36 protein-coding genes are annotated in these 41,798 nt (G+C 45.3%); 11 read left to right on the forward strand and 25 right to left on the reverse strand.

Annotation, left to right across the window (positions count from 1 at the left end):
• Both QUB11_RS21505 and chlP read left to right on the forward strand, forming a co-directional pair.
• Nucleotides 1–846, forward strand: an 846-nt coding sequence (locus tag QUB11_RS21505; protein ID WP_333391700.1) for a transposase, incomplete at its 5' end; no start/stop codon positions are given.
• A gap of 518 nt (nucleotides 847–1,364) precedes the next feature.
• Nucleotides 1,365–2,585, forward strand: a complete 1,221-nt coding sequence (chlP, locus tag QUB11_RS21510) for a geranylgeranyl reductase (RefSeq protein WP_172186475.1) — start codon at nucleotides 1,365–1,367, stop codon at nucleotides 2,583–2,585.
• A 148-nt stretch (nucleotides 2,586–2,733) separates the two neighbouring features.
• On the opposite strand, the gene QUB11_RS21515 is transcribed toward chlP, so the two are convergent.
• Complete coding sequence (locus QUB11_RS21515; RefSeq protein WP_333391702.1) at nucleotides 2,734–3,276, reverse strand: Dps family protein; 543 nt, start codon at nucleotides 3,274–3,276, stop codon at nucleotides 2,734–2,736.
• 355 nt (nucleotides 3,277–3,631) lie between these two features.
• Here QUB11_RS21515 and QUB11_RS21520 point away from each other — a divergent pair, with 355 nt between their 5' ends.
• The 3 genes from QUB11_RS21520 (at nucleotide 3,632) to QUB11_RS21530 (ending at nucleotide 6,590) form a co-directional block, all read left to right on the forward strand.
• Entirely contained in the window at nucleotides 3,632–3,877 is a 246-nt protein-coding gene (locus QUB11_RS21520; RefSeq protein ID WP_333391704.1) for an Asr1405/Asl0597 family protein, read from the forward strand.
• Between the two features lie 73 nt (nucleotides 3,878–3,950).
• The gene (locus QUB11_RS21525) at nucleotides 3,951–4,613 is read left to right on the forward strand and encodes a (2Fe-2S) ferredoxin domain-containing protein (protein WP_333391705.1); all 663 of its coding nucleotides are present in this window, start codon (nucleotides 3,951–3,953) and stop codon (nucleotides 4,611–4,613) included.
• A gap of 645 nt (nucleotides 4,614–5,258) precedes the next feature.
• The gene (locus QUB11_RS21530; protein ID WP_333391706.1) at nucleotides 5,259–6,590 is read left to right on the forward strand and encodes a hypothetical protein; all 1,332 of its coding nucleotides are present in this window, start codon (nucleotides 5,259–5,261) and stop codon (nucleotides 6,588–6,590) included.
• A 38-nt stretch (nucleotides 6,591–6,628) separates the two neighbouring features.
• On the opposite strand, the gene QUB11_RS21535 is transcribed toward QUB11_RS21530, so the two are convergent.
• Entirely contained in the window at nucleotides 6,629–8,791 is a 2,163-nt protein-coding gene (locus QUB11_RS21535; RefSeq protein ID WP_333391708.1) for a flavin-dependent dehydrogenase, read from the reverse strand.
• A 193-nt stretch (nucleotides 8,792–8,984) separates the two neighbouring features.
• Here QUB11_RS21535 and QUB11_RS21540 point away from each other — a divergent pair, with 193 nt between their 5' ends.
• The gene (locus tag QUB11_RS21540; RefSeq protein WP_190662685.1) at nucleotides 8,985–9,218 is read left to right on the forward strand and encodes a hypothetical protein; all 234 of its coding nucleotides are present in this window, start codon (nucleotides 8,985–8,987) and stop codon (nucleotides 9,216–9,218) included.
• A 174-nt stretch (nucleotides 9,219–9,392) separates the two neighbouring features.
• Here QUB11_RS21540 and QUB11_RS21545 read toward each other — a convergent pair whose 3' ends face one another.
• Together QUB11_RS21545 and QUB11_RS21550 are read right to left on the reverse strand one after the other, a co-directional pair.
• Nucleotides 9,393–10,004, reverse strand: a complete 612-nt coding sequence (locus tag QUB11_RS21545; RefSeq protein ID WP_333206033.1) for a hypothetical protein — start codon at nucleotides 10,002–10,004, stop codon at nucleotides 9,393–9,395.
• 111 nt (nucleotides 10,005–10,115) lie between these two features.
• Complete coding sequence (locus tag QUB11_RS21550) at nucleotides 10,116–11,195, reverse strand: M23 family metallopeptidase (RefSeq protein WP_333206034.1); 1,080 nt, start codon at nucleotides 11,193–11,195, stop codon at nucleotides 10,116–10,118.
• Between the two features lie 148 nt (nucleotides 11,196–11,343).
• On the opposite strand from QUB11_RS21550, the gene QUB11_RS21555 reads away from it, so the two are divergent.
• Nucleotides 11,344–12,072, forward strand: coding sequence for a phosphatase PAP2 family protein (locus QUB11_RS21555; protein ID WP_333391710.1), 729 nt, complete (start codon nucleotides 11,344–11,346; stop codon nucleotides 12,070–12,072).
• Between the two features lie 80 nt (nucleotides 12,073–12,152).
• On the opposite strand, the gene QUB11_RS21560 is transcribed toward QUB11_RS21555, so the two are convergent.
• Entirely contained in the window at nucleotides 12,153–13,037 is an 885-nt protein-coding gene (locus tag QUB11_RS21560; protein WP_333206036.1) for an aspartoacylase, read from the reverse strand.
• Between the two features lie 360 nt (nucleotides 13,038–13,397).
• On the opposite strand from QUB11_RS21560, the gene QUB11_RS21565 reads away from it, so the two are divergent.
• Together QUB11_RS21565 and QUB11_RS21570 are read left to right on the forward strand one after the other, a co-directional pair.
• Nucleotides 13,398–13,910, forward strand: coding sequence for a dihydrofolate reductase family protein (locus QUB11_RS21565; RefSeq protein ID WP_333206038.1), 513 nt, complete (start codon nucleotides 13,398–13,400; stop codon nucleotides 13,908–13,910).
• 156 nt (nucleotides 13,911–14,066) lie between these two features.
• Nucleotides 14,067–14,291 carry a hypothetical protein gene (locus QUB11_RS21570; RefSeq protein ID WP_333206039.1) on the forward strand — a complete coding sequence of 75 codons (225 nt, stop codon included), beginning with the start codon at nucleotides 14,067–14,069 and terminating at the stop codon, nucleotides 14,289–14,291.
• Between the two features lie 132 nt (nucleotides 14,292–14,423).
• Here QUB11_RS21570 and QUB11_RS21575 read toward each other — a convergent pair whose 3' ends face one another.
• The 17 genes from QUB11_RS21575 to QUB11_RS21655 all read right to left on the reverse strand — a co-directional run bounded on the left by QUB11_RS21575 (nucleotide 14,424) and on the right by QUB11_RS21655 (nucleotide 36,817).
• Entirely contained in the window at nucleotides 14,424–15,482 is a 1,059-nt protein-coding gene (locus QUB11_RS21575) for an NAD-dependent epimerase (RefSeq protein WP_333206040.1), read from the reverse strand.
• A gap of 52 nt (nucleotides 15,483–15,534) precedes the next feature.
• Entirely contained in the window at nucleotides 15,535–16,695 is a 1,161-nt protein-coding gene (locus QUB11_RS21580) for a histidine phosphatase family protein (protein ID WP_333206041.1), read from the reverse strand.
• A 31-nt stretch (nucleotides 16,696–16,726) separates the two neighbouring features.
• Complete coding sequence (locus tag QUB11_RS21585; RefSeq protein WP_333206059.1) at nucleotides 16,727–18,436, reverse strand: iron uptake porin; 1,710 nt, start codon at nucleotides 18,434–18,436, stop codon at nucleotides 16,727–16,729.
• Nucleotides 18,437–18,488: 52 nt separating this feature from the next.
• A complete protein-coding gene (locus tag QUB11_RS21590) occupies nucleotides 18,489–20,342 on the reverse strand; it encodes an ABC transporter ATP-binding protein (RefSeq protein WP_333206042.1) in 1,854 nt (617 codons plus the stop codon).
• Between the two features lie 255 nt (nucleotides 20,343–20,597).
• A complete protein-coding gene (locus QUB11_RS21595; protein ID WP_333206043.1) occupies nucleotides 20,598–21,656 on the reverse strand; it encodes a glycosyltransferase in 1,059 nt (352 codons plus the stop codon).
• A 102-nt stretch (nucleotides 21,657–21,758) separates the two neighbouring features.
• Nucleotides 21,759–22,994: a glycosyltransferase gene (locus QUB11_RS21600; RefSeq protein ID WP_333206044.1), complete on the reverse strand. Its 1,236-nt coding sequence runs from the start codon at nucleotides 22,992–22,994 to the stop codon at nucleotides 21,759–21,761.
• Nucleotides 22,995–23,148: 154 nt separating this feature from the next.
• Nucleotides 23,149–24,336, reverse strand: coding sequence for a glycosyltransferase (locus tag QUB11_RS21605; RefSeq protein WP_333206045.1), 1,188 nt, complete (start codon nucleotides 24,334–24,336; stop codon nucleotides 23,149–23,151).
• On the reverse strand, nucleotides 24,336–25,631 hold the full coding sequence (locus tag QUB11_RS21610) for a glycosyltransferase (protein WP_333206046.1): 1,296 nt from the start codon (nucleotides 25,629–25,631) through the stop codon (nucleotides 24,336–24,338). Before QUB11_RS21610 ends, QUB11_RS21605 begins: the two co-directional genes overlap by 1 nt.
• 80 nt (nucleotides 25,632–25,711) lie before the next feature.
• Nucleotides 25,712–26,944, reverse strand: coding sequence for a glycosyltransferase (locus QUB11_RS21615; protein ID WP_333206047.1), 1,233 nt, complete (start codon nucleotides 26,942–26,944; stop codon nucleotides 25,712–25,714).
• A 613-nt stretch (nucleotides 26,945–27,557) separates the two neighbouring features.
• Nucleotides 27,558–27,941 carry a response regulator transcription factor gene (locus QUB11_RS21620; RefSeq protein ID WP_333206048.1) on the reverse strand — a complete coding sequence of 128 codons (384 nt, stop codon included), beginning with the start codon at nucleotides 27,939–27,941 and terminating at the stop codon, nucleotides 27,558–27,560.
• A 198-nt stretch (nucleotides 27,942–28,139) separates the two neighbouring features.
• Nucleotides 28,140–28,808, reverse strand: coding sequence for a response regulator transcription factor (locus QUB11_RS21625; protein ID WP_333206049.1), 669 nt, complete (start codon nucleotides 28,806–28,808; stop codon nucleotides 28,140–28,142).
• A gap of 35 nt (nucleotides 28,809–28,843) precedes the next feature.
• The gene (locus tag QUB11_RS21630; RefSeq protein ID WP_333206050.1) at nucleotides 28,844–30,397 is read right to left on the reverse strand and encodes an ATP-binding protein; all 1,554 of its coding nucleotides are present in this window, start codon (nucleotides 30,395–30,397) and stop codon (nucleotides 28,844–28,846) included.
• Between the two features lie 212 nt (nucleotides 30,398–30,609).
• Nucleotides 30,610–30,906 carry a hypothetical protein gene (locus QUB11_RS21635; protein WP_333206051.1) on the reverse strand — a complete coding sequence of 99 codons (297 nt, stop codon included), beginning with the start codon at nucleotides 30,904–30,906 and terminating at the stop codon, nucleotides 30,610–30,612.
• Between the two features lie 91 nt (nucleotides 30,907–30,997).
• Nucleotides 30,998–31,204, reverse strand: coding sequence for a hypothetical protein (locus QUB11_RS21640; protein WP_333206052.1), 207 nt, complete (start codon nucleotides 31,202–31,204; stop codon nucleotides 30,998–31,000).
• A 181-nt stretch (nucleotides 31,205–31,385) separates the two neighbouring features.
• Nucleotides 31,386–34,988 carry an isoleucine--tRNA ligase gene (gene ileS / locus QUB11_RS21645; protein WP_333206053.1) on the reverse strand — a complete coding sequence of 1,201 codons (3,603 nt, stop codon included), beginning with the start codon at nucleotides 34,986–34,988 and terminating at the stop codon, nucleotides 31,386–31,388.
• Nucleotides 34,989–35,622: 634 nt separating this feature from the next.
• On the reverse strand, nucleotides 35,623–36,186 hold the full coding sequence (locus QUB11_RS21650; protein WP_333206054.1) for a Uma2 family endonuclease: 564 nt from the start codon (nucleotides 36,184–36,186) through the stop codon (nucleotides 35,623–35,625).
• A gap of 220 nt (nucleotides 36,187–36,406) precedes the next feature.
• Nucleotides 36,407–36,817 carry an Npun_F0494 family protein gene (locus QUB11_RS21655; RefSeq protein ID WP_333206055.1) on the reverse strand — a complete coding sequence of 137 codons (411 nt, stop codon included), beginning with the start codon at nucleotides 36,815–36,817 and terminating at the stop codon, nucleotides 36,407–36,409.
• 172 nt (nucleotides 36,818–36,989) lie between these two features.
• Here QUB11_RS21655 and QUB11_RS21660 point away from each other — a divergent pair, with 172 nt between their 5' ends.
• Entirely contained in the window at nucleotides 36,990–39,725 is a 2,736-nt protein-coding gene (locus tag QUB11_RS21660; protein ID WP_333206056.1) for a DNA methyltransferase, read from the forward strand.
• Nucleotides 39,726–39,865: 140 nt separating this feature from the next.
• On the opposite strand, the gene QUB11_RS21665 is transcribed toward QUB11_RS21660, so the two are convergent.
• From QUB11_RS21665 to QUB11_RS21675, 3 genes are all read right to left on the reverse strand, one after another.
• Nucleotides 39,866–40,132, reverse strand: a complete 267-nt coding sequence (locus QUB11_RS21665; protein WP_333206057.1) for a type II toxin-antitoxin system HicB family antitoxin — start codon at nucleotides 40,130–40,132, stop codon at nucleotides 39,866–39,868.
• Between the two features lie 99 nt (nucleotides 40,133–40,231).
• Nucleotides 40,232–40,564, reverse strand: coding sequence for a DUF5615 family PIN-like protein (locus QUB11_RS21670; RefSeq protein ID WP_333206058.1), 333 nt, complete (start codon nucleotides 40,562–40,564; stop codon nucleotides 40,232–40,234).
• A complete protein-coding gene (locus QUB11_RS21675; protein WP_194011686.1) occupies nucleotides 40,557–40,874 on the reverse strand; it encodes a DUF433 domain-containing protein in 318 nt (105 codons plus the stop codon). Before QUB11_RS21675 ends, QUB11_RS21670 begins: the two co-directional genes overlap by 8 nt.
• A gap of 284 nt (nucleotides 40,875–41,158) precedes the next feature.
• Here QUB11_RS21675 and QUB11_RS21680 point away from each other — a divergent pair, with 284 nt between their 5' ends.
• A complete protein-coding gene (locus QUB11_RS21680) occupies nucleotides 41,159–41,599 on the forward strand; it encodes a peroxiredoxin (RefSeq protein WP_333156201.1) in 441 nt (146 codons plus the stop codon).
• Nucleotides 41,600–41,798 lie beyond the last annotated feature (199 nt).

Genomic DNA, 41,798 nt, shown 5'->3' on the forward strand with positions numbered 1-41,798 from the left:
ATCACTTTTACCGACAAGCAGGGAATCGGGAAGCTCAAATTAAAAGGAACACGCGACTTACATTTCTATCAGCGTAGTCAAATTAAGCGAGTACGTTTGGTGAGACGGGCAGACGGATATTATGTCCAGTTTTGCATTCAAGTTAACCGTTCTGAAAAGACTGAAGTCACAGGTAACGCCATCGGGTTAGACGTAGGAATTAAAGAGTTCTACACAGACTCAAATGGGGTTGCAATTGAGAACCCGCGTTTCCTGGGCAAGGGAGAACGCAGGTTGAAAAAATCCCAAAGACGAGTCTCAAAGCGAGTCAAGGGTTCACAAAACAGAAAAAAAGCTAGAGCGATTCTAGGGAAGCGCCACCTCAAGATAAGTAGACAGCGTAAAGATTTTGCCGTGAAGTTAGCAAGATGCGTCATCCAGTCTAACGACTGTGTAGCCTACGAAGACTTGAGGATCAAAAATATGGTGAAGAATCACTCTTTAGCAAAATCGATTAACGACGCATCTTGGTATATGTTCCGAATTTGGTTGGAGTATTTCGGCAAAGTATTCGGAAGAATTACGATTGCCGTACCAGCTAACGGAACAAGTCAAGAATGCTCTAGCTGCGGAACAATTGTTAAGAAAAGTCTATCAACACGAACCCACGCTTGTCGGTGTGGATGCGTATTAGATCGTGACTGGAACGCAGCTAAAAACATCCTAAGTCGGGGATTAAGTACGACGGGGCACGTCGGAACTTGGATCTTAGATCCGAACGCTTGTGGAGAATTGACCGCTACCGATGTTGAAGTAATTCTGCATCGGCAAGTTGATTCTGCGAATCAAGAATCCCCTCGGCTTTAGCCAGGGGAGTGTCAATGGACTGGTTCTAATCTGTTCCGGGCGGGCTCTTCGGCCCAACCCCTACTCCCCACAAGCAGAAAATTTATCTGTTGTGGAACAGGCTAGGGAAGCTTGTTCATGTCCGGGCGGGCTCTTCGGCCCAACCCCTACTCCCCACAAGCAGAAAATTCACTCTTTGTGGAACAGGCATCTTGCCTGTTCATGTCCGGGCGGGCTAGAAGCCCAACCCCTACTCCCCACAAGCAGAAAATTCATTCTTTGTGGAACAGGCAAGATGCCTGTTCTTAGAAAATACTGCAAAATGTTCGATCGCACATCACCGTCCATCCACCTTCATCTACACTGAAAAATTTAAGATATTCGATCGCACCCATCGCCCCAAACCCGATTTTCGTATCGAACTGTTAAGCTCTGTTTCATTTCATTGAAATCTCTCCCCTATATCCCCACCGCATCCCAAGTCCGTGATACCATCACACCTGAGTAATGCCTATAGAAAAAAACTGGAGAGAAAAGCTTTGACACTAAGGGTTGCAGTAGTAGGTTCAGGCCCTGCGGGTTCTTCCGCCGCCGAAACATTGGTAAAAGCAGGCATCGAAACATACCTATTCGAGCGTAAATTAGACAACGCCAAACCCTGCGGTGGGGCGATTCCCCTGTGCATGGTCAGCGAATTTGACTTGCCGCAAAGTATTATTGACCGCCAAGTCAGAAAAATGAAAATGATCTCCCCCTCTAACGTCGAGGTGGACATCAATATTGAAAACGCACACGAATACATCGGTATGTGCCGCCGCGAAGTGCTCGATGGCTTCATGCGCGATCGCGCCGCTTCCTTGGGTGCAAAACTAATTAACGGCACCGTTCACAAATTAGAAATTCCCGGCAACAATACAGACCCCTATACTCTCCACTATGCCGACCACTCCGACGGCAGTGCAATGGGAATTCAGAAAACTCTGAAGGTGGATTTGGTGATTGGGGCTGACGGCGCCAACTCCCGCGTAGCAAAGGCGATCGACGCTGGTGATTACAATTATGCGATCGCCTTCCAAGAACGCATCCGCCTGCCGGAAGATAAAATGGCTTACTACCACGACTTAGCCGAAATGTACGTCGGCGATGACGTATCTACCGACTTCTACGCTTGGGTGTTCCCCAAATACGACCACGTAGCCGTCGGCACCGGCACGATGAAAGTCAATCAAGCCAGTATCAAAAAGCTGCAAGCAGGCATCCGCGCCCGCGCTGCCAAAAAATTGATGGGCGGTGAGATTATTAAAGTGGAAGCTCACCCCATCCCGGAACATCCGCGTCCCCGCCGGGTTGTCGGCCGAGTTGCTCTCGTAGGCGATGCTGCAGGTTACGTTACCAAGTCTTCTGGCGAAGGTATCTATTTTGCCGCCAAGTCTGGTCGGATGTGCGCCGAAACTATTGTGGAGATTTCCAATAAAGGCGCGCGCATTCCGACTGAAGAGGAAATTAAGATTTACCTGAAGCGGTGGGATAAAGCCTACGGCATTACTTACAAAGTTCTTGACATTTTGCAGCGCGTGTTCTACCGTTCCGACGCTACCCGCGAAGCTTTTGTGGAAATGTGTGCCGATCGCGATGTACAGAAACTCACATTCGATAGCTACTTGTATAAAACCGTCGTACCGGCTAATCCTTTCATTCAGATGAAGATTACTGCGAAAACCATTGGTAGCTTGTTGCGTGGGAATGCTTTAGCGCCTTAATTCCCTGCGGATAAACGCACTTTGTATAAAAAAAGCGGGCAGTCACAAAACTGCCCGCTTTTTTTTCGATCTAAGATAACGAACTGTCAAAATTCACAGGCGAGACGCCTGTGCCACGTGTGCTAAGGAAGAGGAAGAAGAAGAATTGTTAGTTCAAGTTCAACTGCACTAAGGTATCGGGGGCGAGGAAGTGGGAAATGTGATAAGCCCGCTCTTCTGTTTTTAGCAGGATTTTTTCGTAGAGGTAGCGGGTAGCTCGATCGCCCAAACTTTCTGCTTGTCCTGCTTGACGGCGTAGCAAACCGAGGATAGCTTGCTCCGCTGTCAAATCGTGTTCCAGCATTTGGCGGCAGGAATATACGCCGTCGGCTTCCGGCTCAAAACAGCACAACTCAGCTAACTTGCTAAAGCTAGCTGCTGGTATGCCGCCCAACCCGTTTAACCGTTCGCCCAACTCGTGGACGCTATCTTGAGCTTCTCCGTAGCTTTCTTCAAAGAATTTGTGCAAGGAGTAGAATTCTGCCCCTTCCACCACAAAATGATGTTTTTGATATTGCAGGTATAGAGCCTGAAAACTGGCCAGCAGCGCGTTCATTCCTTCACAAATCGGTGCTGTGACTGAATGTTCCAGTAGAACTGGGTTTTCGGCTATGTGGCCAAACGGTCTTAATGCACTCTGAGTCTCAGTCATGTGTGTTCTCCTCTCAATAGGCAGTTTTGTTGCCAATAGAGTCAGTCTAGCACCGTAAATTTACCAGTCAAGCAGAGTCTGCCTCAATAGTGGAATATTTTGTAGAGTAGGAAATTTTTTTTCTAAACCTATTGAGAATAATTAGCAGTTGGGTTATGCTTAAAAAGATTCTCGTTCTGAACGCTTCCTGAAAATGGGGCGAACCTTCTGAAGGCAGAAGGCAGAAGGCAAAAGGCAGAATTTTTCAGGCAGGGCTTTTGATAATCCTTGATTTTCTTGGGAAATCTAGCTTTTAACTTCTGCTGGCGATCGGTCAGGAGCAAAAATTAATGCAAATTATTACTGTTGTTAAAAAATGAATCCAGCAGATCCAGAATTAGAAGTTTGTGACATTGTGCAAGTGAGTTGGCTAGATAGGTGGCAAGTTTACAAACGCTTGCAAGAGCTAGAAATTCCCTGTTGGTGTGCGGTTGACCAACCTTTGCGGGCAAAAGTCAACACTGCTAAACAAGCGGCTCAGTTAATGAGCGTGTTGAGGCAAGTCAGTGCCCCTCGGGGCGAACTGGTGCAGTGGCTGGAATACTGCTGGCAAAGGGGCTAAAGGTAGAAGGAAGTTCGGCAACGAGCAATGTAGAAGATGTAACGGATGTAACGGATTTAAAGGAGTCATAACAATGTATAAATCTGGCAAGCAAGTTTCCGAATTCAGTTTAGAAGGAGAAATCCTCAGCCTGATTATTGAAGATGGCTGCAAACTTAAATATTTGCGAATTAGCAATGCTCGGGGAGTAGAATATCTTGTTAAACTGTGCAAGGAATTGCGGTCATTTCTGTTACCTGTTTTGACGCCCGGGTTGAAAGTTGAAGTGGTAGGTGAGAAAGAACTCAACTTGAAAAACGGTAAAATAAAACTTAAAGCTCGCAGCCTCAAGCTGGCTCAAGGTCAAAATGCTCGATCGCACGAACACCTCGACTCCACCAATGTACCTATTGGGGTATTGACATCCGACGATCGCGCGATCGGCAAAACCCAAGTCAGCTCTCCCACAGCAGCTCAAACTGTAAAAGCTCCGGCAAAAACCCAAACCAAAATATTAGTATGTCAAAAATCCGACTGCCTGAAGCGGGGCGCTGGAGGAGTCTGTAAAGCTTTAGAAAATGCTTTGAATGCGCGCGGTTTAGAAGACAAAGTGACAGTACAGGGAACCGGATGTCTCAAACAGTGTAAAGCAGGCCCAAATATAGTGGTAATGCCGGACAAAACTCGCTACAGTCGCATTGCACCGGCAGAAGTTCCAGCAATCATTGACAAACATTGTGCAGTTGTTAAAGCTTAGGCGATCGCCGGGATGCCGCAAGAGTGCGTTAGAGATCGGGAAAGATTATTTTAATAGGACTCTGGGCGAAAAACTTACAGGCGCATCTTACGTTTTAATTTGAGTTCGAGTTGTAGTTCGATCGCGCCACTCGATTCAGAGGTTATGGTCGCAAAAAACCGGAAAAATGCCAAAACTATCACCAAAAAATTTGGTTTGAAGCCCCGTCTTTCTAGGACGGCTTTAATTATAAAACTTTGTTAAAAGATCTAATAAATTCTAAGCTAAAGTTTAGAATTTAGACAGGCAAGTAAGAACAACCATCTACGTGTTGAAACGATTTCATAAGGTGAAACTCCTGGGTTGGATCGCTACTCGGCAATGCCGAGCCTGTCCAAACACGTAATAGTGAGTCGTTGAGCGTACCTAACTGGATTATTGATGGAATCAGAAAGCAATCTAAAAACAAAAGTAAGCGCAACAGCAATACTTCTGGTGCCAGTAGTTGTTTCGAGCGTGTAGATGCGATTTGACAGCGCATTTAAGACTTAAGTCTTAAGAATCTCCGTGGCTTTAGCCCGAAGAGTGTCAATTAGGGGCTTTTTTCTGTAGAATCTCTAAGGATAGACTGTATCTGAGACCCTGTGAGTATTGGGATAAAAAGCCATGTCAGAAGCTGATCTTCGAGCCCATCAGCACCAACCGCACCCTGCTGTTCCATCCGATACCGAACCATTTCAGTCAGATTTTGCTGCTACTGGGGGTTTTGAGCCGATCGCCCCCGATGCGACAGACACTCCCGCAACGGTTCCCCAACAGCCAGAAGAAGACTGGCAAACAGTAGATTTTCCCAACGCCATCAGCGTAGATGCAATTCCCACAAAACCTGAAACAAAAAATTCGCAATCTCCGACACAGCCGACTGAGGCGGGCTCGCCCCCGATGTCAGAGAATCTAAAAAATCTGCTTGGGAATGCCGAACAGGCCAAGGGCAAAGGATCGACCCCAGTCACCCTTATGCAAGCGCTGCACGAATGCAACCGCGACCTTTTACAGCGCATCGCGCAGCTAGAAACAGCTCTCGAAGAGTCCCAAAAAACCTTGCAGAATCGCGAAACTTTGCTAGAACAGCGGACTGCAGAACTCGAAAAGACTCAAGAACAATTGACGCGGCTGTTTGGCAAAGTGGAAGTTTCCCATCAAACCCTCCAAAGTCAAGAAATTTTAGTCGAAAGTTTAAGAAGTCAGTTGGCAACCAGCCAAGTCAGGCTAGCGACTGTTGAGCGAGAATGTGCGTCTACTGTGCAGCGCTACAACGAACAGTTACAGCAGTTAGTAGCCACAGAAAATATTTGCAGGGAATTGCGAGCCCGCTTGCACCGCCAGCAGCGCCACACTCTGCAATTCAAAGCTGCCTTGGAAAGAAGTTTGGACAGGCCGCAGGTAAAGTCGCCGAGGATCGAGCCGCCTGACAATAATCTGGACACCGCCACCGCACAATTAGAATCTTTGCTCGCGGCGGTCAAAAGCTCTCAGATGCCGGTGCCGCCAGCCTTCAACGCTTCCCCAGTCCAACCTTGGTCGGAAACCGAAGAGCTTCCAGAGGTAGCCGCTGCTGCCGAGGCGATCGAGCCTGAATCCCCAGCCCCTCTAGAACTCAACAAATTAGCACAAGTATCCGCCATTCAATTACAGGAGACCGAAACCTACCAGCCTCATGAGCCGGCACCTGACTCGGCCCCTGCGGTTGCGGAACCTGAACTGCCGGTGGCGGAGTCTGAACCCGAAACTGCTACCAATGTGGACACGCAAGAATTAGCCAGGGCTTTTCAAATTTTGAACTCTGTTGAAACCTTTGGCATTCAAGAAGTGCGATCGAGTGTGGCAAAACCTACAGCAGTCGCCCAACCAGACTGGCTGAGTTTGATTGCCAGTCCGCTGCGGGCTTCTAAAAAACGTCGATCGCTAGCTGAAATTGAATTGCCGAGTTTTCGATAGCGAACTGAAGTTGCTAGTTTTGAGTCAACACTCAAAACTCAACACTCTTTTCTCCCCTTTCCCATGCCGTAGGTGAGAGCATAGCTGGTAGCCAACAGCCACAGCCAAACAGCCGGATACCGGGGCTCCAACCAAGGCCGTACCCTGCGGGCGAAGCTGGGAAGCCATCCGAACAGCAAACTGGCCAAAGCCAGCAGAGTAAAATTCAAGTAACTTCCCAGCCAGCGCCAAATATCCCCCAAGGTGACAAAATCTAAAATCCACAACAGGAGAGAAGGATTTTGTCCGGCTGCTTCGAGCGCCAGTCGATTGAAAGTTAGCCAGTCGGTTCTGTCTTTAATAAAAGTTTCGGCTACGGCGAGTTTTTGCGCTGCCAAAATACCGAAAAAGGTATTGAGCATTGAATTAATTCTTTGGGGTGGCAAACTGCTGCCGGTAGGAACCATCATGCCTTTAGAAAATAGCCAAGTTACTGAAACATTGCTCTGGTAGGCGCGAATTTGGTTTAAGTGATTTGCCGTCAACAAATTGTGCTTTAATGCTGTATCCAAAAGGTCTGTTAAGCGAAAAAGATTACGGACGAGGGAGCCGAAGCCGGTGAAAACGAGGGGAGATTGCAAGGATGCTGCGTCGCCGATCGAGACTAGGCGATCGATCGCCACGGAGCGATCGCCGCTGTTGCTGCTAAAATGCCCCGGAATATAACCAAAGGTCGGTTTTTTCCACACCAATTTATCGACATCGCAGCGACGGTATTCCGGTAAAATTGCGAAAAAATCCTCGTACATTTCCAGCAAAGAACCGGGGTTCTCTGGATGTACTTGGTGGTAGTGAAATAGATAAACTGTCAGTTCTGTGCCGGCGCCGGGAAACAACTCCCAGATGAGCTGGCGTCCGCGGGAAACGTCCCCGTGAGTGTGGAGTACATCCCCGTACTCGGAATCCCATACTCCCGGCTCAAATCCTCCGTCGATGACTGCTCCCACTGTCGGACAAACGCTGTCAAAAGTCCGCCCTTCGTTCAATTGCCAAGCGATGGGAGAAGCCGAACCCATTGCATCCACCAGCAACCGTCCTAATGCAGTGCGATCGGCTTTTGTCGGCAAGTGGTGGCCCTGAACTACTACTTTTTCCGCTTCAACATCGGCTCTTATAAAATCAGTTTCGTCCCAGATTTTTCCACCAGCTTCTGTTAGCTTAAGTCCCGCTAAATTTAGCAATTTCTCCCCGTCCAAAGCTACATTGAGTACCTTTGGTGTGTGCAGAACAGGCGCTTTCGCCACGGGCGGATTGTTAGCATCAAAAAACTTGTTGTAGCCATCTTTGTATTCTCTGGCAATCAAAGTTTCTATTTCGGCAGCAGTAAATAAACCCAAATCAATTAAGCTTTGAATTTCATCCCGCGAAATATTCCACTCGCGATTCATTCGCCCGAAAGGCATTCGTTCAACTAGCAGCACCCGGTAGCCCAATCTCGCCATGACTGCGGCGTGAATCACTCCCAAGGCCCCGCCAATATAAATTAAGTCGTAAAAAGTATCGCCAGCATCAGACACCGAAACTGTACTTTTTACCTTCTTCTTAACATCGGTTACATCCGTTAAATCCGTTACAGAATCCGTTGCCGAACCTTCTTCCTTAAAAAACACTACTTGTTTTGGCGTTTGAGGATTGCGAGTGCCTTCGCGCCAACGCTGTTCCCACCAGTAGACGCGCTTGAGGTCGTATTCGCCTTGAGGCATTTTTTGGAAGTATTTGACGGTCAAGGGGTAATAGGGGGCAAGAGCCTCAAAAATTGACTGTTTGGAGAGGTCTATGACAGGGGGTTCCCGGTAGCGATCGGGAAACTTGTTTCTCACAGCAAGATTCAGAGCTTCCAGGAACTTTTTTTCTCCCGCAGGCGCCTCTTCTAGACGAAAGACTTTTAAATAAGTGGTGCGCTGCAGTGACCAGACAAAGGTGGAAAGTTCTGTCGATCGCCAATTTTGGTTTCCTGAATTGGTGTCAGCCAAGGTGGGTTTTGGATTGGCCTTTTGAGTTCCCGACAACATAACCTCTGCTGCTGTTACGTTTGAAAGCAGGCGAAAACCGTCAGGAGTAATAATTTTTTCTCCAATTTCGGGATCGAATTCGTGCTGCAACCAAGTGCAGACGGCTGCTGTATCCGGTGTCGGGACTTCTAGATAAAGAATTTCTTGCATGATTAGGCTCTCAATTCTGAATAAATTAATAAAGATGGGGGAGTTGACAAGGGAGCAAAGTAGGCTATACTCCCGAATACTTATTGAGTTTTAAATAAGTTTACAATGTTCTCAGATTTTTAGGTTTTCGATCGCTCTTGCTCTCGGTGGGGGCGCAGTGGCTGAATATCTACTCCTTTCGGTATGCACTTCTATGAATTATCCCATTCCTACGAATCCTCAAGAAATGATTGCTTTGCGACAGCAGCCGCTGAATGAAGAATTGGTGGCGTCGGCGATCGCGGGCGTGATTCAAATAGCTCGATCGCGATCTCAGTCTTTGGATGAATTGAAAGCTGAGGTACTCGCCGACGACAATCTGCTCGATTTTGCTCAGAGGCTATGGCTGAGCGACATTGTGGCTCAAGCTTGGAACAATTTGCCCTAAATTGTCAACATCCAAAGCATTCTTCCCAACGTGATCGAGCCGGCGACAATAAGCTGATGACAGCTATATTGTCCGGTATAATTTGCGATAGTGTAAAAATTATAGACTTATTGCATAAATCTTTAATCGGAAAACCGCAGATAAACGCAGATGCGTTTCAAGATAGTTTGACTTTCAGAGGTTCGCCGCATTTATTAAATATTTTAAAATCCCAATAATTTGACTAATATTATCAATGAAATAATCATTTAGATCGACTTCCATAATTTGATTGCTAAGCCGTAAAAATTTCCAATTTGTCCCTGTTGTGACCACCCCATATATTTCGGAAATATTATTGTTTCTTCTTTCATTAAAGATTTGAGCTGCAATCATTTCTGCCATACATTGTGGAAGTCCAGCTTGGATATTATCATTTTTCGCTTCAACCAAGGCGACCACCGGGGCTTTTATTAGCAGTTGTTCGGGAGAACGACTAATCAGAAAGTCACAGAAACCAGTTAATCCTTTTTCTAAATCTACATTAAACTCTTTGCCGGAAAAAAAGCTAATTTGATACTTAAACTGCTTTCTAACTTCTACTAAAATAGGTGTGACAATTAATTCTGAGCGAGCTTTTTCGGTATTAATTGCTAAAGCCAAAGAAATGTTTTCTTGCAGAGTTTGGCTGAGAAGCTCGCTATACTCGGCTTCTGGTAAATCGGCAAAAATACCAACTTTGTCAGCAATGGTTATGCCAAAGTTGGTTTCAATCATTTCTAGGTTGGTAAATTGGCTGTATGACATTTTTATTAGGAGGCAAGGAAAACTTGACCATCAAAAATGAAAAAATATTGTTTTTATTTTAACATATTTGATGCTCGTTTTCAAAGGAATTTGGTATGAGTAACTTAGCCACTAACGCAACTCAACTTCTCGCTTGACTTCTGTCAAAACTCGATCGCCCCGCGTCAACCGGTATTCGGCCCGCCAAACTCCGGGAGTCAGAGGAGAATTTGTACTGTTTCTTTTGCCGACATAACCCAACCAAGTACGGCTGGGGGCTTTAATTTCATTGGTCTGATCGGCGATGGTTGTGCCGTTGGGGGCAAATAATTTGTATTGTTCGCGATCGCCCTTGAGCACTCCGTAACTTTGCACCCAAAACAACAAAGCTGGACTGTTTGCAGGGAGTTGAGTCTCTGAAAATTGTCCTTCCCAGACAGCGTTGATATCGGGCGGCTTATTGGCAAAACCGGCCCTAATTAAACCTGTGGAAATATAGTCTAGAGGCTTGTCCCAAATTGGATTGCGGGCGATGTTGCAGCCTACCTTCGCGTCGGGGCCGACAAACGGATCTACGGGCTTGCCTTGATAGCGAAAAGTTACGTGTACGTGGGGGAAAGATGCCATCCCAGAGTTTCCCACCATGCCCAAAACTGTGCCTTTTTTTACCTGTGTACCCGGTTTGACGGCAACGCTGCCTTGGCGGAGGTGGCAGTATTGGGCTTCCCAACCACCGCCGTGGTCGATTACCATGCCGTTGCCACATTCTGTACCTGCGATGTTGGCTTTTTCTGTATCGTTCTGTAAACGCCGATCGACCACACCATCTCGTGCTCGCAAAACTTTGCCTGCAGCGGAGGCAATAACTGGAACTCCTTTTGCCATTGCTTTGGCGTCGGGAATGGCAAAGTCTGTGCCGTCGTGCCCGTCGTAGGTTTGGCGCCCGCAGCCAAAATCGACGGCAGTGGGGCCGGGTTCTCGATCGAAATACAGCAACACAAAACAGTCTTTTCCTAGGGTACAGTCGATCGGCTGACCGAATTGCGGGTTGTTCGGCTTTTGGGCGACTGCGGTAGAGACGAGACGCTGGGCGATCGTGTGGGCTTCGGCGATCGGGGCACTTACTCCGCTGTTATTAGCACAGCTAGACAGACTTGTCAACCCCAAGGTCAACAAAATTGCCGAAATGTATTTTTTTGATAGTATAGTCATTCGCCCGTTGGATGTAAAAGCTGAGGTGGGTAGTGAAAAATCAATTAATGATTCAGAATAGAGGGGATCAAGAATCTAGACGATGGGTAAGGCGTTTTCGTTTCCTATATTTGTTGTATTATTTTGAGTTGGAAATTTTAAAATTTTAATGAGTTCAAGAATGGGTTCTAAAATTCGATCGCTCATTTCGATAATTCGGCTGGCAGGGCTTGCTGTTGCTGCTTTGGGGATGTGGGGATTTGCCACCATTGCCGAAGACGTGTTGGGAAAACAAAGTTACGCTTTCGATACATCTATTTTACTATATCTCAGGAGCCTTCACACTCCGCTGCGCGATGGAGTAATGCTGGGCTTTACCTTTTTGGGCGAGCCGAAGTTGCTGCTAGTGATTTGTCTGACGTTCGGTATTGTTTTGCTAGCGCGCAATCACCGATCGGAATCTGCAACTATTGCGCTCGCGGGTGGTGGAGCGATCGGTTTAAATTTACTGTTAAAAAAACTTTTTGCCCGCGATCGACCTCAACTTTGGGAGCGCGTTGTTGACGTTCGCTTTTACAGTTTTCCTAGCGGACACGCGATGATTTCCATGGTTATTTACGGTTTGCTAGGATATTTTTTGGGTGTACGATTTCCCAAGCAGCGCTGGTCGATTTACAGTTTGACAGTTGTCTTAATTGCTGCTATTGGTTTTAGCCGGCTTTACCTAGGAGTTCATTGGCCTACCGATGTTATTGCTGGTTATACTGCTGGTTTGGTGTGGCTAATTACCTGTATTATCACTTTGGAAATATGGAAGGAATTGCGTTCTTTTACTAGGGCTTCTAAAGAGGAGTTTTTGTCACCAGATCCCTCTTCTAAAGAAATAACTAATGACTAACAACTAACAACTAATGACTAACAACTAACAACTAATGACTAACAACTAATGACTAACAACTAATGACTAATGACTAATGACTAATGACTAATGACTATTTGCTTCTGGGTAAAACACATGGCAATTCCTTTTTCGTAGTAAGCAGCCTCGTTAATGAAAATTGGATAAACGGTTGATTTACCTTCATACAATACCGACTCACCATCAAAGGTTAAAAACATCGGATCGCCGGGATTCAGGGCTTGATAATCTCTGGATTGCAGATGAGGATGAATCATTGCCTGAATTTCTCTGTTCTCGTTTCTGGGATAGTCGATCGCCCCAATGGTGTGATAAATAGTCAGGGGATTCTTTGCAGCAGGCATTGTGCCTTGATTGTAGGCTTCTACGCCGTCTAAAATTTGGCAGACAACTTGCTCGGTTTGCTGAAATAAAGACGCATCTAATACGCCTTGCGGCACTGCACCAACTTCCAGCGTACCGCCTAATTCGGAAAGCGATCGCAGCACAGGACTATCAGGATTGTTGGCTGTAGAAGCGAGTAGCTTGAGGTGGGGATGCACAGAGGTTAAATAAGCTGCTAGTTGCAGGTTAAATGGATGATGGCTGGCGAGAATAAATGTTAGCCCCATGTTGGATGTGGTGCTGTGCAAATCGATAATTACGTTGGGCTGATGAGTGTTTTTTGAGCTAAAAATGCGGTAGATTTCTTTCGCCCGTAGCGCTTCATAGCTGGAGAGATGGGGATTTTCTAAATCTTGCTTTCTAAAGCAGCGGTTGAGGTCGATATCGATGTAGCGTGTGCCGATTTCGCAAGCTTTGGGATTGGCTAGCAGGGTGATAGTTTCAAAAGTCGATCGCCCAATTAACTCTGGCGCGCGATCGAATTTCTTCACGAGGTAAATTCCTGTGAGTTCGTTTCCGTGGGTTCCTCCCACTATGGCAACACGTTTAATTTGATTCATAAACAAATAACTTCCTATCCCCAGTTTATCACCCTTTGTCATCAGTTGGTAAAACAAACCTGAGAAATCCGGTTTTTTGGTGTATTTATCGTCATCCAAAAGCTCGTAGAAACCCGGTTTCTCGCCCCGTGAATCTCAGAAACCGGGTTTCTCTCGATATTTCTCGTCACCCAACCAAAAAATTCCGAGAAACCCGGTTTCTCGCCCCGTGAATCTCAGAGTTGATATTTTTCACGAAATGCACGCTAGAGATTCTCCAAAGCTAAGATCGAAATCCAGCTACCGTCAGGACACTAAATCATTTAAAATTAAAGTTGGGGCGATGATCACCCCAATCATTCCCAAAACCTAGGTGTTGCCATGCGTAAAATTGTACTCTTCATTGCATCTAGTCTGGACGGTTATATCGCGCGATCTAATGGCGATATTGACTGGCTGTTTACAGACCAAAATTACGGTTATAATAAATTCTTAGATAGTATCGATACGGTTCTCATGGGTCGGAAAACTTATGAACAAGTTCTAACTTTTGGCGAGTATCCGTACCAGGAAAAACAGAGTTATGTTTTTACGAAAAATCTAGATTTTCAAGCAACTTCTGATGTCGAAGTGGTAACAGATTTAGAGAGTTTTGTCAATGATTTGCGCTTGCGAGACGGCAAGAATATTTGGTTGGTGGGAGGTGCTCTGCTGATTCGCGATTTCCTGAATCAAAACTTTGTCAACGAAGTGATTCTCTCGGTTCATCCGCTTATTTTAGGCGAGGGAATTCCTTTATTTGTTAATCCCATAAATACTACACCTTTGCAGTTAACTGGATGTCAGACATACAGTTCTGGTATGGTTCAGCTATCTTATGATGTCGCGACTTGAGGGCGCGCCCAATTGCTAAGTCGCTTGCCAAATACTGTCAGTTGATTATCAAAAAACGTAAGATAGGACTTAGTAATTGGGCTGATGATGAAATGTGTTTGCTACTTTTTGCTATTAATATCTTTTTTCGGGACCGCCCTTCCTGCTGAGGCGTCTGTGTGCCGCAATTATCAAGGACGCGAGATTTGCATTGTCGATATCAAACGCAGTGCAAAAAATTATTGGGAATACAGGGTAATTCTGAGTGTTGATGGAGTGAAAAAGCCTCTAGAAGTCTACAATTGCCGCGATCGCACTACAGTTAAGAAAGATGGAACTGTTTTGGCGTTTGGAGAAAACAACCCGGGTGAAATCGTCTGCCGTTTTTTTAATAAAAAATAGTTTTGGCAATTTAATTTATCTCATCCTCTTATAATTTCATCAAACTAAACTGTAAAATTTAGATGCGTGTGGGCTCACCAATAGCGGGAACACTAATGCGTTTTTAAGTGCATTAGTGAAGATTTTCCCCGCTCAAACTGTGGCTAGGCGATCGCCACTCTTAAGATGTTCTATCTGTGCGGCGACTTGACTGTAAGAGTTCTGGGCCACACCGCCATAATAGTCTCGATACCACTCTACAAACTGACGAATTCCTTCCTCGATTGGGGTACTAGGCTTAAACCCTACATCCGCCATTAAATCATCTACATCTGCATAAGTAGATGGTACATCACCAGGCTGCATCGGCAACAAATTCTTAACGGCAGTTTTGCCCATTGCTGCTTCAACGACTTCAATAAAAGTCAACAATTCCACAGGGGAATTATTGCCAATATTATAAATCTTATAGGGAACGACGCTTGATGTTTCTGAATCGGATTGATGAGGCTTTTCTATGACTCGCACAACTCCTTCAACTACATCATCAATGTAAGTGAAGTCGCGCTGCATTTTACCGAAATTATAAACATCAATCGGTTTGTTTTCGGCGATCGCCTTGACAAACTTGAAATACGCCATATCCGGCCGTCCCCAGGGCCCGTAGACTGTAAAAAAGCGCAATCCGGTGATTGGCAAGCTGTACAAATGACTGTAGGAATGAGCCATCAGTTCGTTAGCTTTTTTGGTGGCTGCGTAAAGGGAAATAGGATGATCGACGTTATCGCTAACAGCAAAGGGAACTTTCGTATTATTACCGTAAACGGAACTGGAAGAAGCAAAGACTAAATGCTCAATTTTGCTATGACGACAACCTTCTAAGATATTTAAAAATCCCATTAGGTTGCTGTCTGCGTAAGCGTGGGGATTGTCCAGGGAGTAGCGCACACCGGCTTGGGCTGCGAGGTGGACAACACGGTCAATTTTTTGATTTTGGAAGAGTTGGGATATGCCGGTGCGATCGCTCAAATCTAACTGCTGAAAAGTAAATTCTGAATGCGACTGGAGTTGAGCTAAACGCGCTTTTTTGAGATTGACATCGTAATAGTCGTTTAAGTTGTCGATGCCGTAAACTTGCTGACCTTGGGACAATAATCTTTGGGCTAAATGATAGCCGATAAAGCCTGCTGCGCCTGTGACTAAAATTTTCATTGTGGGTAATTAGTAATTTGTAATTGGTAATGCAAACAATTTGAAGCCAGCGCTAACTAATTTCACCTGAGAGATTCATCGCTTGCAATACGGGATGTTTCGCGGAGGCGGGATAGTGTAAAATGTTGATATTTCCGGGTTGAACCTGGAGAGATTGCTGTGGGATTGGCAAGCCTAAAACTTGATTTAATGCTCCCCGAATTTCGCTGGTTTCGGCAACGACTAACCCGGTGCAAAGAGATGAAGTTTGGTGCGTTCTGCCGGAAATTGTTTGGTGCCAAGTCTGCATAAATCTTTTAGTTGAGATGGATAACTGTACTGTCGGATTGGGGTGCGACCGAATCAATCTTTCTGCCATTTGTGTGGAGTTTGCTCCCTCGCTGTTCAGGCAAAAATTGAGAGGGCTTTGCTCGATAATTTTGGCAACTATGTCGGTATAAATGTCTTTTTTATTGTCTGCCGGTACTAGCAGCAAACGCAGTCCTTGTTTGCCTTCTTTGAGTTTCGGCAAAATTTCTCCTAAATGATTTGTCAAATTCATCGCTTCTAATTCAGCCTGATGTTCTGCACCGACAAAACTCAGAATACTGACTCCGCAATTCGATTGCTGTAGAGTATGAAAGTCTTGACATTTCATCCCGATCGCGGTACTAATTAGTGCTTTGATAGTCCCTCCGTGAGTGATAACTAAGATTGTTTTACCAACAGATTTTGGCAGAATTTCTGCCCAAAAATTTTGGGCTTGGCGGTAGAGGTTTTGGACTGGGAAATTTGGCGGTTTGACTAAAGTTGCAATTGAATTACCAATCAGTGAATTATCCTCTAATTCAGCAGCCATTTGGAATTCGTGAGGGCGTTCTCTCCAACAGCGGTAATCTTCAGCAAGGTCTTCTCGAACGTATTTGAATGATAAACCATTCCAAGCGGGCAAGTCAATTTCTTTTAAGTTTTGATCGATGTGCAATTCTGGGTGACTGTCGGCTATAGTTGCGATCGCACTTAAAATCTCCCTGGCCGTCTCTCTAGCGCGCTGAAGCGGGCTGCTGTAAACAATATCTAGGGGAATGGTGCTTAAAGAAAGTCCTGTTTGATAGGCGGTTAAACGGCCCTTTTCGGTTAGCAAAGAATCGTCGCAGCAGCCTTGATACAGTCCTAGTTCGTTATAAATACTTTGACCGTGACGGACGAGAATAACGCGAGTTGTGTTGTTCATGATTGATTTTCAGGATAGATTGTATGAGTTGTCAAAAATTAAACGTGGTTCGCAAAGTGCCGATATAAATTGGATCATTTTTGCTATTGTGTTCTGGGTTAGTTATTGCCAGAAATCCCAGAGTTACTGCTAGATTGTCTGTTAATTGCCTCCGATAAAATGCTTCTAAATGCAGCGATGTGTCCGGGTCGATATATTCTCGATCGTCCTCGATGAAATCGCTGTTAATTACTTTAGGTGGTTGACCGATAACTATACCTCCTACACTATCTTCTGATCCTAAATCTGGAAAAGCTAAAGTTACCGCCCAGTTAAACATACTAGCTTGGGGTCGATCGCCCAAATCGAGAGCCTGGGCGCGGGTATATCCCACCCAACCTCCGGCTGTAAGCTGGCGGCTGATTTTGACACTGGATTGAATGCCGAAAGAATTGGCTGCAATGGCATCGCTTTCGCCGTCAAAAGGATCGTTTGCTCGATCGCTTCCCGTTCCCGTATCCAGACTATTATAAGAACGGACGTAGGTTAAACCAACTCCGATATTATTAGTTGGTCGAACAGTTAATTGGGCGATAGCACCATAAGCCGCTTTGCCAAAACCAATTGCCGGATCGTTTACTTTATCGGCCATAAATCCTACGTCTAAACTCACGCTTTTGCTGAAAGCATAACTCACTCCAATACCGCTACCTTCGCCGTGGCGGTAAATCGGATTTCGCTGACCGAAACGGGATACCGTACCCCGACTGCTGCCACTTAAATAAGGATTTAGAGTATCAGTATAGTCGTTGATACTGCCGCCGACAGCTTCCACATAAACAACTGCTTGGTTATTGATTGGAAACCGATATTCTAACCGACTGAGTTCAAATTGATTCTCGCTGTCGCCTTGAAAACTCAGATTAGCCATGTCTGTTTCCGCAGCATCGCTAACTTTAGGAATATTGTTAGCTTGCAGTCTCGTTCTGAGTCTATCTTTACCCGTAAAACTCGTGTCCAAATTTAATCTGACTCGATGGCCAAAGGTAAGATTGCTGTCAATATCGCCTTCACCATCTGCCTTTTCATTTCCCTCAACTCCAATCACTCCAAAAAGAGCTTCACCATCGAATTGGGTTGTAGTTGAAAACTGCTGTACACCGTCTAAACGCTGTGACAAATTTTCGATTCTGCCCCGCAAACCTGCCAACTCTCCCTGGAATTCTGTTTGCAGTTTACGCAAAATTTCCAAGTCTTCGCGGGTGATTAAATTAGCAGTATTGGCTCCAATTTGCTGATTTAGACGATCGAGGGTTGCATTCAAAGCAGCGGCAAATTCGTAGCGGGTTAAAACGCGATTACCGCGAAAAGTCCCGTCGGGATAGCCGGCGATTAACCCGTAACGTTCTACCAAAGATTTAAGGGCGTGAAAGGCCCAATCTGTAGGTTTAACATCGGATAATTCGGAGACAGAAGTGATGTTTGCTAAAGATTCGCGATCGACCTTTTCGGTTACTATTAGAAGTCGATCGCTAGCACCAGTCTCTGCAACGTCGAAAGTGCGATCGGATGGTGGGACTACCGCCGGAAGTGACAAAGTTTGGGAATTTTCAGGCATCTGATTTATTGACGTTGCAAACAGGCTTTTAGTTCCATTATTGTCAAAATTAATTTCGCGATCGCCCTTAACAAACTCAGTAGCAACAACCGGAGTTGCTACCGTCAAAGCAATTAGAAAAACTAAGGAAAACTGAGGAAGCATGAGCAAAATAAAAGCTCCAATAATTCAATATCAAAAATTTACATTTACCGAATTAACGGGAAATAACACAGGCATCAGCTTCATCCGGCAAATCATTGCTGATCGCAGATTGCACTGCATACATCGCTGCATATTTATTGCCTAACTTTATCAGTTCAGAATGAGTACCCTGTTCCAAAACTTTGCCACTTTCAATATACAGAATTGTGTCAGCTTGTTCGGCTGCTTTCAGATTGTGAGTAATCCAAAACGTCGTGCTATTTTGAGTCAGCCTTTCTAACGCTTCGCTAACCTCGCGTTCATTTTCCTGGTCTAAACCAGTTGTCGGTTCGTCTAAAATGACGATCGGAGATTGGCGGACAGCCGCACGGGCGATCGCAATTCGCTGTCTTTGTCCTCCGGAAAGTGTCGCTCCGCGTTCTCCTAAAATAGTATCGTAGCCGAGAGGCAATGCTTCGATAAAATCGTGAGCGTTAGCCAAACGGGAGGCCGCTTCAATTTCGGCATCAGTTGCATTTAAACATCCGTAAGCAATATTATCCTTGACGCTGACAGCAAACAAAACACTCTCTTGCAGCACGATACTAATCTGTTGTCGCAACGAATCAACTTTGTATTCGCGCAAGTCATGTCCATCAATTAAAATGCCTCCTTCCACAGGATCGTAAAGCCGAAGTAACAGGCTGACTAAACTCGATTTACCGCCGCCGGAAGGGCCGACTAAAGCAACTTGCTGACCTGCTTTTACTTGAAAACTCATGTTTTGCAAAATCACTTGTTCCGCTTCGTAAGCAAACATGACATTTTTAAATTCCACTGCACCTCGGAAACGCGGCGCTGTAAGTGCACCCCGCAAATCGCGAATTTCCGGTACGGTATCGAGGAGGTCGATAATCCGCTCTCCCGAAGCCGTTGCTTTAGAAATTTGGGCGGTATATTTAGCCAATTGGCGCATGGGTTTGAAAGCAGTTTTAAGGTAGTTAATAAATACTAATAATTCACCGGGTGAAACCATTTTCTCCAGCACTAACTGCACTCCGCGCCACAAAATTAGAGCCGTTGCAACCGCAACCAACATCTCTACAGTGCGCTCCAATCCCGCTGCCAATTTTTGCGATTCTGCGCCTTCCTGCAAGCTTTTTTGATTATCCTTAGAAAAAGAACTTTCTAACATTCCTTGGAGCGAAAGAGCTTGCACTACTTTAATTGCACCCATTGCTTCGGCGGCGGTGGCGGCCATCGCTCCTTCGCGCTTGCGCTGCTTGCGAGCTACTTTTTGAATCTGCTTGGAAAGGTGAGCGGAAACGAGGATAAATAGCGGGAAAACTGCGATCGCAATTATCGCCAATTCCCAATTCATCCACAGCATCACCGCCAGCATTCCTGTCAGCGTAAAAACATTGGTAAATAGCGGCAGTGCTGCGGTGACGGTAGCTTCGCGAATGCGCTCGACATCGTAGGTAACGCGGGTAATTAAATCGCCGCTCTTAGCTTTACTGTGAAATGAGAGGGAAAGCCGCTGCAAGTGACTGTAAAGAGTACCCCGAATTTCAGTCATGATGTGGGTAGCAGCTAAAGCCATACCGATCGTACTGATATAAGCGCAAGCCGCCCGCAAAGCTGCGATCGCCACAATTGCCACAGCTAGGACTGTTAACAACTCAATGGTGCTGAGATTTCTAATAAGTGGAAATGTTTGAGAAGCAGTTTCAAAGCCCGATAGCAGAATGTAGTCAAAGATTATTTTCAGAGGCCAAGGTTCTAGCAAGCGGAAGGCAGTTTCAGCGACTAATGCTAAAAATGAGATGACAATCAAAATGTTTTGCTTACGAATCTGCGGCCAGAATTTGCCAATAATTCGTCCCAGTCCGGGTATAGTTTCTTTAACACTTTTAGTTTCCGGCATTTGAGAGTCCTTGAAAAGATAGATTGTGCAAGTTTTTCATTCCCCATGACAGATCCTTGAAAATATGGATTGGTTGGGGTAGTTCGCTTGTCCGACAGTCCTCCAGGGAATGAATTCCTCCGTTTCTAGTTAAAGTCCTCTGAAACTGACTGATGAGTTGAAAATTATTCTTCTGGGTTCTCATAGCGAGGACTTTCGCTTTGAGGCAGGGGTTTAAACCCCTGTCGGACTACCGGAGAGCAGATTTGACTATTCTTACAAAACAGAAGATGCTGCTTCCAAAACCCGCGATCGCTCCGGTTGTAATACCTTAACTTCCACTTTGCGATCGGGAGTGCGATCAAACCGAGAAGTAATGTAACTGTTGATAATGCGATCGACGTGAACCAACATTTTTTCTAACAGCAGATTGCGATTTCCGAAGGCAATTCGCCGCACAAAAGGTCGGACAATACCCTGGTGCCTGCGCTGTCCCAATCTGCTGTAACGCTTTTTGAAATACTTGTCTTCAGTCAGATCCCATTTTGTGCGGAAATGTTCTAAACTTGCAACTTCCCAAGCATCGCTCCAGCGCAGCATGAAAAAGGCAAAATCAGACCATTGCAGCGGGCCGGGAACGTAAGTAACTACCGATGCGGGTTCGCAGTAAATAGTGCCGCCCGCGTTCGTCACACTCATGCAGAAATCAATGTGTTCGCGCGTGCTCAGCAGCGCTTCATCTAGTTTTCCGACGCGGGTAAAAATTTCAGTGCGGACTAACATACAGTGAAATTCTGCAAATTCGCACTGGTTTCTGTGGAGTTGTTCGCGAACTTCAGCCACCGGACGATTGACGAAATAATGTTTTTCATGTACCTTCCGCTTGACTTTAGTTTTGCCTGGTTTTTGTTCCAAAACAATCCGCGCTTCTCCTCCCGCTAAATGAATGGTTTCATGCAGTGGATTGCCGATGCAGGTGAGGGGACACACGACGACGGCTTGGGTTTCGGCGGCACATTCCAAAAGGCGATCGAGCCAGCCGGGAGTTACAACAACGTCGTTGTCGATGAACAGCACGTATTCAGTTTTAATTCGATCTAAAGCGAGATTTCTAGCTTGATTCGGCGCCAAATAAGTTTTAGTTTGCAACAGTTGAAAGCCTTTTTCTTGCGCCTGCTTTTCCAGATAATTCCGCATTGGAGTTGGGGAATTGCCGTCAACATAGATTAGGAAAAACGGCGTTTCTGTATGTTGGTACAGGCTTTCTAAAGACTCGCGGGTGTAACTGAAACGTTCGCGGGGCGAGACAACAATTGTAACTTTTGGTGAGATCACGGTGGTAACTCCTATTCTTCAGTCCGCGCAGGCGGAATTTGTTTGTGCAGTAGCGATTTCAATCGCCGAGCAATCAAAGGAAAAATAAACCCAGATTTGCCATTAAATGCTGTTAATCAGGGCCAGCTTTGGGCTGATAGTATTAGCGGCGGCTACAATCGGCTTGGATGCCTCTAAAACTTGTTGATAAACGGTTTGCCAGTTGGCTTGTTCGACAGCGGGATTGAGCTGTTCTATCGCCTTTTTTCTAGCAGCTAAACCGAGTTTTTGTCGCAGTTCTGGTTTAAGGGCGAATTGCCGCAAAGCAACTGCTAATTCTGCTGCTGAACCTGGATTTACTAACAGTGCATCCACCTCGTTTTCAAGAATGTCACCGATCGCATCTACCTTTGTACCGACGATCGCCTTTCCTGCTAGCATTGCCTCTAACATGGCATTGGGACAGCCGTCGTGCAGGGAAGGAATCGCAAAAATATCGAGAATTGGCAGGTAAGATAGGGCTGTTTCTCGGCTGACAAGCCCAGTGATAATCAGCCGATCGCCCAATCCGCTGTTTTGCACTTCTTGCTGCCAGTAATCCCGTTCGCGATCGGCAAAATCCCCAATTAAAAGCAGCGTTAAATCAACGTCGGCACTGATTTGGCCGCAAGCTTCCATCAAATATTCGATGCCCTTCTTGTCGCGAAAACGACCGACTGAGCCGATGACAGTTCCGCGCAATTCACCAGGTACAACAGGAGCCGACAGTTGGCTGAAGTCGATGGGAGCGATCGAATTCCAAAAAGCCGAAGATTTCTCCTGAATGCTGGGAGTTAAAATGCGGCCTCTAGTTTGCAAATCGCGGCTGACAAACGTCACCCAATCCGAATTTTCTAAGATCCAAACAGTTTGGCCGTGCTGTTTGGCATTGAAAATATGTTTGTGCAAATCGCTACCCCGAATACTGTTGATAACCGGGACATTTTGTTCGCGAGCTAGCAAAGTAGTAATAAAACCTGTTTCATTGATAAAAAAAGCATGAAACAAGTTGTAATTGTATTTTTGATGCAGCAGTTTCAATTGAGAATAAATCTCGCTCAAAAAATCCTGCATAATCGGCTCGCTAGAGCGCGCCGGCGGATACAATCGGTGTACCAAAATGCCATCTCGATCGGCAGTTTCGATCCTAGCCCGCTGGGGTTCACCTATCGTAAACTTCCGCTGTTTGGAATGAAAAACAGCAACGTGAACTTCGTAGCCTAACTCCAACATCATGTGAGCAATCCGGTGCACCGATTCCCCAACACCGCCCACTTCTGGCGGATATTCCAAACTCGCAATACAAACTTTAACCTTCATTAAATCCACTCCTCAATTTGATAATTTTTGCGGTGATGTATGGCTTAGATTCCTCACTGTCAACTGTTTAAAAACCCCGCTATCAACTGTCAACTGTCAACTAAGAGGGTGGGCACGGGGGCACCGCCCCTACCAACTGTCAACTGTCAACTGTTTATGCAGCAACAGCCGGTACTTTTAGTAAACTTTTCAGGAAACCAGCCGTTTTCTCTACTCCCTGCAAGTCAAGTTTCACAGGCTTTGGCCTATCCATCAGATTTAGCACAATCTTTTTGGCAAAGTTTCTGGGTTCTAAATCTGCTGGACGAATCACCTTTAAAATTCCCAATCTTTCCAGTTTTTGGCTTCTGATAGTTTGTTCTAGGTCGCCATTTCCCAGAAATGGCAGCATCATCGATCGCACTCCAGTTGTCAAAATATTCATGGTAGTGTTGTAGCCTCCCATACTGATAGACAGATCGGCTTTTTCCATATATGCCAGCAGATTGGGGGTGTACCGCTGAATGTTAATGTTTGCTTGAGTTGCTGTGCTGGCTTGCATCTGGGCAAATTTTTCATCAGGAAAAAACGGGCCGGTGAACACCTGGATTTGATGGGGCACAATCCACTCTAAAATTGGCGCTGCTTCTACTAAGGAATCCAGCAATTCGTGACCGAATCTCCCGCCGCCGATACTCGCCAAAATTAGCGGCTTGTCGCAGTTAAGCGCGGCTTTATCTTCATCGTTAAGTACCGGGTTTTCTGGCGAAGACTGCACTACGTATCCAGTGTAGTGAACTTTGCAGTTTAAATCGCTAATTCTAGAAAAGCTTTCCTCCAAGGGTTGAAATTGCCGATCGCCGTGAATCAATAATAGATCGAAATATTGATTCATCAGTTTGCAAATTTTCTCTTCGTGCCGTTCTTGGTCTTGTTTTGTGACAACAATATCCCGCAAACTGCAAACTACTTTTGTCGATCGCCCTTTGGCTTTTACCCGTTCCAAAAGCGGGATGAGTTCAAAGGAAAACCGCCTCCTGCCGAAGGGAAATAACTCTACCATCAAAATATCCGGTTGAAAAGAGTTAAAAATTTCCAGTAGTTGATTTTTCCTGAATTCTTGAACTTCCTCAAGACTGAGACTGTCGTCAACAACCGAAAGATTTTGAAATTCTGGATCGGTTTCGATCGCAGGCAAATTCACAACTTCAACCCCGGCGGGAATTTCAAAGCCGGCGATTGGTTTTCCGCCGTTGATAAAACAAATCTGGAAGTCTGCAACTAAGCCGCGCACAATTTCCATGCTGCGGACTAAGTGTCCGATGCCTAAAATGTGCTGGCAATAAAACATGAGCTTTTTCATCAGACTTTTACCTCTATTTTTTCAGTAATTTCTATTGTTGGCTGCGGGCTTTTTAGTTGAGTTGAGTTCAGCAGTCGATCGAACAATTCGCGAATTTCACCGACGTTTCGTTCCAGGGAAAACTGCTGCAAAACCCGCTGTCTTCCGGCTTTGCCAAACTGCTCTCTCAATTCAGGTTGAGCTAACAATTTTTCTAAAGCCTCCGCTAAAGCTGGAGGATTTTTCTCGGGAACCAAAAAACCGTTTTCTTCATTTTTTACCAGTTCGCTAATGCCAGAAATATCGGTAGAAACTACCGGAATTTCCATTGCCATTGCTTCTAATAAAACATTGGGGATTCCGTCGCGATCGCCATTTTTCATAACTTGACAAGGTAGCACAAATATACTAGCTATCTGATACACCTGAACCAATTCATCCTGAGTCATTTTCCCGGCGAGAGAAACCACATCCGCTACATCTAACTCGGCAATTAATTGTTCGAGTTCTGCTTGCAGAGGCCCGTAACCCACGATGTCGCACTGGAATTTATGCCCTTGATTTTTTAACTGCTGGCAAGCTTGGATTAAGTAAGGAAATCCTTTCTTGTCGCAGTACCTGCCGACGCTCAAAATCAACGGAATTTCCGTTTTGTGTTTGGCAAATGCTGATGTGAAACGGGTCAAGTCTATGCCGTGATAGGACAAGTAAATCGGCGTGTTGCTTTGGGAAACAGAGCGCAAATAGCGGTGATTGAATCCCGTACAGGTAAGCACAAATTCTGCACTGCGAATTCGGCGATCGAGCACTTCCGCTTCTGTCAAGTAAATATCCTTAGCGTGAGCAAAGATATTGTAGGAAAAAATGCCAAAAATCTTGGCTATTTCTGTCGTGGCTGTCGGCACATTGGCAAAGTGAGCTTGCAGGTGGGAAAGTCCCAAATTTTGCATTGTTGCTGCCAAATATCCAGCTTGCAAAAATTCATTCCAACGTTTTTTTTCGGGACGCTGCAAGTAAAATTGCAGTGCTTGCCAATATTGCTTCGGACTTTGAGACAACAGTTGCCAATGAGCTTTAAGTAAAGCGATTAAATCGGGAAAGCTGAAATTTGGCAGCAGTGTGGGAATGTAAGTAACGCTGGCTTTAACTTTGGCAACATCGGGGTGATTTTTTTCATCCGTCGGTTTTCGGAGGGAAAACAAGTGCAAAGATACTCCTTGGCGTTCTAATTCCAGAATTTCATTCAAGATGAAAGTTTCCGAAACTTTGGGATAAGTTTTGAGTAAATAACCTACGGTTTTGCGGTTGTCAGACATATATAGCAGTTGACAGTTGACAGTTGACAGTTGACAGGTTGAGAGTTGACATACTAAATCTGTGTTAAATACCCCTAGCCTTATTTAAGTGTGACAGTTGGCTTGATCCCTGAAAAATTGAGGTTTATCGGAGTCACTGGCTTGGATAGTAGGTGAGAAATGTAGTGAGAAATCCGAGGCAGTCCACCCAAATCTAAACCGGGAGCAACGGCGCAATAATGGGTTTCTTCTAATTTAGTTAACAGCAAATCCATCAAAGTTTCTGGAATTACTTCGTCAGGATGAATCATCGCGAGCCAACCGAGTTTTGACATTTGTTCGGCTCGCATTAATTGCTCGCTAGCTGGTTTAATTCGAGGAATTGCGATCGCTCTTTTTCCCAAGGAAAGCACTTCCGTAATTGTGTTGTACCCGCTCATACAGACGACTGCATCGGCTGCATCTATATAACTCATCAAATCGTCGGTAAAATCCAACATTTTAACTTGCGGGTTCGATGCAGCTTTTTGAGAAAGTTGCTCTCGCTGCTGAGAGGGCATTTCCGAACCGCAAATGATGACGCTGCGAATAGCTTTTGCTGTCAGTCGTGGGACTCCGGTTAAGTAAGTATCCACCACATGATAGCCATCCTCGCCGCCCCCCGGTGTGACTAAAACTAACTGTTCGTGTTCTTTTATTTGCAATTCTTGCCGTCTGGCTTCTCGACTTTTTAACCCCGGTGATTTGCGGAGATAGCCGCAATAACGTACCTTTTGGGCAACTGCCGGCGGAAATTTATATTCGCGACAAATGTTAAACAATTCCGGCATTCCGATTACCAAGATTTGGTCGTAAAACCGCTCAACTGCTTCGTAAAAATCGTGTTCTTTCCAATCACTAATTGTCTTTTCTGGACTGTCTAAAATATCGCGCATTAGCAGCAACAATTTGGTTTGTGGCAACTGTTTTTTCAAAAATTTAAGCGTTGTTACCAACTCATTTTTGATGCCGTAAGGTTTTTTATCGACTAAGATCGCATCGGGTTTAAAGTTGATTGCTGCCATCAAAATCAAGTCCGATCGCAGTTTGACAGTTTCAGCAATATCAGTCTGCAAATACTTGACCGCTATTTCCCCGGTTTCGCCTCGATTCAAACAGGGAATTTTGATGTAGTCAAGTCTCGGCGGCAGTCTAAAACTCTGCAGCATCGGCGAACCGGATACTACCAAAATGGAAAGGTCGGAAATAGCACTCAGTAAATGTTCGCAAATGGTCAGCATTCTGCGGATGTTGCCGAGACCAAATGCGTCGTGGGAGTAAACCATCAGTCTCATAATCAGTGTGCCTCGATAAGTTAACTGAATGCACGTAGATATGGTGAACTAGAGCGCTCTAGAAAGCTTGAGGAAAAAGCCGTTATAAATTTTAAGTGACTAGAAATTTCAAGGAATTGTGGGGCACAGAATAACTTTTCAAAATATCCTGTACCGATGACGCAAACACGCACGATCGCAATTCTCCTATCGGGTTTTAAGTTGAGGACGGACATCACGGAAGTTGCGATCGCCCTTGAGTGTCCTAAACTTTGTACTGCGATTGTTTAAATATAATTTCGCAGTTCTTTGTGAAGCCTTCATGAAGCTTTGATGAGAAAATTTTCACAAAACTCAGGGAATTTACTTACAAAAACGGAATTTCGGCAACGGGCAACCCCCCCCTGACCCCCCCTTGGGGGGAAGGCATTGGGCATGGATAGCCTTGTACCTAATTTGCTTGATAAGCGCTATATTTTTTTTCATAACCCAGTTTCTGACCACCCCTGCGTCCAAAACAAATCCCCCTCAGCGAGGGGGATTTAGTCAAAACTGCCTCAGTAATTACTCTGAAATTAAATAATAACAACTACATTTGTTGAAAACATTTATTAACTTTGCAAAAACTGATTGATTAGGGGGAGGACAGGGAAGAGTCCTTTTCCTTTAAATGCGATCGCACCCGCAAAAGCAAATCTTTGAATCTAAACGGCTTAGTGACACACTCGCTAGCACCCGATTCCAATGCCGAAAGCAGTTCTTGCGGATCCGTGCGGGCCGTAACCACAATAATCGGTCGCTGTTCTCCCCGATTTCGCAGTTCCCGGAGGACTGTCATACCGTCGATCGCGGGCAACCCCAAATCGAGCAATAACAGGTCAAATTCGTTTTCTGTGGCCATTGACAAAGCTTGCGGGCCATTTTCTGCTACGGCAGTCGCAAATCCTTGTTTTTTGAAGCCTTTTTCCATAAAAGCAGCTATTTTAACTTCATCTTCAGCAATCAAAATTCGGTACATAAATTTATAGTTAACGACACCCTACCTATGACCCAATACGGTTCAGTTAAGCTCGATCCCCCCTAACCCTGCTTCTTAAGGGAGATGCGAGGGGGATCTCCGAGCAATAAATAGTTTTAACCCAAGCGTATTGACCTACGACCTTTAAATTATGGCAAATTCCCCTGAAACTATCGTTAAATAATTATGAGAATTTTTTCACGATCGCAATCGATAACCCATGCCACGAACAGTTTCAATGAGACCGGAGCCTAATTTCTTCCGCAAATAACCGACATAAACATCGACAATATTGGAACCTGGATCGTAATTGTAACCCCAAACTCGGTCTAAAAGTTGTTCGCGGCTCATCACTTGTCCGGGATGGCGAAAAAAGGTTTCTGCTAAGGTGAATTCTCGCGCGGGCAACTCAATATTTTGATCGCCTACTTTGACTTTGCGAGTCCGCAAATCAAGCACTATATTGCCAATTTTCAGTACCGTTTCATCTGAATTAGTGCGTTCGTAAGTGCCGCGCAACCGCGCGCGCAACCGCACCAACAACTCTTCAAAACGGAAAGGTTTAGTCAAATAATCGTCAGCACCGCCTTCAAATCCTGCTACCTTAGTTTGAATGTCATCGCGGCCGCTCAAGATAATAATTGGTAATACTTCTCCCTGTCCGCGCAATTCCTCAATAACCTGCAATCCATCCTTGCCAGGAAGCCCCAAATCGAGAATCATTAAATCAAACTCGCCGTCAATAGCCATCAGCAAGGCATCCTTAGCGCTAGGAGCAATGGCAGTGATAAAACCATGAGATCGCAGTCCTTTTTCGATAAAAGCAGCGATTTTGGGTTCGTCTTCAACAATCAGAATTCTACTCATAAACCTGACCAAAAACGATTTATTTGCTCCCTAGCTTACCTTCTACCTTCAAATGGCTCGATCGGCAGAACGATAGCGAAAGTCGAGCCAGCTCCCAATTGACTGTTAACATACACTTTTCCACCGTGAGCTTCTGCGATCGCCCTGACAATAGACAAACCCAAACCGGCACCTTCGGAACGGCGGCGGCTGTTTGCAGCCCTAGCAAACCTGTCAAAAATTCGCTGCTGGTCGATCGGGGATATACCTTCTCCCGTATCGCGCACCCAAAATCGGACATTGCTGCCACTAACAGCAGATCCGATCGCGATCGTATCCTCAGACTTAGTGTGCTGCGCGGCATTTTGAGCCAAATTCATTATAACTTGAGTAATTCGCTGGCGATCGGCAACAATTCGACATGAAGCCACAGCATCCAATACCCAATTTCGATTTCCTAGAGCTTTTACCTTCGCAAAAAGTTCCTCACTCAGCGCACCAACTTCCACAGTTTCTAGCAGCAAAAAATCCGAATGTTCTGCCTTAGACAGCAGCAGTAAATCCTCCACAAAGCGACTCATGCGATCGAGTTCATCCATCACCAAAGTCATAGTTTCTTCCTGTTCATGAGGATCGTCACCCATCAACTCCAAATGCCCCCGAATTATCGTAATCGGAGTGCGGAGTTCGTGTCCGGCATCATTGATAAAATTGCGCTGATTAGAAAAAGCTTTCTCCAACCGATCCATCATCTCATTAAAAGTAGTTGCCAGTTCCGCAATTTCCCCTTGCCCTTCAACGACAATGCGCTGACTTAAATCCGACTCTTCGATCGCCCGGGCAGTTGCTGTCAGCGAGCGCAGGGGAGCTAACAGTTTTCCGGCTGCTATCCAAGCCAGAAAAACAACTAAAATCATGGCGACCAAAGTTACCTCAATGATAACTTTAAAAGCTTCCAGCGCTTCTTGGCGTTCGCCCGCAGTCACGTGAGCCACAACGAATACTCCCACAGTTTTACCTTGAATTTTAATAGGTTCGGCAATGTAGAGAATGCTGCCTACTTTACTGTCTGAGACTTTATATTCGCCGCGAGCTGACTGGCTCAATTTTCCCCAATTTTGCACCAGTTCCGAATCCGGTCGAAGCAGTTTTGGCAGTGCTTTGGAACTGGCTTTATAAAATTCGCCTTCTACAATAGCGATCAGAAAGGTATCGTCTTCGGTGATTTCCCGGGCAAGGTGAATATCTAAGAGTGCCAACAATTTAGCAGGGTGCGAGTAAGTTTTGATAGAGCCGTATTTTTTTTTTAATCGCTGTTCTACAGCCCCGTTTTTAGCGTCTAATGCGGCTGCCAGCCGTTCATTAAATATTGTTATTTGTTCAGCTAAATCCTCTTTAACCCGGGCATCTACCAGCGCAAACAAGCGCTGGCGAATTGCCGGAATAGAAAGGGACAGGAAGAATGCCATTAACAAAATGTAGCAGATCAGAATCCGGGTGCGGGCTTCACCAAAAAATCGCTGCCAGCGGGGGGGGAAGTTTGTTTGTGTTAGATTTAAATTGCGATCGGTCTTCATGGCAAATCCGGCGGATGGTTCGTCACCAACCAAACTAACTTTCGGGATCGGTTGTGTCTGTAAACCTTGTATCAACTTATTATACTAAATCCGGGTTACTCACCCCCTTTTTGATGTTGGTCGCTAATTTCTCCCCCTCCCCCCCTCTTCAGCAATAAAGGGGTTTTTAAGCCAGATTTGGTATTACGTCTTGCAGACAAATTTTTCGCACTTTTTTTGCAACGTGAGCCATAAGCACACCACCGTTAGCCGTTCATAGCTTTAATTAAAATTCCGATGATTTTCTCAATATCTCGGATAAAATACTCGGTTAAATCTATCGAAACCACGTTATTTTCCAGTTTGAGAAATTGCCAAACTGTACCAGTTGTGACAGCGCCGTAAATAATCGAGATTTCATTACCTTCTTGTTGGTTAAACAATTGTGCTGCTACCATTTCAGCGATACACTGACCTAATCCTGCTTTCAAGTTCTCATTTTTTGCCTCTACAATTGCTAATATGGGAGTGGAAATAAACAACTGTTCCTGAGAATTGCTCATTAAAAAATCGCAAAATCCATTGAGTCCTTTACTTAAATCGACATTAAACTCGATTCCAGAAAATAAACTTATATGATAATTTAATTTGCGCCTAATTTATAACTGGTGCTATAATCATTTCCGATCGGGCTTTTTCGGTATTAATTGAAACAGCGAGATCGATATTTTCTGTGAGAATAGTTGTTAATAATTCGCTGGGTTCTATTTCGGGAACATCAGCGAATAGTTGGGAAGACTCGGTAATTTTTAATTCAAATATTTTACTTATATTGCTTAATTTGAAATCTCTGTAAGCCATTGCTTTTATAATTGCAATAATCGGAATGATTGAACCGCAGAGAACACAGAGAACACAGAGGAAGAGAAGAGAGAGATGAATAATTCTGATGTTAACGGATTTGATATGAAGCGAAGCAATGGCAAAGATTAAGCGATTGCTTCGTTTCACTCGCAATGACAAACTACTGACACATCCTAGGTTAGAATTTTCCGTCTACTGCTGAAACGCAGCGTTCGCAAATTAGCGGATGTTCGATCGACTCTCCGACGTGAGTCGAGTAATTCCAGCAGCGATCGCACTTTTCCCCGTCTGCTTTGACTACACCAATCGCCAACTCTGGAGACTGATAACTGTACGGCAATTCTTGCAGGATTGCATTCGATTCTACCAGTTCCACTTCCGAAGTAATGAACAAATACCGCAATTCGTCTACACCGTTGCCGGTCATTGTAGAATGGTGCCCTGCAGCTATGGAAGCAGGAATTTCGGGTTTGGGTTCGATCGCAACTAATTCTGCTTGCGGGATTTCGGGTGTTTCTACAAACACTTTTTCGGCTGGGGCTGTTTCTGTTTGTGCGATCGCCTCTGTTTCTACAAGCACAAGCGCTGTATCTAATGCCGGTGCGAGGACGATCGCCTTTGTTTCTGCAAGCACGATCGCGGTTGTCTGGCCCAGCACATCTGCTGTCAGCAAATCAATTTGTAGTGCAATTTCTTGACGGTTGGCCGCAAACAGCAAGTGACGGAAAGCAAACCAGATTGTAAATAAGATGCCGATGACTTCAAAGAGGCCTCCCAACATCGGAATCTGATTCATCGTATCCAAAATCGCCAGCGTTACTCTGCCCGTTACTAACACAGAGGCTAACAGCCCAAGTGTTACCAGCGCTTGTTGGTATTCTGTGAAAAAGTTGCCCGCATATTCAGGCAAATTAGCCACAAACTCGGCGGCTCGATCGAAGATTTGCCCAGAATCTGAGGCCGACAGTTCAGGGACAGAATACTCTACTATCTGAGAAGGTCGATCGCTCTTTTGTGCGATCGTTTTCGGCTCAACATAAATTGTATTTTCTGTCAAGACTTTGGCAACTTTTGCCGCTTGTTCTTCCTGTTTATCTTGTGCTGCTTTTGCTTCCTCCTCTGCAGCTAACTCTATGACTGAATTTTGCGATCGCACATAATCCACCAATTCTTCGCTGCTGGGATTGAAAGCTTGCAATTGCTCTCTTTTCTCAACATCAGGAACGTACAATAAAATCTTAGCTTCCAAAGAAGAACCGATCGCCTTTTCAATCCGGGCTTTTTCCAAAACCTTGTTAACTTCGCCCCGCACTTGTCGCAAATACTGCCAGCGAGTAGCCAATTCTGGATTATGCCATGAAGCATCAATTTGCACCCAGCCGGCTTCAAACACGGACTTGTAAGGAGTCGGATAGGGAAGGTACTGCCAAATATCCTCAGCCATGTGACACAAAACAGGTGCGATCGCCCGTGCTAAATTCTCCACAGCAATGGCAATCACCGTCTGACAACTGCGACGGCGAAAGGTATCTGTCGCGCTGATGTAAAGTCTGTCTTTGGCAATATCCAAGTAAAAATTAGACAAATCCACCGTGCAGAAATTCTGCACAGTTTGGAAAAATCGGGAGAATTGGAAGCTTTCAAAAGCATCTTGGACTTCCGCAAATACTTCGCCCATTCTGTGCAGCATATAGCGGTCTAGTTCCGGCAATTCCTCGTAAGCAACGGCATCCTTTGCCGGATCGAAGTCGTGCAAATTACCCAGCAAAAACTTAGCTGTATTGCGGATTTTGCGGTAAACATCCGACTGCTGTTTGAGAATGTTTTTGCCCAAAGGCACGTCGGCGGAGTAATCTACCGAAGACACCCACAACCGCAAAACATCGGCTCCATATTCCTTAATTACGACTGCCGGATCGACGACATTACCTTCAGACTTGCTCTGCTTCCGGCCTTTTTCATCGAGTACAAAACCGTGAGTCAAAACTGTTTTGTAAGGAGCAACGCCGTTAGTTGCTACACTGGTCAGCAAGCTGGATTGAAACCAGCCGCGGTGTTGGTCTGAACCTTCCAAATAAATATCAGCAGGATAGTTTAATTCCGATCGCCCTTTGGCAACTGCGGCCCAGGAAGAACCGGAGTCAAACCACACATCCATCGTGTCGGTTCCCTTGCGGTAAGTGCGGCCGTTGTTGCGGTAAGATTCCGGCAGCAATTCCTCGATCGATAATTCCCACCAAGCATCCGAACCGCGTTCGGCAAAGATGGCTTGCACATGGGCGATCGTTTCTTGATTCAGCAGCGGTTCGTTGGTTTCTTCGTCGTAGAATACCGGAATGGGAACGCCCCAACTCCGCTGGCGAGAAATACACCAATCCGATCGATCGCCCACCATTGCAGTAATCCGATTTTCCCCTTGGGCGGGAATCCAATTCACCTCGGCGATCGCTTTTAAGGCTTCATCTCGGAACCCTTCAACGGACGCAAACCACTGTTCCGTCGCCCGAAAAATGGTCGGCTTTTTCGTGCGCCAATCGTAAGGATAAGAGTGAGCGTAACTTTCCTCTTTAATCAAACAATTTGCTTCGGCAAGGGCATCAATCACTGCGGCATTGCCCTCTACGAGGACATTTAAACCTGCAAACTGTCCGGCTTCTGCGGTGAAATTTCCGTTTTCATCTACGGGGGTTAAAACTGGCAAACCGCAGCGCTTTCCGACGATAAAGTCTTCTTGTCCGTGCCCCGGTGCGGTGTGCACCAATCCCGTACCAGAATCAGCGGTAATGTAGTCACCGCCGGCAACAATTGGACTTTCGCGATCGAACAGCGGGTGTTTGTAGCTGCAACCTTCTAATTCTTTGCCTTTGAAGGTAGCAAGTATTTTTAATTCAGTGTTAAAAGTTGCCGACAGCCGATCGACCGCATCGACAGCTACTAACATAAATTGTTGTGCGATGTGGGAATTTGCCGGCGGTTCCACCACGGCATAAGTCAGTTCGGGATTGACGGCGATCGCCAAGTTTGCCGGAATTGTCCAGGGAGTAGTCGTCCAAATCGCCGCCCAGAGGCTCGGCATATAGCGTTTGAGCTTCGACTGCAAAGATTTTGACAATTTTCTCACATGAAAGCCGACGTAGATGCTGCGCGACGTGTGGCCTTCGGGATATTCCAATTCCGCTTCGGCGAGGGCTGTTTTCGAGCTCGGGCTCCAGTGAACCGGTTTGAAGCCGCGGTAGATGTAGCCTTTGAGCACCATTTGACCGAAAACGCCGATTTGAGCGGCTTCGTATTCGGGTTTCATTGTTAAATACGGGTGTTCCCAGTCGCCCCAAACGCCGTAGCGCTGGAAGGATTCGCGCTGCTGTTCCATTGTTTGCTGCGCGAAGGCGGCGGCTTTGCGGCGAAGTTCGATCGGGGTAAGATTTAGCCGTTCCTCCGATTTCATCTTCTTATCTTGCAAGACTTTAAGTTCGATCGGCAATCCGTGACAATCCCAACCCGGCACGTAGCGAACCTTTTTGCCGCGCAGCATTTGGTAGCGGTTGATAAAGTCTTTGAGGATTTTGTTGAGGGCGTGGCCGATGTGGAGTTGTCCGTTGGCGTAGGGTGGCCCGTCGTGGAGGATGAACAAATCGCCTGGGTTATTTTCCGAAAGGCGATCGTAGATTTCTTGATCTGCCCAAAATTGTTGCAATTCTGGTTCCCGTTTGACGGCGTTGGCGCGCATATCAAACTTGGTTTTGGGCAGGTTTACCGTGTCTTTGTAAGATTTAGCTTCCATTTTTGAGAAACGTTTTATGTAGTTAGTTGTTAGTAGTTAGCGGTTATTTGAAAGATGAGATCAAGTCCGGTTAAATAATCATAAAAAATATTCGGTAAGTGGGAAACTCAGAGTCTTTAGACCTGAGAGGAAAACGACTCGGCGGTTTCAACCGCCTTGAATCCCCTTTCGGGGTTAGAGGGGTATGGTTGCCCCTCCAATGGAGATACAGTTGTCTCCTTCCTCCCTTGCGGGGTAATGTTCGCCTCGACCTGGTTATAAAGGCTTGTTAGACCTGCAACACTGTTTCAGTGACTTTAAAACTGTTTAATTGCAGATGACAGAGCGGAAAACTGGCGTCGCACTCAAGGAGTGTCGTGACCTGAATAACGCCTCCTCCTGAGAGGGGTCTGGTCAGAACAGCTTGTAATTTCTTACAAGCTCAGTGGCTTTAGCCCTGAGTTCCTGACAATCAAGTTTGTAGTGACCACTTTAGTCATCTCTCGTCATTGAAGAGCTGACAACCAGATATTTTAGTATAAGCGATCGACCGCACATTAGATCGAACCAAATCCGTAGAACTCTCTCTCTTCTCTTCCTCTGCGCCCTCTGCGCCCTCTGCGGTTAAATCATTCCTAAACAAACCGAGGTAGCGCTACTGAGTCAGCCAACTGAACATTTCACCCACGGTGAGATTGAAGGATTCGGCAAAGCTTGGAACGGGGATGCGATCGCCCGGTTCTTCAAAAACTGCTAAGGTGCGATCGGCAAAATAGACAAATACCAGTTCTTCTTCCGGGTCAATCAACCAGCCCATCTGGGTTCCGTGGCCGAGACTGTGGAGAATGTTGCGGACGACTTTAGTTTGACTTTGGTCGGGGGAAAGAATTTCGATTGTCCAGTCGGGGGCGATGGCGAAAGTGTTGGCTACTTCGCCGTTTTCGTCGCGGGGAATGCGTTCCCCGGTAAAGACTGCAAGATCCGGTACTGTCGATCGACCGCCAAAGGTACAGCGCAATTCTGAATAGGCGCGGGCGATGCGTTGGGGTTTGAGTACCCGGTTAATGTCAGCACCCAAATCGCTTTGAATAGTGCTGTGTTTTCCTTGGGGCATAGGTTTTTGGATAATTTGACCATCGATGAATTCGCTGGCGGGTTTGGTTTCCGACAGTTGGAGAAATTCATTGAGAGTCAAAGGTTTAGAAGCGGTTTGAACCATTATTTTAATTGGATTTAAGTTTAATTTGTATTAGTTAAGCGATCGGGCATTTAATTTATCCTCACCTCTCTCAAGAACAGGCAAGATGCCTGTTCCACAAAGAGTAAATTTGCTTGTGGGGTGGATTTCTTCAAACTCTTGTGGGGAGTAGGGGTTGGGCATCTTGCCCGCCCAAAAGCTTAAATTTTAAGGTTCAACCACTTATTAGCCGCCATTCCGGTTATAGAAATACTCCCAACCCGCGGCTAACGGCATTTCCCATACGATCGCACAATGACGCGGCCGGCACCCCCTGTCCTTCCTGTTCCCATTTTTCCACGAGTTGGCGGCCTAGGGGCGTGAGGCGAAAACTGTCGGTAATCCCTTGTCCGTCTACTTCCCGCCGCAACACGCCGACTTGAATCAGCCAGAGTAGGGAGTTTTCGGCTACGAGTTCGGATACGGGCGATCGGGTGTAGCCGCTTTCGACACCGGAATTTGAGGCGATCGCACTTAGGAAAACACTGTTATCGCGGATGGTCTGGAAGAAGTGTAATTGAAAAGGGGAACAGCGGACGGCGCGATCGGCTCTTTTGACAGTGCGATCGGGATAACTAATAGATTTAAACGCTTCAGATGGGATAAAAGTCATTCAAAAAACCTCTGAACAGGTACTATATTTTTAATTGTTACAGATATCACGAATCTAAATCAATCATACATATTGGTAGGGGTAGTGCCCCCGTGCCTACCCCCGACCGATCGGGGCAACCACGGGGGGTTTGCCCCTACAAGAATTACACAATTTATTTAGTTTACTTATTATGACAGATACACTAAATAATATCAACAGGTTTATTGAATACGTTCGTACTTTGAAGGGAGACGAAAAAGGCGAGGCACAGGTATTCTGCGAGCGCCTGTTTCAAGCCTTCGGTCATCTAGGCTACAAGGAAGCGGGAGCCGAACTAGAATTTCGAGTAAAGGCGAAAGGCAAAACTACGAAATTTGCCGATTTGCTGTGGCGGCCCAGGTTGTTGCTGGAGATGAAAAAACGGGGCGAAAAACTGGAAAAGCACTATCAACAAGCCTTTGAATACTGGCTGGAGCTAGTGCCCCAACGTCCCAAATATGTGGTTCTTTGCAACTTTGATGAATTTTGGATTTATGACTTCGATTTGCAACTGCGGGAACCTGTAGACCGCGTAAATCTCGAAGAGTTACCCCATCGCTTCACAGCCTTAAACTTTCTTTTTCCCGAAAATCGCCAGCCTTTATTCAATAACAACCAAATTGATGTAACGCGAACTGCCGCTGACAAAGTTGCTCTAGTTTTTAATCGGTTAGTAGAGCGAGGAGAAAAAGTAGAAACCGCTCAAAGGTTTATCCTTCAGTGTGTAGTAGCATTGTTTGCTGAAGATATCGATTTATTGCCTAGAGGTTTATTCACGGAATTTTTAGATATTTGCAAGACCAATCGAGAGAGTTCTTATGATTTAATTGGGGGATTGTTTCGGCAAATGGGAAGCGATCGCCCCGCACCTAAAGACAGCCGCTATCGAGATGTATCCTATTTTAATGGCGGCATCTTCTCAGTTGTTGAACCCATCGCCCTGACTCGCAGCGAAATCGATCTGCTATTAGAGGCAGCAAAGGAACGGTGGTCAAAGGTAGAACCGGCGATTTTTGGCGCGTTGTTTGAGTCCAGTATGGGCAAAGAGGAACGTCATGCCTTGGGAGCGCACTATACCAGCGAGGCCGATATTCAAAAAGTGGTTTTGCCTACGATTATACGCCCGTGGCGAGAACGGATTGAAGCTGCGAAGACGCTCAAAAATTTGTTGGCACTGCGGCAAGAATTACTTGATTTCAAAGTTCTCGATCCAGCTTGCGGCAGCGGTAATTTTCTCTATGTTGCTTATCGGGAACTGAAGCGACTAGAGGCACAATTGCTAACTAAAATTCATGAAAATTTCTCTCGTGCTGCTAATGCGATAGGTACGATGTCGCTGGTGAAGACAAGCCAGTTTTACGGCATTGACATCAAACCCTTTGCCGTGGAATTGGCAAAAGTGACGCTGATGCTTGCCAAAAAGTTAGCCTTAGATGAAGAAAACCAGTTGCTCAATGTTGTACAGTTGAACCTGGCACTGGAACTAGAGCAAGCATTGCCACTCGATAATCTCGATCGCAATATCCGCTGTGATGATGCTCTGTTTTGCGAGTGGGAACAAGTTAATGTAATTATTGGAAATCCTCCCTTTTTGGGTGGTAATCGTCTGCGACTAACCCTTGGTGATGATTATGTCGATCGTATTTTTGCTAAATTTCCTGATGTAAAAGGTAAAGTAGATTTTTGTTCCTACTGGTTTCGCCTTGCTCATAATCACTTAAGGGAAGATTTCCGGGTTGGCTTAGTCGCAACAAACACCATCTCTCAAGGTCAAACTCGTCAAGCTACTTTAGACTACATCATTCAAAATGGTGGTTGTATTTATGATGCAATTTCTACTCAGCCTTGGTCTGGTGAAGCGAAAGTACACATTAGTATTGTCAATTGGCTCAAAACTTCTGAGAGTAAAGAATTAACCTGCCGTATTGATTATAAAGTTGTTTCTCATATCAATTCTTCTCTCAAGGCAGAAGTCGATGCTTCTCAAGCTGTAAAGATTAAAGCCAACTTAAATCAATGTTTCGTAGGAGTGCAACCTAATGATAAGGGTTTTATTGTAACTGAAAGAGAGGTAAAGCAATGGATTAAAGCCGATCCTAAAAATCAAGATGTTCTCAAGCTCTTTTCAACGGGTGCGAATCTGGCACAGAACCCCCAGGGAAAGCCAGAGCGTTGGATTATTGATTTTGACAATCGCAGTTTAGAAGAGGTTAGTGATTACCAGCTACCGTTCGATCATGTTAAAAAGTACGTCAAGCCTCAACGAGAATCTAATCGAGAAGCCGTCATGCGGGAAAAATGGTGGCGATTCAAGCGCACGAATGAAGCAATGCGAAAAGCTCTAGCAACTTTACCCTTTTGTTTCGCCGTCCCAGAAACTTCAAAGTGGTCGATATTTTTAATTTCTGATTGTAATTACTTGCATGGAAATAGCTGCCATCCTGTGGCTTCAGATGACTTCTATGTTCTTGGCATCCTAACTTCAAATCTGCATCGTCAGTGGGTAAAAGCACAAAGCTCAACCCTTAAAGCCGATACACGTTACACTCACAACACCTGTTTTGAAACATTTCCCTTTCCCCAAAATTGCCCAGAAAAAACTAAAACCGAAATTCGAGCAGCCATGCAGGTTCTCCATGACTACCGCACCGAGTATATGGAGCGCAAACAATGCGGCATTACCCAACTATACAACCAATTTTTTGATGAACCCGCCAGCGAACTTGCCAAACTCCACGCTCAATTAGACGAACTCGTTTGCAAAGCCTACGATATCAAAGCCAACCAAGACTCCTTAAAGTTTCTATTAGAATTAAACTTTGAAGTTGCACAGCGAGAAACTGAGGGATTACCTGTTGTCGCTCCCTGTTCGCGGCCTGTTGTATAAGAATGCTAGTTAAATCCAGTCCTGGACGCACTTCTACCAAAGAAACCGGGTTTTTTACCAAATCTGCGGGTTGTAATTCAGTATTTTCCTAAAAAAACCCGGTTTCTGGCCCCTGCGTAAGTCCTGTAAGTCTAATTATTTTAGGCATAAACTTTCCTGAATTCATAAGTATCTGAAGCTTCCGCATCTTCTAAAGTCAGAAATTCGTGTAACTCATTAATAGAAAGAGGGTTGAGATAAACATTAGACTCTGATTCATAGACTTCGGAAAATGACTCAATAGCTTGTTTTAGTTTATCAATAGATTGTTCTGGAGTATTGCCTTGTCCCACCAATCCATTTTCTAAACACAAAGAAACCCAATAATCAGCACTTTTTCTGATAATGACAGTGTATAAATCAATCATATTTTACAGGAAAATTAATTTTTATTTAGTGGGACAATCAGGAAAACACACCGATAATCTAAGACGCGATCGCCCGCAGGTCAACGCGATCGCCTATTTTTACAAATACTCTAAATGATTGTTCATTTCTTCAGCATTCAGTACCTCCCAAATTAATACTAATCCTTGCAAAATTTCCCCAAGCGATTTACTGGTTTGCAGACAGTAAACAATACCCGCGTGAGACAAACCTGCATGATGCAGTCTTAAAAAATCCGTATCTTGGGTAAAAATTACTCGCTCTTGAGACAGGGAAAATGCTAATTGTTGTTCGTCGGATTGCCCGATCATTCCTTGTTCTGGAGTTGTGGTGACATCAATTCCACGTCTTCGCAATCCATTCGCTATGGCAAGAGTTATATTTTCTTCGAGATGGAATTTTATCTTAGCCATGTTGACGATTTTTTAATTTTTGTTGCAAGAGCGATGGGGTTTGAGCTTTCAATTGGCGAGCAAATTCTGCATCTGCTTCGATTGCAGAGCGAATTTCATCTCGACGATCGTGATAATAGGCTAAAGCTGCATAGATATCAGATAAAGTAATACTCGGATAGTGATACAGAATTTCGTCGGGTGACATTCCCATTTGTTCGTGCCAAACAACTATATCCTGAACTCGGATGCGATGTCCGGCGATACGGGGTTTTCCCCCACAGATTCCTGGGGTGATTTCGATATGTTCTTTAATGACGGCGATCGACATGGTAGGGAATTAATATAGGATGTCTCTTATATTTTAGGACAGGTTAGACGAGTTGGGCTGTAAAAGGCATTTTAAGGTATGGTATTTTTGATGGATATTGCGAATTTCCGCCGTCGCCAATCGACTTGAGTCAAGGTGATTGCTTGAACTGGAACTCGAATAACGAGCGTAGCATATTCGAGTTCCAGTTCAAAAAAAGCGATTTCCATCGCCGATAACTTTTTCAATCGCCGAAGCACAAAATCAACTAAAATAGCTGGGTAAATCCCAAGGGAAACAAAACTATGACATTACCAGTTGGGTGCGCTGCCCCTCAGTTTACCGCCAAAGACACCAACGGCAACACCGTCTCCCTCTCCGAATTCGCCGGTAAAACCGTAATTCTGTATTTCTACCCCAAAGATGACACCCCCGGCTGCACCAGACAAGCCCAAAGCTTCAAAGCAGCCCATGAAGAATACAAGGGAAAAGATATAGTAGTTCTCGGTGTCAGCCGCGACAACGAAGAATCGCACCAAAAGTTCACAGAAAAATACGGTTTACCTTTCCAGCTATTAGCAGATGTGGATGGCACGATTACCAAAGCTTACGATGTCGAGAAAGGCGATTATGCCAAGCGCGTTACTTTCGTCATCGACGGCACCGGCAAAATCATTCAGGTTTATGAAGGGGAAACCATGAAAGTTGACACTCACGCTCAAGATATTCTCGTCACCATAGTTTAGTCGAAATTTAGTCGAAATTTAGTCGATCGCACTAACACTCCTGCACGCACCAAACGGCTAAAAACCCGGTTCCTTCCTAGATGCCTCGTTGCTATACGCAATATTGTCGTAGGAACCGGTTTTTTTTAGTAAGGAATGAGAATTAAATAACTTCCACTCTTGAAAGTGGGATGGGCGTCCCGCCCGTCCAAAAAGGACG

It is taken from the genome of Microcoleus sp. B6-A1, assembly GCF_036705085.1.
GTDB lineage: Bacteria > Cyanobacteriota > Cyanobacteriia > Cyanobacteriales > Microcoleaceae > Microcoleus.

Coding starts and splice junctions, on each gene's coding strand:
- QUB11_RS21515 (WP_333391702.1), bottom strand. CDS start 3,276: ATGACTGAGACTCAGAGTGCATTAAGACCGTTTGGCCACATAGCCGAA.
- QUB11_RS21520 (WP_333391704.1), top strand. CDS start 3,632: ATGAATCCAGCAGATCCAGAATTAGAAGTTTGTGACATTGTGCAAGTG.
- QUB11_RS21525 (WP_333391705.1), top strand. CDS start 3,951: ATGTATAAATCTGGCAAGCAAGTTTCCGAATTCAGTTTAGAAGGAGAA.
- QUB11_RS21530 (WP_333391706.1), top strand. CDS start 5,259: ATGTCAGAAGCTGATCTTCGAGCCCATCAGCACCAACCGCACCCTGCT.
- QUB11_RS21535 (WP_333391708.1), bottom strand. CDS start 8,791: ATGCAAGAAATTCTTTATCTAGAAGTCCCGACACCGGATACAGCAGCC.
- QUB11_RS21540 (WP_190662685.1), top strand. CDS start 8,985: ATGAATTATCCCATTCCTACGAATCCTCAAGAAATGATTGCTTTGCGA.
- QUB11_RS21545 (WP_333206033.1), bottom strand. CDS start 10,004: ATGTCATACAGCCAATTTACCAACCTAGAAATGATTGAAACCAACTTT.
- QUB11_RS21550 (WP_333206034.1), bottom strand. CDS start 11,195: ATGACTATACTATCAAAAAAATACATTTCGGCAATTTTGTTGACCTTG.
- QUB11_RS21555 (WP_333391710.1), top strand. CDS start 11,344: ATGAGTTCAAGAATGGGTTCTAAAATTCGATCGCTCATTTCGATAATT.
- QUB11_RS21560 (WP_333206036.1), bottom strand. CDS start 13,037: ATGAATCAAATTAAACGTGTTGCCATAGTGGGAGGAACCCACGGAAAC.
- QUB11_RS21565 (WP_333206038.1), top strand. CDS start 13,398: ATGCGTAAAATTGTACTCTTCATTGCATCTAGTCTGGACGGTTATATC.
- QUB11_RS21575 (WP_333206040.1), bottom strand. CDS start 15,482: ATGAAAATTTTAGTCACAGGCGCAGCAGGCTTTATCGGCTATCATTTA.
- QUB11_RS21580 (WP_333206041.1), bottom strand. CDS start 16,695: ATGAACAACACAACTCGCGTTATTCTCGTCCGTCACGGTCAAAGTATT.
- QUB11_RS21585 (WP_333206059.1), bottom strand. CDS start 18,436: ATGCTTCCTCAGTTTTCCTTAGTTTTTCTAATTGCTTTGACGGTAGCA.
- QUB11_RS21590 (WP_333206042.1), bottom strand. CDS start 20,342: ATGCCGGAAACTAAAAGTGTTAAAGAAACTATACCCGGACTGGGACGA.
- QUB11_RS21600 (WP_333206044.1), bottom strand. CDS start 22,994: ATGAAGGTTAAAGTTTGTATTGCGAGTTTGGAATATCCGCCAGAAGTG.
- QUB11_RS21605 (WP_333206045.1), bottom strand. CDS start 24,336: ATGAAAAAGCTCATGTTTTATTGCCAGCACATTTTAGGCATCGGACAC.
- QUB11_RS21610 (WP_333206046.1), bottom strand. CDS start 25,631: ATGTCTGACAACCGCAAAACCGTAGGTTATTTACTCAAAACTTATCCC.
- QUB11_RS21615 (WP_333206047.1), bottom strand. CDS start 26,944: ATGAGACTGATGGTTTACTCCCACGACGCATTTGGTCTCGGCAACATC.
- QUB11_RS21620 (WP_333206048.1), bottom strand. CDS start 27,941: ATGTACCGAATTTTGATTGCTGAAGATGAAGTTAAAATAGCTGCTTTT.
- QUB11_RS21625 (WP_333206049.1), bottom strand. CDS start 28,808: ATGAGTAGAATTCTGATTGTTGAAGACGAACCCAAAATCGCTGCTTTT.
- QUB11_RS21635 (WP_333206051.1), bottom strand. CDS start 30,906: ATGAGCAATTCTCAGGAACAGTTGTTTATTTCCACTCCCATATTAGCA.
- QUB11_RS21640 (WP_333206052.1), bottom strand. CDS start 31,204: ATGGCTTACAGAGATTTCAAATTAAGCAATATAAGTAAAATATTTGAA.
- ileS (WP_333206053.1), bottom strand. CDS start 34,988: ATGGAAGCTAAATCTTACAAAGACACGGTAAACCTGCCCAAAACCAAG.
- QUB11_RS21650 (WP_333206054.1), bottom strand. CDS start 36,186: ATGGTTCAAACCGCTTCTAAACCTTTGACTCTCAATGAATTTCTCCAA.
- QUB11_RS21655 (WP_333206055.1), bottom strand. CDS start 36,817: ATGACTTTTATCCCATCTGAAGCGTTTAAATCTATTAGTTATCCCGAT.
- QUB11_RS21660 (WP_333206056.1), top strand. CDS start 36,990: ATGACAGATACACTAAATAATATCAACAGGTTTATTGAATACGTTCGT.
- QUB11_RS21665 (WP_333206057.1), bottom strand. CDS start 40,132: ATGATTGATTTATACACTGTCATTATCAGAAAAAGTGCTGATTATTGG.
- QUB11_RS21670 (WP_333206058.1), bottom strand. CDS start 40,564: ATGGCTAAGATAAAATTCCATCTCGAAGAAAATATAACTCTTGCCATA.
- QUB11_RS21675 (WP_194011686.1), bottom strand. CDS start 40,874: ATGTCGATCGCCGTCATTAAAGAACATATCGAAATCACCCCAGGAATC.
- QUB11_RS21680 (WP_333156201.1), top strand. CDS start 41,159: ATGACATTACCAGTTGGGTGCGCTGCCCCTCAGTTTACCGCCAAAGAC.